Source organism: Streptomyces sp. NPDC127098 (assembly GCF_042722465.1).
GTDB classification, from domain to species: domain Bacteria; phylum Actinomycetota; class Actinomycetes; order Streptomycetales; family Streptomycetaceae; genus Streptomyces; species Streptomyces millisiae.
Window position 1 is genome coordinate 1 of sequence record NZ_JBHXFJ010000003.1, and the last position, 54,552, is coordinate 54,552.

The 54,552-nt window shown below is 70.6% G+C and carries 57 protein-coding genes and 6 pseudogenes (1 of these 63 only partly in view); 30 read left to right on the forward strand and 33 right to left on the reverse strand.

The features are described from left to right. Positions 1-304 precede the first annotated feature (304 nt). A pseudogene (locus tag ACFWI8_RS02775) lies at positions 305-967 on the reverse strand (sensor histidine kinase); the annotation flags it as partial. A 627-nt stretch (positions 968-1,594) separates the two neighbouring features. Beyond that, positions 1,595-1,735: pseudogene (locus tag ACFWI8_RS02780) on the reverse strand (helix-turn-helix domain-containing protein); the annotation flags it as partial. A gap of 202 nt (positions 1,736-1,937) precedes the next feature. Between ACFWI8_RS02780 and ACFWI8_RS02785 the strand changes: the two are divergent. Then, positions 1,938-2,072 (forward strand): hypothetical protein, encoded by a 135-nt coding sequence (locus tag ACFWI8_RS02785; protein ID WP_387084805.1) that lies wholly within the window; start codon positions 1,938-1,940, stop codon positions 2,070-2,072. A 658-nt stretch (positions 2,073-2,730) separates the two neighbouring features. On the opposite strand, the gene ACFWI8_RS02790 is transcribed toward ACFWI8_RS02785, so the two are convergent. The 8 genes and pseudogenes from ACFWI8_RS02790 to lxmK all read right to left on the reverse strand — a co-directional run bounded on the left by ACFWI8_RS02790 (position 2,731) and on the right by lxmK (position 9,658). After that, positions 2,731-3,564, reverse strand: a complete 834-nt coding sequence (locus tag ACFWI8_RS02790; RefSeq protein WP_387084807.1) for a S1 RNA-binding domain-containing protein — start codon at positions 3,562-3,564, stop codon at positions 2,731-2,733. Between the two features lie 51 nt (positions 3,565-3,615). Further along, positions 3,616-4,736, reverse strand: a pseudogene (locus ACFWI8_RS02795) (IS630 family transposase). 257 nt (positions 4,737-4,993) lie between these two features. Further along, positions 4,994-5,149, reverse strand: coding sequence for an LxmA leader domain family RiPP (locus ACFWI8_RS02800; RefSeq protein ID WP_387084809.1), 156 nt, complete (start codon positions 5,147-5,149; stop codon positions 4,994-4,996). Positions 5,150-5,200: 51 nt separating this feature from the next. After that, entirely contained in the window at positions 5,201-5,941 is a 741-nt protein-coding gene (locus ACFWI8_RS02805; protein WP_387084811.1) for a class I SAM-dependent methyltransferase, read from the reverse strand. A gap of 9 nt (positions 5,942-5,950) precedes the next feature. Continuing rightward, positions 5,951-6,913 carry a hypothetical protein gene (locus ACFWI8_RS02810; protein ID WP_387084813.1) on the reverse strand — a complete coding sequence of 321 codons (963 nt, stop codon included), beginning with the start codon at positions 6,911-6,913 and terminating at the stop codon, positions 5,951-5,953. After that, complete coding sequence (locus ACFWI8_RS02815) at positions 6,913-7,551, reverse strand: flavoprotein (RefSeq protein WP_387084815.1); 639 nt, start codon at positions 7,549-7,551, stop codon at positions 6,913-6,915. Before ACFWI8_RS02815 ends, ACFWI8_RS02810 begins: the two co-directional genes overlap by 1 nt. After that, positions 7,551-8,537, reverse strand: a complete 987-nt coding sequence (locus tag ACFWI8_RS02820; protein WP_387084817.1) for a T3SS effector HopA1 family protein — start codon at positions 8,535-8,537, stop codon at positions 7,551-7,553. Before ACFWI8_RS02820 ends, ACFWI8_RS02815 begins: the two co-directional genes overlap by 1 nt. Beyond that, a complete protein-coding gene (gene lxmK / locus ACFWI8_RS02825) occupies positions 8,534-9,658 on the reverse strand; it encodes a class V lanthionine synthetase subunit LxmK (RefSeq protein WP_387084818.1) in 1,125 nt (374 codons plus the stop codon). The genes ACFWI8_RS02820 and lxmK overlap by 4 nt, the downstream gene beginning before the upstream one ends. A 220-nt stretch (positions 9,659-9,878) precedes the next feature. Here lxmK and ACFWI8_RS02830 point away from each other — a divergent pair, with 220 nt between their 5' ends. Then, on the forward strand, positions 9,879-10,625 hold the full coding sequence (locus tag ACFWI8_RS02830) for a BTAD domain-containing putative transcriptional regulator (RefSeq protein ID WP_387084820.1): 747 nt from the start codon (positions 9,879-9,881) through the stop codon (positions 10,623-10,625). Between the two features lie 61 nt (positions 10,626-10,686). Here ACFWI8_RS02830 and ACFWI8_RS02835 read toward each other — a convergent pair whose 3' ends face one another. The 6 genes from ACFWI8_RS02835 to ACFWI8_RS02860 form a co-directional block, all read right to left on the reverse strand. Continuing rightward, the gene (locus tag ACFWI8_RS02835) at positions 10,687-11,511 is read right to left on the reverse strand and encodes an SDR family NAD(P)-dependent oxidoreductase (RefSeq protein ID WP_387084822.1); all 825 of its coding nucleotides are present in this window, start codon (positions 11,509-11,511) and stop codon (positions 10,687-10,689) included. Beyond that, a complete protein-coding gene (locus ACFWI8_RS02840; RefSeq protein ID WP_387084824.1) occupies positions 11,508-12,908 on the reverse strand; it encodes a M16 family metallopeptidase in 1,401 nt (466 codons plus the stop codon). Before ACFWI8_RS02840 ends, ACFWI8_RS02835 begins: the two co-directional genes overlap by 4 nt. Continuing rightward, entirely contained in the window at positions 12,905-14,203 is a 1,299-nt protein-coding gene (locus ACFWI8_RS02845; RefSeq protein WP_387084826.1) for a M16 family metallopeptidase, read from the reverse strand. Before ACFWI8_RS02845 ends, ACFWI8_RS02840 begins: the two co-directional genes overlap by 4 nt. A 150-nt stretch (positions 14,204-14,353) precedes the next feature. After that, the gene (locus ACFWI8_RS02850) at positions 14,354-14,497 is read right to left on the reverse strand and encodes an LxmA leader domain family RiPP (protein WP_387084828.1); all 144 of its coding nucleotides are present in this window, start codon (positions 14,495-14,497) and stop codon (positions 14,354-14,356) included. A 207-nt stretch (positions 14,498-14,704) separates the two neighbouring features. After that, positions 14,705-15,697, reverse strand: coding sequence for an LLM class flavin-dependent oxidoreductase (locus tag ACFWI8_RS02855; protein ID WP_387084830.1), 993 nt, complete (start codon positions 15,695-15,697; stop codon positions 14,705-14,707). After that, positions 15,697-16,053: a nuclear transport factor 2 family protein gene (locus tag ACFWI8_RS02860; protein WP_387084832.1), complete on the reverse strand. Its 357-nt coding sequence runs from the start codon at positions 16,051-16,053 to the stop codon at positions 15,697-15,699. Before ACFWI8_RS02860 ends, ACFWI8_RS02855 begins: the two co-directional genes overlap by 1 nt. A 344-nt stretch (positions 16,054-16,397) precedes the next feature. Between ACFWI8_RS02860 and ACFWI8_RS02865 the strand changes: the two genes are divergently transcribed. From ACFWI8_RS02865 to ACFWI8_RS02890, 6 genes are all read left to right on the forward strand, one after another. Beyond that, a complete protein-coding gene (locus ACFWI8_RS02865; RefSeq protein ID WP_387084834.1) occupies positions 16,398-17,078 on the forward strand; it encodes a DNA-binding response regulator in 681 nt (226 codons plus the stop codon). Between the two features lie 413 nt (positions 17,079-17,491). After that, a complete protein-coding gene (locus ACFWI8_RS02870) occupies positions 17,492-17,947 on the forward strand; it encodes a hypothetical protein (RefSeq protein WP_387084836.1) in 456 nt (151 codons plus the stop codon). 726 nt (positions 17,948-18,673) lie between these two features. Continuing rightward, on the forward strand, positions 18,674-19,612 hold the full coding sequence (locus ACFWI8_RS02875; RefSeq protein ID WP_387084838.1) for an ATP-binding cassette domain-containing protein: 939 nt from the start codon (positions 18,674-18,676) through the stop codon (positions 19,610-19,612). Further along, positions 19,609-20,451 carry an ABC transporter permease gene (locus ACFWI8_RS02880; RefSeq protein WP_387084839.1) on the forward strand — a complete coding sequence of 281 codons (843 nt, stop codon included), beginning with the start codon at positions 19,609-19,611 and terminating at the stop codon, positions 20,449-20,451. The genes ACFWI8_RS02875 and ACFWI8_RS02880 overlap by 4 nt, the downstream gene beginning before the upstream one ends. 20 nt (positions 20,452-20,471) lie before the next feature. After that, a complete protein-coding gene (locus ACFWI8_RS02885) occupies positions 20,472-21,758 on the forward strand; it encodes a sensor histidine kinase (protein ID WP_387084841.1) in 1,287 nt (428 codons plus the stop codon). Further along, on the forward strand, positions 21,755-22,423 hold the full coding sequence (locus ACFWI8_RS02890) for a response regulator (RefSeq protein WP_387084843.1): 669 nt from the start codon (positions 21,755-21,757) through the stop codon (positions 22,421-22,423). The genes ACFWI8_RS02885 and ACFWI8_RS02890 overlap by 4 nt, the downstream gene beginning before the upstream one ends. Positions 22,424-22,496: 73 nt before the next feature. Here the strand turns inward: ACFWI8_RS02890 and ACFWI8_RS02895 are convergent. Together ACFWI8_RS02895 and ACFWI8_RS02900 are read right to left on the reverse strand one after the other, a co-directional pair. Beyond that, a pseudogene (locus ACFWI8_RS02895) lies at positions 22,497-22,661 on the reverse strand (site-specific integrase); the annotation flags it as partial. A gap of 17 nt (positions 22,662-22,678) precedes the next feature. Further along, entirely contained in the window at positions 22,679-23,074 is a 396-nt protein-coding gene (locus ACFWI8_RS02900) for a regulator component (RefSeq protein ID WP_387084845.1), read from the reverse strand. Between the two features lie 695 nt (positions 23,075-23,769). On the opposite strand from ACFWI8_RS02900, the gene ACFWI8_RS02905 reads away from it, so the two are divergent. From ACFWI8_RS02905 to ACFWI8_RS02930, 6 genes are all read left to right on the forward strand, one after another. After that, entirely contained in the window at positions 23,770-23,892 is a 123-nt protein-coding gene (locus ACFWI8_RS02905; RefSeq protein WP_387084847.1) for a lasso RiPP family leader peptide-containing protein, read from the forward strand. Between the two features lie 163 nt (positions 23,893-24,055). Further along, the gene (locus ACFWI8_RS02910; protein WP_387084849.1) at positions 24,056-25,888 is read left to right on the forward strand and encodes an asparagine synthase-related protein; all 1,833 of its coding nucleotides are present in this window, start codon (positions 24,056-24,058) and stop codon (positions 25,886-25,888) included. Between the two features lie 9 nt (positions 25,889-25,897). Beyond that, positions 25,898-26,155: a lasso peptide biosynthesis PqqD family chaperone gene (locus ACFWI8_RS02915; RefSeq protein WP_387084851.1), complete on the forward strand. Its 258-nt coding sequence runs from the start codon at positions 25,898-25,900 to the stop codon at positions 26,153-26,155. Beyond that, positions 26,152-26,574, forward strand: a complete 423-nt coding sequence (locus tag ACFWI8_RS02920; RefSeq protein WP_387084853.1) for a lasso peptide biosynthesis B2 protein — start codon at positions 26,152-26,154, stop codon at positions 26,572-26,574. Before ACFWI8_RS02915 ends, ACFWI8_RS02920 begins: the two co-directional genes overlap by 4 nt. Beyond that, on the forward strand, positions 26,571-27,509 hold the full coding sequence (locus ACFWI8_RS02925) for an ATP-binding cassette domain-containing protein (protein ID WP_387084855.1): 939 nt from the start codon (positions 26,571-26,573) through the stop codon (positions 27,507-27,509). The genes ACFWI8_RS02920 and ACFWI8_RS02925 overlap by 4 nt, the downstream gene beginning before the upstream one ends. Positions 27,510-27,538: 29 nt before the next feature. Continuing rightward, entirely contained in the window at positions 27,539-28,393 is an 855-nt protein-coding gene (locus ACFWI8_RS02930; RefSeq protein WP_387084857.1) for an ABC transporter permease, read from the forward strand. A 17-nt stretch (positions 28,394-28,410) separates the two neighbouring features. Here the strand turns inward: ACFWI8_RS02930 and ACFWI8_RS02935 are convergent, their stop codons facing one another. The 4 genes from ACFWI8_RS02935 to ACFWI8_RS02950 form a co-directional block, all read right to left on the reverse strand. Beyond that, complete coding sequence (locus ACFWI8_RS02935) at positions 28,411-29,088, reverse strand: response regulator (protein WP_387084859.1); 678 nt, start codon at positions 29,086-29,088, stop codon at positions 28,411-28,413. Further along, positions 29,031-30,185: a hypothetical protein gene (locus tag ACFWI8_RS02940; protein ID WP_387084861.1), complete on the reverse strand. Its 1,155-nt coding sequence runs from the start codon at positions 30,183-30,185 to the stop codon at positions 29,031-29,033. Before ACFWI8_RS02940 ends, ACFWI8_RS02935 begins: the two co-directional genes overlap by 58 nt. Further along, positions 30,182-31,438 (reverse strand): sensor histidine kinase, encoded by a 1,257-nt coding sequence (locus ACFWI8_RS02945; protein ID WP_387084863.1) that lies wholly within the window; start codon positions 31,436-31,438, stop codon positions 30,182-30,184. Before ACFWI8_RS02945 ends, ACFWI8_RS02940 begins: the two co-directional genes overlap by 4 nt. A gap of 243 nt (positions 31,439-31,681) precedes the next feature. Beyond that, complete coding sequence (locus ACFWI8_RS02950) at positions 31,682-32,113, reverse strand: Lrp/AsnC family transcriptional regulator (RefSeq protein ID WP_387084865.1); 432 nt, start codon at positions 32,111-32,113, stop codon at positions 31,682-31,684. A 125-nt stretch (positions 32,114-32,238) separates the two neighbouring features. Between ACFWI8_RS02950 and ACFWI8_RS02955 the strand changes: the two genes are divergently transcribed. Continuing rightward, complete coding sequence (locus ACFWI8_RS02955; RefSeq protein WP_387084867.1) at positions 32,239-33,153, forward strand: DMT family transporter; 915 nt, start codon at positions 32,239-32,241, stop codon at positions 33,151-33,153. Beyond that, on the forward strand, positions 33,150-34,148 hold the full coding sequence (locus ACFWI8_RS02960) for an aldo/keto reductase (protein ID WP_387084869.1): 999 nt from the start codon (positions 33,150-33,152) through the stop codon (positions 34,146-34,148). The genes ACFWI8_RS02955 and ACFWI8_RS02960 overlap by 4 nt, the downstream gene beginning before the upstream one ends. Positions 34,149-34,191: 43 nt before the next feature. Here the strand turns inward: ACFWI8_RS02960 and ACFWI8_RS02965 are convergent, their stop codons facing one another. Beyond that, entirely contained in the window at positions 34,192-35,655 is a 1,464-nt protein-coding gene (locus ACFWI8_RS02965; RefSeq protein ID WP_387084871.1) for an alpha/beta hydrolase family protein, read from the reverse strand. 285 nt (positions 35,656-35,940) lie between these two features. Here ACFWI8_RS02965 and ACFWI8_RS02970 point away from each other — a divergent pair, with 285 nt between their 5' ends. The 4 genes and pseudogenes from ACFWI8_RS02970 (at position 35,941) to ACFWI8_RS02985 (ending at position 37,256) form a co-directional block, all read left to right on the forward strand. After that, a complete protein-coding gene (locus ACFWI8_RS02970; protein ID WP_387084873.1) occupies positions 35,941-36,207 on the forward strand; it encodes a hypothetical protein in 267 nt (88 codons plus the stop codon). A 114-nt stretch (positions 36,208-36,321) separates the two neighbouring features. Continuing rightward, positions 36,322-36,546: pseudogene (locus ACFWI8_RS02975) on the forward strand (glutaminase); the annotation flags it as partial. Between the two features lie 126 nt (positions 36,547-36,672). Further along, a complete protein-coding gene (locus ACFWI8_RS02980) occupies positions 36,673-36,981 on the forward strand; it encodes a GNAT family N-acetyltransferase (protein ID WP_387084874.1) in 309 nt (102 codons plus the stop codon). 32 nt (positions 36,982-37,013) lie between these two features. Beyond that, complete coding sequence (locus ACFWI8_RS02985) at positions 37,014-37,256, forward strand: (4Fe-4S)-binding protein (protein ID WP_387084876.1); 243 nt, start codon at positions 37,014-37,016, stop codon at positions 37,254-37,256. Between the two features lie 152 nt (positions 37,257-37,408). On the opposite strand, the gene ACFWI8_RS02990 is transcribed toward ACFWI8_RS02985, so the two are convergent. Then, positions 37,409-38,161 (reverse strand): SDR family NAD(P)-dependent oxidoreductase, encoded by a 753-nt coding sequence (locus ACFWI8_RS02990; protein WP_387084878.1) that lies wholly within the window; start codon positions 38,159-38,161, stop codon positions 37,409-37,411. Positions 38,162-38,312: 151 nt separating this feature from the next. Between ACFWI8_RS02990 and ACFWI8_RS02995 the strand changes: the two genes are divergently transcribed. Further along, positions 38,313-39,314 carry an AraC family transcriptional regulator gene (locus ACFWI8_RS02995; protein WP_387084880.1) on the forward strand — a complete coding sequence of 334 codons (1,002 nt, stop codon included), beginning with the start codon at positions 38,313-38,315 and terminating at the stop codon, positions 39,312-39,314. 659 nt (positions 39,315-39,973) lie between these two features. Beyond that, the gene (locus tag ACFWI8_RS03000; protein ID WP_387084882.1) at positions 39,974-40,441 is read left to right on the forward strand and encodes a MarR family winged helix-turn-helix transcriptional regulator; all 468 of its coding nucleotides are present in this window, start codon (positions 39,974-39,976) and stop codon (positions 40,439-40,441) included. A 115-nt stretch (positions 40,442-40,556) separates the two neighbouring features. Here ACFWI8_RS03000 and ACFWI8_RS03005 read toward each other — a convergent pair whose 3' ends face one another. The 5 genes and pseudogenes from ACFWI8_RS03005 to ACFWI8_RS03025 all read right to left on the reverse strand — a co-directional run bounded on the left by ACFWI8_RS03005 (position 40,557) and on the right by ACFWI8_RS03025 (position 43,779). Beyond that, complete coding sequence (locus ACFWI8_RS03005) at positions 40,557-41,399, reverse strand: alpha/beta fold hydrolase (protein ID WP_387084884.1); 843 nt, start codon at positions 41,397-41,399, stop codon at positions 40,557-40,559. Positions 41,400-41,491: 92 nt separating this feature from the next. Further along, entirely contained in the window at positions 41,492-41,887 is a 396-nt protein-coding gene (locus ACFWI8_RS03010; protein ID WP_387084886.1) for a nuclear transport factor 2 family protein, read from the reverse strand. After that, a complete protein-coding gene (locus tag ACFWI8_RS03015) occupies positions 41,884-42,318 on the reverse strand; it encodes a hypothetical protein (protein WP_387085314.1) in 435 nt (144 codons plus the stop codon). Before ACFWI8_RS03015 ends, ACFWI8_RS03010 begins: the two co-directional genes overlap by 4 nt. Then, positions 42,316-43,033, reverse strand: a pseudogene (locus tag ACFWI8_RS03020) (ABC transporter substrate-binding protein); the annotation flags it as partial. The pseudogene ACFWI8_RS03020 and the gene ACFWI8_RS03015, both read right to left, overlap by 3 nt. A gap of 98 nt (positions 43,034-43,131) precedes the next feature. Continuing rightward, complete coding sequence (locus ACFWI8_RS03025; RefSeq protein WP_387084888.1) at positions 43,132-43,779, reverse strand: hydrolase; 648 nt, start codon at positions 43,777-43,779, stop codon at positions 43,132-43,134. A 703-nt stretch (positions 43,780-44,482) separates the two neighbouring features. Here ACFWI8_RS03025 and ACFWI8_RS03030 point away from each other — a divergent pair. Further along, positions 44,483-44,674, forward strand: a complete 192-nt coding sequence (locus ACFWI8_RS03030) for a hypothetical protein (RefSeq protein ID WP_387084890.1) — start codon at positions 44,483-44,485, stop codon at positions 44,672-44,674. On the opposite strand, the gene ACFWI8_RS03035 is transcribed toward ACFWI8_RS03030, so the two are convergent. Next, on the reverse strand, positions 44,629-45,642 hold the full coding sequence (locus ACFWI8_RS03035) for a helix-turn-helix domain-containing protein (RefSeq protein ID WP_387084892.1): 1,014 nt from the start codon (positions 45,640-45,642) through the stop codon (positions 44,629-44,631). The genes ACFWI8_RS03030 and ACFWI8_RS03035 overlap by 46 nt on opposite strands. A 135-nt stretch (positions 45,643-45,777) precedes the next feature. On the opposite strand from ACFWI8_RS03035, the gene ACFWI8_RS03040 reads away from it, so the two are divergent. From ACFWI8_RS03040 to ACFWI8_RS03065, 6 genes are all read left to right on the forward strand, one after another. Then, positions 45,778-46,173, forward strand: coding sequence for an MmcQ/YjbR family DNA-binding protein (locus tag ACFWI8_RS03040; RefSeq protein ID WP_387084894.1), 396 nt, complete (start codon positions 45,778-45,780; stop codon positions 46,171-46,173). After that, complete coding sequence (locus tag ACFWI8_RS03045) at positions 46,170-46,538, forward strand: MmcQ/YjbR family DNA-binding protein (RefSeq protein WP_387084896.1); 369 nt, start codon at positions 46,170-46,172, stop codon at positions 46,536-46,538. Before ACFWI8_RS03040 ends, ACFWI8_RS03045 begins: the two co-directional genes overlap by 4 nt. Positions 46,539-46,636: 98 nt before the next feature. Next, positions 46,637-47,950 (forward strand): replication-associated recombination protein A, encoded by a 1,314-nt coding sequence (locus ACFWI8_RS03050; RefSeq protein ID WP_387084898.1) that lies wholly within the window; start codon positions 46,637-46,639, stop codon positions 47,948-47,950. A 479-nt stretch (positions 47,951-48,429) separates the two neighbouring features. Next, a complete protein-coding gene (locus tag ACFWI8_RS03055; RefSeq protein ID WP_387084900.1) occupies positions 48,430-49,134 on the forward strand; it encodes a hypothetical protein in 705 nt (234 codons plus the stop codon). A 194-nt stretch (positions 49,135-49,328) separates the two neighbouring features. Then, entirely contained in the window at positions 49,329-49,715 is a 387-nt protein-coding gene (locus tag ACFWI8_RS03060; protein WP_387084902.1) for a HAMP domain-containing protein, read from the forward strand. Next, entirely contained in the window at positions 49,712-50,224 is a 513-nt protein-coding gene (locus tag ACFWI8_RS03065) for a sensor histidine kinase (RefSeq protein ID WP_387084904.1), read from the forward strand. Before ACFWI8_RS03060 ends, ACFWI8_RS03065 begins: the two co-directional genes overlap by 4 nt. Positions 50,225-50,343: 119 nt before the next feature. On the opposite strand, the gene ACFWI8_RS03070 is transcribed toward ACFWI8_RS03065, so the two are convergent. Then, the gene (locus ACFWI8_RS03070; protein WP_387084906.1) at positions 50,344-51,006 is read right to left on the reverse strand and encodes a lytic polysaccharide monooxygenase; all 663 of its coding nucleotides are present in this window, start codon (positions 51,004-51,006) and stop codon (positions 50,344-50,346) included. A 264-nt stretch (positions 51,007-51,270) separates the two neighbouring features. Further along, a complete protein-coding gene (locus ACFWI8_RS03075; RefSeq protein ID WP_387084908.1) occupies positions 51,271-52,248 on the reverse strand; it encodes a glycoside hydrolase family 6 protein in 978 nt (325 codons plus the stop codon). A gap of 320 nt (positions 52,249-52,568) precedes the next feature. On the opposite strand from ACFWI8_RS03075, the gene ACFWI8_RS03080 reads away from it, so the two are divergent. After that, positions 52,569-53,579, forward strand: coding sequence for a LacI family DNA-binding transcriptional regulator (locus tag ACFWI8_RS03080; RefSeq protein WP_387084910.1), 1,011 nt, complete (start codon positions 52,569-52,571; stop codon positions 53,577-53,579). A 75-nt stretch (positions 53,580-53,654) separates the two neighbouring features. On the opposite strand, the gene ACFWI8_RS03085 is transcribed toward ACFWI8_RS03080, so the two are convergent. Further along, positions 53,655-54,552: the end of a right-handed parallel beta-helix repeat-containing protein gene (locus tag ACFWI8_RS03085; protein ID WP_387084912.1), read on the reverse strand. It continues 1,136 nt past the right edge of the window; only the last 898 of its 2,034 coding nucleotides appear in the window; the start codon falls outside the window, past its right edge; the stop codon is at positions 53,655-53,657.

Consider the following 54,552-nt stretch of genomic DNA (forward strand, 5'->3'; position numbering starts at 1 on the left):
CCTGAGAACACCGTTGCCACAAGGGAGTTCACATCTCGCACATGACGTCAACGACACCAACCACCCACCGTCACCACCGACTACGGAACAGAGCCACTCGTTTGACAGACCCTCCGCTCGAGCCGGCCACCACATGCCCGGCACCGCTGGACGGCGGAGCGGGCTCTGTTTCTGGCCATGCTTCACCGTATGCCGGTAACGGATGAGGTGGGAGGTATCGGTCGCGTATTTGTCGAAGCGACGGACGGCCCGTGGAACGCCTCAGCGTGTTCGGCTGACTCAGTCAGATGGGCCTCGTGCGGGCTCGCGGGGATTGGGGGCGTTCTGGAATGACGTCGGTGGGCAACATGACGACGGCGGTAGTGCCGCCGGTGTCGGAGGGCCGCAGCTGGATTCGGATGCCGTGCCGCAGTCCGAGGCGGCCGACCACAACCAGGCCCATCCGGCGGGAGGCCTCGTTGTCGAAGGTGGGCGGGTTGGCCAGCCGGTCGTTGATCTCGGCCAGGTTCGCGGGCGTCAGGCCGATGCCGGTGTCGTGGATCTGCACCAACACCCGGCCGTCGGGCAGCGCGTGTCCTGTGACCTTGACCTTGGTCTGCGGCGAGGAGAACGAGGTGGCGTTCTCCAGCAGCTCGACGAGCAGGTGGACAAGGTCGTTGGAGACGCGGCCGGCGACGTGGGCCGTGGGGACAGCGATGAGGTCGATGCGCTCGTACTGCTCCACCTCAGAGGCCGCGGAGCGCAGCACGTCGACCAGCGGCACGGGGTGGGTCCACCGGCGGCCCGGCTCCTCGCCGGCGAGGACCAGCAGGTTCTCACCGTTACGGCGCATGCGGGTGGCCAGGTGGTCGAGCTTGAACAGCGAGGACAGCTGGTCCGGGTCGGCCTCGCGCGACTCGAGTTCCGAGATCAGCGACAGCTGACGCTGGATCAGGTCCTGGGTGCGCCGTGAGAGGTGAACGAACATGGTCCGAAGTGCCTCACGCTGGTCGGACTCCTCCGGCAGGGGCTCGGGCTGATGGATCACCGTCGGAGGCTGATCGCCACGCCGGCGGAGCCACCCTCGAAGTCGACCCAGCCGGGGAGCCTCTTCCGATTCCGCAGCGTCCCAACGCCGCTGGAGTTCATCCTCCAAGGCTTCTTCGGCCTTCCGAAGAGCGATCTCGGCCTGGAGGCGAGTGTGCTCGACGGCTCGGTACGTCTCAAGTGCCTCGGCGAGTTCCGCCTTGTGGTAGGCCACGAGCTCACTCAGCCTGTCCCGCTCCTGTAGGGCCAGCTCCAGCCCTTCCTGCGCTTCGGCCGCCGTCGCTTCGGATCGGTCCACGCGTGCCTCGAGCTGTCGCAGGCTGAGTTCCACGCGCTCTCGTTGGTCCCGCTCGGCCTGCAACTGCCTCCGGAGCTCCCACGCTGTGGCCTCCGCCGACTCGGCGCGCTCCTCCGCCTCGCGTAGCCCGTCACGGAGGACGTACACCTCATGTCTGGCTGGTTCATGAGTGGCACAGGCGGCGTAGTAGAGCTCACGCACCGAGTGCTCGACCTCCGGCTGCAGTGGTGCGCCGGCCTTGTGCTCGACCGCCGCGTAGAGACGTTGGAGGAACTCGACCTCGGGCAGCCGTTTGCCGTTGATGTACCGGGACAGGGTCGTCGCATCGACTCCCAGAGCGGTTTCCATCTGGCCGAGGGTCATGTTCAGGCTGGTGTGGAACTCGCGCAGCCTCGTCACCCACGCTCGCATCTCCGGTGACAGCTGAGGACTGAGCGGCGTGAGTGGCCGCCCCCGCCGTCGTTCATGCACCACCGGCAACAACTCCCCGCCCCTAGTGGTCGCTTGGAGAAATCTTGCCTCATCGCGGCAACAACCTTGTTTCCCCTGGCGCAGGAATGTGACGCCAGTGACCGTTGACACACAAGATCCAGCGCACAACGGAGATGAACCGGTGGAACACCTCGTGAACCTCGTCGACCTCGGATCGGCGTTTCTGCACCTCGGCGCGGCAGCTCTCACCGCGGGCGCCGCGTGGGGCGCACTGCGCAGCCGCCGAGCCAAGAGGGGAGAGGCCGACGACAGCTGATGCAGCGCCACGGAGCGTGAGCGCGCGGCGTCGGAGACCCCGGGAAGCTTGCAGCCACGGCCCGATGCCGAAGAGCAGTAGTGCCGAGCCGACCAGCATCATCGCGCCGGTCGGCTCGGCCTGACACGGCGAACCAACCGAAAGTTAGTTGCTGAGGCGAGTATGGGGAGAGGCAGTGGCGCCTGCGGCGCGGTGAGCGGGCCCCGGAACGGGCAAGTCGGAAATCGTCCCCCCAGGTGTTCCCCAGCAGTGCTGTGGCGACCGTTCGGGGCGGGAAAGGCGCAGGTCAGAGGAGGTTCGCCGGGGTGAGGCTGGGCCCACTGTAAATCTGTCGGCTCAGCCTACCCAGGTTCGAACCCTGGCGCCGCCACAGCGCAGAGGCAGCCCTCTGACCAGCGAAAACGCCGGGTCAGGGGGCTGTTTTACTGCCCCGGATCACTGCTCTCGAACGAGAATCGAAACGCGGCTTATGGTCCGCTCTGTCTCTGCCCTTTCCCGCCCCTAGTCAGATTCTGTCCCCAGGTGTCCCCCAGGGGGACGGCCTTCTGGCTAGTGCCGTGACCGCATAGGTCCACCGGGTTGGGGGCGAGGCCTCGCCTTCACCAAACAGGCTGAGGGGCTGGAGCACTCGTGCAGGGGCGGCAGCGACACGCAGGTGTCACCGGAGGTCGGGTGAGACCTCACGTCGGGAGAGTGCCAGCCTGCGTCGTTGTCGGTCGATTTCTGTGACGACGATCGTGACCTCGTCGCCGACCTGAAGGACGTCCTCCGAAGTCTCCACAGGCACCCGGGTGAGCTCTCGTAGGTGGATCAGTCCCTCAATGCCGTCGGCGACCTGAACGAAGACGCCGAACGGGACCACCTTGGTGACCTGTCCGTGCAGCGTCTGGCCCACCGCGGTCCCTTCGACGAACGCCGCGAAGGGGTCGGGCTGCATCGCTTTCAAGGACAGCCTTGCCTCTCCGTTCCAGTCGTCGAACTGGAGGAACTCACATGAGAGGTGCTGTCCGACCCGAACGACGTCCGAAACTGCGTCGATGTGGCGCCACGACAGTTCGGGGATCGTGATGAACCCGACGCCAGGGAAGACCGGGTGGTCAGGGCCGTCGTCCAGCGACACGAACACGCCAAACCGCTCGATCGCCGCAACTGTGCCGGAAAGGATCTCTCCGCGGTGACGTGTTTTCAGGAACGCCCAAAGTTCCGGATTCTCGGTGGCGGTCATCGCCAGCCGGACCCGGCCCTCGTCCAGGTCAACGGCCATCACCTCAGCGGTGATCCGCTGGCCGACCTCCACGGCCGCAGCCATATTCCAGCGCCAGGAGACGTCCGCCGGCCAGACGGTGCCCAGCGGGCGCGCGGAGAATCCGTCCAGGGTCACCGTCACCCCGTGAGACCGCGTGATCTCTGCGACCGTCCCGCTGCAGAGGTCGCCGACGTGGATCCCTGCCAAGAACTCCCGGGAAGTCTGATCGTCCGGCGCTGCCCCCATGCCGTCCAGCCTCTCATGGGGAGCCGTGCGCCGGGCCCGGAGGTGGCGTGGTCAGGCTGCCGTTTTGAGGGGACGTCCGCCCCAGCGGATGCCTTTCTCGCTGCGGATGCGGGCGCGTTCCTTTCGTTCGGCGGTCAGGACGTCGCGGTGGCGGGCGTTGGCGTTGCTCCAGCGCAGGTAGGTGTGCAGGGCCCGGGTCTGGACCGTGTGGTTGGGGTGGTTGGAGTTGGCGATGGTGAACTGCCTCAGCGGCCCGAAGTGGGCTTCGATCGGGTTGGCCCAGGAGGCGTAGGTCGGGGTGAAGCACAGGTCGACCTTGTGTTTCTTCGCCCAGCGCCGGAGGTCGGCGCCCTTGTGGGCGGACAGGTTGTCCAGGATGACGTAGATCGGTGCGCCATCGGGCCGGGCTGCGCGGATCGACTTCAGCGCGGCCAGGGTGTTCACCGCTCCCTTCTTGCGGCGGTTCACGCCCCACAACGTGTCGTCGCCGACCGAGTAGCAGCCGTGGAAGTACCGGACTCCGTGGGTGCGCTGGTAGGTGGCCGGCAACCGGTCGGGACGTCGCTGTTCGGCCCAGCCCGAGCCCGCGGTGGGCCGTATGCCGAGCGGGCCGAACTCGTCGAATGCGAAGACCCGGTCCGGGAAGCAGTCCAGGACCTGCTCGATGCGGTCGAGTGTGGCGTCACGCTCGGGATCTTGAGACTCCTTCCACGTCTTGGTGCGCTGGAAGGTGACACCCCGGCGGGCGAGCAGACCACGTAACGCCTCGCGGCCGATGCGGATGATCCGGCCGTGAGTTTTCCGCAGGTGGACGACGAGTTGCGCAGTGACCAGCGAGTGAAGGGCTGGCCCAGCTTGGTGGGGCGGGTGGTGGCCGTCTGTATGACGAAGTCCTCGTCGTCAGGCTTGAGCAGGCGGGGACGGCCTCCCGCCCACCGAGGGTCCAGGCAGGCCAGGCCGAGCTCATTGAACCGGTGGATGACATCACGGACGGTGTCCTCATCGGCCTGGACCAGTTGAGCGATCACCGGCACCCTGTTCCCGCCGGCCGAGGCCAGCAGCATCATCGCCCGCCGGTATCGCACCGTGCTGGTGCTGCCCCGGCGCACGATCTGCTGCAGCTTCCGCCCCTCCTGGTCGGTCAGTCTGCGCACACGGACAGGCTCAGCCACCACGCCTCCAGCGGTCGGATCGGACGTCACCGCACAGCCAACCGCCACGACGCCCAACCCGGCGAACCTGTGCGGTCACAGCACTAGAGCCATTTGGTGATGACGGCTGTCTGTTCCGAGTCGAAGCGGCACTCGTAGGGGCTTCGCGCCCACTTGATGCCTTGCCTTAGACGGTTCGCAACGACTCGATGAGCCCTGCGACCTGCTCATCGGCGGGCCGCCGCCCCGGCCGGTGGTGACGGGGCGGCGGTGACGGATCAGCAGCCGTTAAGCAGGGTGAGCACGGACGACGTGCACGTGCCCGTGAGGCTGATCGTCGGGGTGTAGGCCGGGGCCTCGTCCACGGTGGCGGTGAGCTCCACCGCCGAGGTGTAGGCGACGTACCCGGACATGAGATCTGCCATCTTCTCCATGTGTTTTCCTCTCCGGTGTGGGAGTACGGCTGCCTGTTCCCGGCAGCCGAGCTACTGGGGCCGCGCGACGTAGACGGAGACGTGGCCAGGGCTGGACGAGTTGTAGGGGGCCCCGGTCCAGCTTCCCAACCTGTCGGCCAGGCGTAGTCCGGCGAGTTCTGCCAGCACGTCGATCTCCAGGGGGAAGGCGTAGCGCAGCACGTGGCGGCGGGTCTGTGGCGGGCCGCCGTCCAGGATGGTGTGGACGCCGACCATGACCTGCTGGGCGCGGTCGATGACGAGGGTGTCCAGCATGATCGACGTGTCGCTGAGGTGGCGGACGGACACCTCGGGCCGGGACATGGCGTGGTAGGGCGCGGGGTCGAACGCCTGGATGACGAGTTTCCCGCCGGGGGCGAGTTGCTCCGCGGCACGGCGCAGGCAGGACACCTGCTGCTCCTTTGTCACAGCGGCGAAGAAGGTGTTCATCAGGAGCGTCACCACGTCGAACCGCTCGCCGGTGCCGGTCTCGGTGAAGTCGCCGAGGTGGCTGGTGACCCGTCGGTGAGGGTCGAGGTCGCGTAGCCGGGCGAGCATGGCCTCGGAGTCGTCGATGCCGTGGACGCGGTAGCCGCGTTCGGCCAGCGGCAGCGCGATCCGCCCGTTGCCCACGCCGAGTTCCAGCAGCGAGCCCCCCGCAGGCAGGAGTCGGGTGAGGTAGGCGACCGCTTGGTCGGTGTCGGCCTGAATCGGGTACATCTGGTCGTACACGCTGGCCAGCTTTTCGTCGTAGTGCGCGTGTGCCGGTGCCATCGGATCTCCTCACGGCGGTGGGGCGGGTAGGGCGGGCGTGCCGTCGGCGTCGATGAGCCCGGCGATGACGTCGAGGTAGTCGGGGAACTCCGCTGTCCACCCCGCGTAGGCGGCGTAGTCGTGGGCGTGGGTGAGGATCCGGAGCGTGGCGACCCGGCCCAGCGGCTCGGGTCCGAGGCGGTTGTCGCCGTAGCCGCGCAACAGGTGGCGGGCGCCCTCCTCGCACGCGGCGGCGGCCCGGTGCGAGCCGGTCCTGGCCAGGGGGAGGAGTCGAAGTTCGGCCAGTTCCCCCAGCAGCCAGCCGACGTCGTACTCGGGCGAGCCGCTGGCCAGTTCCTCGCCGATGAGCAGCGCCCCGGGCCTGCCTTCGGCACCGGCCACCAGGGAGCCGGTGGTGGCGCCGACCAAGAGGACCGCATCCGGTGCGGGGACATCGAGGTCCCGGCACCAGTCCTGGGCTCGGCCAAGCCGCTGTCGCCCCAGCCGGTCGATGGTCGCGGCGTGCAGTCGGGGGGCGGCGCCCGGGCCCTGTCCCGTGCGCAGCCAGGAGGCGAGTCGCGCCGCGCCGCACGGCGGGCGGGCGGGCAGGGCGGGCGGGAGGTCTTCGTGCAGTCGACGCAGCAGGGCCCCGGCGCCTGCGAGTACTTGCCAGAGGCGCGGCCACCGGTCCTCGGCGGGCGGGGCGAACAGCCCGGCCGCATCGAAGAGTTCGGCGGCGAGGGCGCGGTCCCTCGGGGCGCGGTAGTCGCGGCGGTCACCCGCCGGGCGGCCGAGCACCGGCCGCACCGGCATGGCCGGAAGGTCGTTCAGTGCGGTGGGCAGGGCCGGCGGGAGGGGCGTGAATGGCGTGGGGCGCAGTGGTCCTGGCCAGCGGGACCACCGGTACCAGCCGTTCGCCTCGCGCTCGATCCTGGTGAGCAGGAAGCCGGTTCCCATCCGGGTGGCGCCCCGGCCGTCGTCGTCTTCCTTCATCAGACGCTCCCCACCCGCAGCTTCTCCAGGGTCGCCATCAGGTCAGTCAGCGGAGCGGCGACCGAGGCGTCGAGCCGGCCGGTGGTTGAGCTCAGCCCGGGCGTGGGCGGCACCACCGCGATGTTGGGCCGCTCGGCCAACGCCGCCAGGTGCCCGTGGTAGGCCGGTGACGTGAGCCCGCCCGGTGGGAGGGATGGTGCCAACGCCACGGGGACGGTGGCGCACTGGAGGGCGAGCAGCACAGGAGTGTCGGCCAGGCCCTGGGCCAGCCGGGCCAGGAAGTGCATGCTGGCGGGGTGGACGGCGACGGCCTGGGCCCACTCGGTGAACTCGACGTGCGGGGCGCGGGTCACCTGGCCCTCGGGCCACACGTCGCGCAGGACCTCCCGGCCGGCGGCGGGGGCCAGGGCCCCCGGAGTGACGAACCGCTCAGCGCTGCGGGTGAGGACCACCCGCACGTCGAGGGCTGGGTAGTTCATCCGCAGCCAGTTGAGCCAGAAGGGGGTGTGGGCGACGCTCAGGGCGCCGGTGCCGACGTACAGCAACCGGCTGACGCCGCAGGGCGGTGGGCGGAGTGCCGCCACGGGTGGCTGGTCGCCGGGCGGGGCGGCGTGGGGTCCCGGGTCGGTGCCACGCATCAGGCCGTGCCCAGTTCCGGGATGTCGGGTGAGCCGATGTTGCGGGCGGGCCGTGCGGCGTCGACGCCGGCGTCGGTGAGGGCCTGGACGACGGCGCGCTCCCGGCTGAGCTCACCCCAGACCCCGGAGGTCCGCGCGGCCCTCGCCCCCGCGACGAGTCCCTCCGCCAGTGCCGTGGAGCGGTGTTCGCCGAAGCTCATGCCCGCCCGGCCGGGCCGCTGGTCATCCGGCTCCCAGGCGATGGCCACGCCGGGTGCCACCTGGTGGCTGAAGGGTGAGGTGTCGGTGCCGACGCCGGGCACGCCTGCGACGGCCGTCGCCACCGTCGGCACCGCGTCCCAGGACTCCGGCGGCAGGTAGACCACCAGGGCGTCGCGGCGGGGGAAGAGGTCGGGCGCCGAGCTGACCTTGGCGCGGTAGATGGCGTGGGCGTTCTCCAGTGCGGTGACCACCGCGCCCCAGACAGCCGGGGCGGCGTGGACCCGCTGGATGTTGACGTACACCCGCAACACCGGGCCGGCGACGCGCTGGCCGCGGGATCCGTCGGCGAGGAGGAAGCCGGGTGAGAGGCGGGGGCGGACGGACGGCAGGCGGGCCGTCACCAGCCCCCCGGCGGCGGGGTTCTGGGGGGCGAGGTGCTCCCGGGGGACGGCCACATTGACCCCGTCGAGGCGCAGCACCAGCGGATCGGAGTCCGGGGTGGCGGGCGGCTGGGCGAGCACCGTGGTGGTCAGGTGTGGGGTGGCGGCGACCAGCAGCTGCTCGGTCGGCAGGTCGCGCGGGGTTCTGGGTGCCGGGCCAGGGTACTGGGGACGCGCGCTGTGCACGTGCTCGTAGAGCAGCCTGGCCAGCGCGGTGGCCAGCTGGCCGGGGTCGGCCACCTCGACCGAGTGCCCCGCGACGGCGGCGCCGAGTCCGTCGTCCGCGATCTCGACCTGGTCGAGCAGCGGGGCCAGCCGGGGGGCGAGGGGAACGGCGACGGTCATGCTGCCTCCAGCGACTCGACCGGGCCGAGGCCCAGGGTCTCGGCGTAGGTCTCGGGACTGAGCAGGACGTTGCGTCCGATGCCCATGGTGGCGCGGGAGATGGCTGAGAGACGGGCGCTCTGCCCGGCCGTCGCCAAGGCGCGGTCGATGAGGTGCCAGCCGGCCACGGCGGCTGCCCGGGTGGTGAACTCCGGGTCGGTGTCAGGGCAGGCCGATCGGTAGCCGGCGAGGAAGGCCCGCACTCTGGGCCGGAGCCGGTTGAGCCGGCGTACGCCGCGCGCCACGATCTCCTCGTGGCTGGGCGCGCCGAAGCGGTCGTCGGCCTCGCGGTGCGCCTCGCGCCGGGTCAGCCAGGCGATGGCCTGGTGCAACCACTCCCCGGCGAAGCTCCCGACGTCCCGCGCAGGGTCCGCCAGGCGGAACTCCTCCCCGTCGGTGAGGAACAGACCGTCCCCGGTGTCGAGGAACTGGTCGAGTCGCAGGTCGCAGTGGGTCGGGCGAAGCGGCGCCGCTCGCTCGCGGTCCCGCAGCCCGGAGAGGGCTTCGGTCAGCTGCGGGTCCTGGTGGACGATGCGCCAGAGGTGGAGTTCAGCGCCAGTCAGGGAGACGAACAGGTCGAGCGGCAGGGCGGTGTTCAGCTCGGGGCTGGGGAACCGAAGCCGGGAACGGTCGAGTTCGGGGACCACGCCCTCGGTGGGGGACGAGTGCAGCAGCCCGACCAAGCGCCCGGCGCGGTGGGCGAGCGTGTCGCCGAAGACGTCGTCGGCGGCCAGTTCGGCGCCGGAACTCGCGCCATCCAACAGCGCGAAAACCTCGAGGCCTGTCGCCTCGTCGGCTCCGAGCAGCCGCGGGGCGCGCAGCTCGTGGGTACCGACACGTTCGACCAGGGCGTGGAAGGAGCGTGAGCGCCTCATGCGGGCCGCGACGTCGGCCGGTTCGCCGACCAGTCGCTTGACGAAGATCGCGAAGCCGGCCGAAGTGGTGCCGACCCAGTTGTCGTTGCGCCCTGGATGGGCGGACGTACCGTGGTCGGCCAGCCTTCCGAGGTCCAGCCGGCCCAGGAACTCGTTGAGTTGGGGAACCTGGTCGACCGGTAGTGGCGCGACTTTCTTCCTCTCCATTCTGGTTCACCTCCTCGTGTGTTGGTCGGACGGCGGAATATTCTGCCGTTTCAGAATCCTGGCCGAACTGTCGGCGGTTCGGCACCTACCAAAGGTGGTAGTCGGCCCCGCTGTTCGAAGGGGTCGACTCCCGCCGGACGGAGGGGTGTTCGGAGACATTCCGCCGGGTTACCGTGCCAAGGTTCCGAGGGTGCGCAGTGCGAACCGGGGGTGCTGAGTCATGCTGGAAATCCGCCTGCTGGGACCGGTGGAAGTCCGCCTGGACGGGAATCTCGTGAATATCGGCCATGCTAAACAGCGCCATGTTCTGGCGGCCCTTCTAATGGACGCCAACAATCCGGTGCCGTCCAGTCAACTGATCAGCCGGGTATGGGGCGAGAACCCACCGCGGCGTGCCGACAAGACGCTCTACAGCTACCTGTCCCGGCTGCGCACAACGTTGCCTGCCGGGCATCTCGGTGTGGTACGCCGCGATGGTGGGCACGTCGCTGAGGTGGATGCCGCCGCGATCGACGTCCACCGGTTCCGCGAACTCGTCACCCGTGCGCACGTCGGGGGCAGGGAGGACCCCGCGCAGCTGTTGTCGGAGGCGTTGCGCCTGTGGCGCGGGGAGGCCTTCGCGGAGCCCGACACACCATGGTTCGGCCGGTTGAGGGAACTCGTCACGATCGAGCGGCAGTCCGCCGAGATGGGCCTCAACGAGGTCCTGTTGCGGCAGGGGCGCGAGGCGGAGCTGCTGCCGCGGCTCGTGACGCAGGACTCGTCCCGGCCGTTCGACGAACGTTTGGGCGCTCAACTCATGCTCGCGCTTTACCGGTTAGGCCGGACCAAAGAGGCGCTCGAGCACTACCAGAACCTCAGCCGGCGCCTCGGTGACGAGCTGGGGCTCACGCCCGGTGCGACGCTGCGGCGCCTGCACCAGGAGATCCTCATGGGCGGTCCGGTGGCGGACTCACTCGCCTGCTGACCCCGGGTGGCCCGCCCACCTCGCCGACCCCGCCGGGCGGTGGGGTCGGCGGGGGCGCGGCTCATACCGGCTGGCCCGCCAGGATCCGCTCCGTGGCCTCCCGGAGGAGGCGGCGCTTCTCGGGGTCCCGGACGTCGGCGTGTGGCTCAGCCCGGTTCGGTCCGTGGTGGTAGGCACCGCTGCCGGTCTCCGCCACGGGGTCGCAGACCAACCGGAGGACCGCCTCGGTGCCCTGCTCGATGGTGGACATGGGCCGCAGGCCCGTCTCCCGCACCATCGGCGTCGGCATGAGGTCGGCGGGGTGGAGGCAGTTGACGGTGATCCCGTCGCTCGCCAGTTCCTCGGCGAGGTCGACGCTGAAGGAGGCCAGGGCCAGTTTGGCTCGGCCGTACGCGAGCCAGCCGTCGTAGCCGCCGGCCATCATCAGGTCGTCGAGGTCAAGATCGGCCTGCGCCGCGGAGCCCACGTTCACCACCCGGGCCGCGGCGGACCGGCGGAGGGCGGGCAGCAGCTGGCGGGTCAGTGCATAGGGCGCCAGGTAGTTCACGGCGAACCGCAGCTCGTGTCCGTCCCGGTTGAGCTGGCGGGTGGCTCCCGGACTGCCCGGTCCGACGCCCGCGTTGTTGACCAGGACGTCGAGCCGGGGCCAGTCGGCGACGAGGCGCCGGCCGAGGTCCCGGACCTCGTCGAGGGCGGCGAGATCCGCAACATAGGGGTACGCCGTCGCGCCCCGCTCCCCCAGGTCCTGGCAGAGGGCGTGCAGCCGGTCAGGGTCACGGCCGTGCAGCAGCAGCGTCGCGCCCCGCGCGGCCAGCCTCGCGGCGATGTCGCTGCCCAGTCCGCTGGTGGCGCCGGTGATCAGTACGGTGCGCTGGTCGATGGTCATGCGGGTTCTCCTTGATGGTGTCGGATGTCGGGTGTCGCGCTCGGCACCGGGGTCGGCGGGTGGCCCGGTGCCTGGCCGACCGAGCGTTCGGCGGGGGCGGCCGTGACCTCGTCGAGCCGTTCGTACCGCCGGACCCGCAGGCCCTCGATCTCCCCGAGCGGCCCGGCCAACGCGTCGGCGTCGCCCACGACGACGGTGTCGAGCGCGTCCAGGGACAGGTACGTCCTGACCGCCCTGAGGCTCTCCGCGCGGCCGACCGCCGCCAGGCGCTCCGGATAGGAGCTGGTCCACCGAGGACCGACGCCCTCGGCGATCAGGTTGGCCAGGAACGTCGCGTGGGCGGAAGGGGAGACTCGGGAGAGCGCGAGGCGGCCCGCGAGGAGCCGTTTCGCCGAGTCGGACTCGTCGCGGTCGAGTGGTGACTCGGCCAGGGCGGCGAGCTCCCTGCGGGTCTCGCGCAGCGCCGCCGCCACGTGTCGCTCGCCGACGGCGAGCCGCACCATGACAGTCGGTGTGTCGACCAGTGGTTCCACAGCGGAACCCGCCAGGTAGGCGTAACCCTTGGCCTCCCTGACGTTCCGGCTCAGCCGCGAGGCGACGCCCCCGCCGAACACGGCGTTGGCGATGTCGAACGCCGGCCGCAGTTCGTGGGCCCTGGGCGGGGCCTGGCCGGTCATCAGCAGTTCGGCCTGGGCAGACCGCGGTCGGTGTAGGAGCGCCAGCTCATGAGCGGCCGGCGGGAGCAGGGGAACGAGGGCGTTCGGCTCGCCCGCCCCCCGCCACTCCGCGCACGCCTCCTCGACCAGCGCGGCGGCCTCCGCCAGCCCGACGTCCCCGACGAGGACCAGAGTCGCGCCGCGCGGCACGATCCGGGACCGGTGCAAAGCCCTGACCGCCGCCGGCTCGACGGCCGCCAGCGCTTCCGGCGTGGGGATGTCGCAGGGCGTCGCGCCCGCAGCGTGGCGCCGACGCAGCGCGGTGGCCAACGCCATCCAGCGGGCGTCGCCGCGCCCGATGCCCACCTGGGCCGCGAGCCGTCGGCGAGCCTGGCCGAGCCAGGCGTCGGGGTAGCGGGGCTCCGCCAGACAGGCCGCGAGACCGCGGAGCACCGGCCGGAGCGATGCGGTGGGGGCGTAGCCGAACACGCCGAGCCGGTCCATGTCCCGGCCGCAGTCCAACTCGGCCACCCGCCACGCGGTGGAACGCGTCTCGGGTGCCGCGTCGGTGGGCCGCAGCAGGACGTCGCCCAACACCTGGGCGGTGGCCGCGTGCGCCTCGCCGGCGCCCGCGAAGGGGATGCTCAGGCGGATTTCCACCAGGGGCACGGTTCGGTCGGGGACCACCAGCAGGCGCAGCCCGTTGGGCAGGTCGGTGTCGAGAAGAGGGTGATCGTTCATGGCGTCGGCGCGGTCCTTGTCGCTGGCTGGCCTGCGGCCAGCGGGGCGGGGGCGGGGGTCAGCCGCAGCACGGCCCGGGTGCTGGTGAGGAGTTGCCTGGCCACGCGGGCGACGGCGTCGGCGGGCACCGCCTCGACCCGCTCGGGCAGTTCGTCCACGAGGGCAGCCCGGCCGTGGAGGAGCTGACAGGTGCCCAGGGCCCTGGTGTGGGCCAGCAGGTCGGCGGTGCGCCGGCCGGTCCTGGCAGCGAGTCGGCGCCTCGCCAGCGGTGCGAGGTCGCGAGCGGTGTGCGGCTCGCCCAACCGGGCCAGCTCCCGGTCCACCTCTGTGAGGACGGCGTCCGGGTCGGCGTCCCGGTGGTAGGTGACGACCATGGCGAGGGTGTCGGGGGCGCGGGCGTCGAGTGGGCCGAACAGACCGCAGCCTCCGGAGAGTCCGACGGCCAGGTTCCGGTCTCGGACAAGTCGGGTGTACAGGGGCGACGCGGTGCCCCCGGCGAGCGTCTCCCACAGCACCATGTGGGCGAGGTAGTCGTCCGGTTTGGTGACCGCGTCCGGCAGCTGGTAGCCGAGGGCCAGTGCGGGCATCGGCGCGTGCCGGTCCTCCCGGTCGGCGTCGACCGTGTACCGCGGCGGCGGCTCGCGCAGGGCTGGGAGCTGGGGTTTGGGCCGTCGGGGTAGGCCACCGAAGCAGTCGTCGACGAGGGCGAGGGTTCGGTCGACGTCGAAGTCCCCGCCGACCGTGAGCACGGCGTTGGACGGCACGTAGTAGGTGCGGTAGAACGCGTCGGCCTCCTCGACCGTCGCGGCCTCCAGGTCCTCGAAGTCCCCGTAGCCGTTGTGCGCGTTGGGGTACGTGCGGTACAGCAGGGCCGGCAGCGGGATCCAGGGAAATCCGCCGTACGCCCGGTTGAGGATGTTGAGGCGGATCTCCTCCTGCACGACGGTCCGCTGGTTGTCGAGGTTCTCCTCGGAGATCAACAGCGCGGCCATCCGGTCGGCCTCCATCGCGAGGACGCGCGCCAGCCCCTCCCGCGGCAGCACCTGGTAGTAGTCCGTGTAGTCCTGGTGGGTCGACCCGTTGACGACGCCGCCGAGGCCCTGCACGTAGCGCCAGTGGTGCAGCTTGGGGTGCCGTGCGCTGCCCTGGAACATGAGGTGCTCGAAGAGATGGGCGAATCCACCGCGCCCCTCGGGTTCCGAGCGGAATCCGACGTCGTAGTGGACGCTGACGGCCACGGCCGGCGCGGCCGTCCGTGGGGCGAGAAGCACGGTGAGGCCGTTGTCGAGAGTCATTCGGTGTATCGCGTTCATCGATCGCTTCCCACGGGTGCGCCATCCGATGTGAGCCAAGTGGTACGGGGGCGCGGCGAGAGGCCGCGCCCCCGTCCTCGGCGCCGGAGCCGACAGCCCCGGCGCCTCAGCGTGATAGCCGCCGACGCGCGGTCAGCAGCCGATCTGGAAGGTGAGGATCGCGGTGCCGACGGTGAGCGCGATCGTCGCCGGCGCCTCCTCGGCCTCGACGCTGGCGGCCAGCTCCCCCGCGTCGGTGTAGCTCGTGTAGCCCTCGAAGAGCGAATCGGTGTTCATGATTCTTCCTTTCGTTTCCTGACGGTTGGTGGCGCATTTTCGGAACGCCCCCCAATCACTTTTATAGCCATCACTTCGCCGACCCGCAAGCCCTTTTGGGAGATATTGAAAAAGGCCGGAACGAAGGAATTGATGGCACGCCAAAGCGGCCGAGTGTATTTCACTCGGCGCGCATTTGGGCGCCAATTCAATTCCGTCGGAGAGGGGTCAGAGGGCAGCGTCCTCCAGTTCGGTGACCACCTCGTCCACATCGGCCAGCCCCGACTTCACGCCTTCCCGCATCAGAACTCCCGCGGGAGAGAGCACGACCTCGTCCACGCCCGAGCGCAGATATTCGGCGACGCGTGACGCGACGTCCTGAGCGGTACCGAAGACGAAGACGCCGGAGTCCACAAGGGCGGCCGCTCCGGTTGCCGGATCCGACGGATCGGCCTCGACGCCGGCACCGCGCAGCATGGTCGTGTAGTGCGGGAGACTCAGATGCCCCCGGTTGGCCGTCAGCACCAGCTCGCGTGGGTCGCGGCCCGGGCGCTCTACGGCGAAGTGCACGATCGAGACGACCCGGGGGGCGGCGCGTCGCCGGCTGTTCGCCCCCTCCCGCATCGCGGGTGCCAGGACGTCCTGGATGTGCGGAAGCGGCGTGAGCCAGGTGATGGCAACATCGGCCGTCTCCCCGGCCACCCGTGCCATGCCGGGGCGCAGCACGCCGGCTCCAACCTCGATTCCGGGGTGCCCTGAGGGCATTGGCGGAAGCATGCCCTCCACGTGGTGGTACCTCCCGGTTTCTCTGACCAGTTCACCGTTCACCAGCGCGCGGACCATCGACACGTACTCGCGGGTCGCCGTGAGCGGACTTTCGTACCGGGAGCCGCGCAGCAGGGCGACCATGTCCGCGCTGCCGTAGCCGAAGCCGACGACCACCCGCTGCCCGCTGAGCAACGCCAACGATCGGGCTTCCATCGCCGCCTCGAGCGGATGCCGTAGCGGCATCACCGACACCGCAGTGCCCACGGGGACGCGGAGCCCCCGACCGGCGAGGTACGCGAACAGGTGGTGGGTGTCGTAGGACAGGCTCTGCCCCATCCAGAGCCGGGCCAGCCCTCGGTCGCGCACCAGCTCCGCGAAGTTGACGACGGGCTGGGGCCGCAGCGGCATGACGGGGAAGAACAGCGAGATCCGGGCGGACGTCGACGTCGCCATCACTCCGTCACCCGCTGGCCGAAGAACTGCACCTGGTCGATCAGCCCGTCCCGCACCCGGTAGAGCGCGAGGACGGACATCGTCGGTCCGCCGGCGGCGCCCTCGATCAGCTCGTGGTCGGCGATCCACTCGGCCTGCCGGATCCGCAGCACGACGTCCGCCCGCACCGGGGCCACGGAGAACTGCCGCGCGTAGATCTCCCGTAGCGCCTCCTTCCCCGACGCGGCCACCACTCCGTCGATCCGCAGCTCCACGGATTCCGCGTAGCATTCCATGAACTCGTCAAGCGCCTGCCGGTTGAAGGCCGCCAGCTGGCTTTCCACGACCCGCTCCACCACGGGGGCGTCGTCACCCACCACAACCACTCCTCACGACTCGTCCCGAGATCCGGCCAGTCCAGGGGACCAGCGCACGAGCCACGCCCGGCCGGTCGTCGGCCGGAGGAAGGCTCTGCGGTGAGCCTGGCGGACCGGCGTTGGACCAACATTGGGGAAACCTTGGGCCCGGTCATTCGCGAGCCCCCCGTGGCGGGAACTGCTGTCCGGGACAGCGGTGGGCTGTCCCGGACAGCTGCCGGACGTTGCGTTCGGCCGGAACGGAGATGCATCCTCGACATCGGCCGGGCGGCGATCAACGGGGAGTCGCGTCCACCGCCACGTTGGGGGATCCTCGTCGGGGACTTTCTTGGGGGGGCTGACCGATGGTCCGAACATTGATCGCCAGTGACGAACAGCTCATCAGAGTGGGTGTCCAGCAGACGCTCGTCGGCGTCGCCGGATTCGCCGCTCCGTTGGTCTGCACCCGTGCGCAGGCCGTCGGCATAGCGCGCCTTCACATCCCGCGCGTGGTACTGATCTCCTGTCCTGAGGTGTCCGACCCGGTGCTGCGCCAGTTATCCGAGCTGATCGCGCTTCCCTCGGGTCCCCGGACGCTCCTGCTGGTCGGAGCCTGGAACTCGGCATCCGATGTGGCGGCCCTCAGGGCGGGGGCCGCCGGGGTGCTGCACAGCACGGTGGCGCCGGGGAACCTGATCGACGCGGTACGGCTGCTTGCCAACGGGGACAGCGTGCTGGCCGGCGACCTCTACCGGAGCGTCATCGGCGTCCTGCCGCTCGGGCACGCCAACGAGCGCGCGGAAGCCGCAGCCTTCTCGCTCACCGAGCGCGAGCGCCAGGTGCTCCACCTGCTTGCCAAAGGGCTTTCCAACAGCCAGATCGGCAGGGCGCTCGTGATCAGCCCGGCCACGGTCAAGGACTATCTGAGCTCCATCTACGACAAGCTCGGCACCCGAAACCGGGTCCTGGCCGCCATCATCGGGCACCGCTGCTACGCCGACGACGGGAACGGCGGTCTGGTGGGCAGTCTCGGGCGGAGGACCTGAGTCAGCCCGCGGTCGACCTCATCTCGAACTCGCGCTGCAGCTGGCGGACATTCGGCCCGACCACACGCTGATGACCGAGCAGGAGATTCGCGCCGCAGAGCCCAATCTTGTGGCAGGCCCCACGCCGGGTTGACGACCGATCTCAACAGCCGTGGCCAGCATGCCCAACCTGTCGAAATCCGTCGAATTCGCCCAGCTCGCCGACGCTGACGAAGTGGTACTCGGCGTCGACACGCACAAGGCGTCCACGTCACCGCCGTCGTCACCGCCCTCGGCGTCCTGTTCGCCACCGAATCGTTCGTTGCCCGCCGCACGCCTCTTGGTAGTGCCGCGTGACCGGTCCAACGTGGGGCTTACCCAGGTACGCCGAACGACCACCAGTAGTAGATCTTGATTTGCGGCGATGGCTGCCTATGACCCGTTGGGCGGCGTTGTTCCAGATGATCGGGGTCCGGCCGGTCCTTCCCCTCGGACCGCACGCCGAAGACGTTCTTCGTGCCCGGGACGACCTGGAGGACGCGCTCCAACAGGTCAGGGTGAAGTTGCTGGCCGCCGGTGCCGATCCGGCCCGGGCGAGGATCCGTAACCCGGCCGCCTGGCTGTCGGTCGTCGCCTCGCGGGTGGCGGCCGACTGGCGTGCTGACCAGCGCGTGTGGGGTACGTGTCGACAGAAACGGAGGGCTGATCGCCCGCTCTCAGGCTGCGAGTCGGGCGGCGATCTTGGCGTTCTCGGCGTCGTCGGTGTCCTTGACGAACCTCCTGCAGACGCGGAGCAGCACGGTGACGCTGTGGCCGGCGCCTTGGCTGCGGTCTGTGGGGCCACGCCAGCGCTGAGCCAGGTCGAGACGCAGGCGTGGCGGAGGTCGTAGGGGCGCTTGGCGAGCGCCGAGTCCAGCTCGGCTGGGCTCAGGACGGCTTCCCGGGCGGGGCCCGGATCCGGCCGTAGCCGCTCTCGTGGAGCAGTCCGTCGCGCAGGGTGCGGAAGAGGCGGCCGTCAGGCGCGGTGCCGTACGCCTTGATGTGTTAGCGCGGTATGGCCACGAGCACGGGCGGGACGGGCACGATGCGTGCGACCTTTGCGGGTCCGTCCAACCTCGTCCGGACCGTGGTCGGTCTTCTGGAGCCGCGGGTAGCCGAATCCGCGGCGTGGGAGGTAACACTGATTCGGCCGCAGTTCGAGCAGTTCGGCTGGGCGAGTCGCTGCGCAGTACATGCAGCCGGAGAACGCCACCAGACTGCGGCCGTGCTTGCCCTGATCACCGAGAACCTGATCCCGAGCAGGTGGCCCAAGGCCGCGCCTCTCGTCGTCGCGGTCGAGGGCGCCGTCGCCATGTGCCGTAGCAAGCGCGACCCCCGGGCCGTTGACCACACGGCCGAGCAGTCGCGGGCGCTGATCCGCGGTGTCGCTCCGCACCGTCGGCCGCGGAACGGCGGGCGGGCCGGCGGAGCCGGTGGCGGCATGCCCCGGCGTCGTACCCCGGTACGACGTCCACCCCGCGGTTCAGCCCCCGGTACGACCGGATCGGGCCCGTTCGGTCCCTAGCGTTGCCGGTGAGGCGCCCGTCGGGCGCTCGAGGCAGCGGAAGGGGACGCGAATGATCGAGGCACGGCAACTGACCAAGAGGTACGGGGAGAAGACCGCGGTCGACCGGCTTGGCTTCACCGTGAGGCCGGGCACCGTGACCGGTTTCCTGGGGCCCAACGGCGCGGGGAAGTCCACCACGATGCGCATGATCGTCGGTCTTGACGCCCCCACGAGCGGCTCCGTGACGGTGAACGGCCGGCCCTACGCCGGGCACCGGGCGCCGCTCCAGGAGGTCGGCGCGCTCCTGGAGGCGAAATCGATCCACCCGGGCCGCTCGGCGTACAACCACCTCTGGGCGCTCGCGCTGACGCACGGGATCCCCCGCGGCCGCGTCGACGAGGTCATCGACCTCGCGGGTCTCGGCAGTGTGGCGAGGAAGCGGGCCGGGGCCTTCTCGCTCGGCATGGGGCAGCGGCTCGGCATCGCGGCGGCACTGCTCGGCGATCCGCAGACGGTGATGTTGGACGAGCCGGTCAACGGCCTCGATCCGGAGGGCGTGCTGTGGATCCGCAACCTGCTGACGGGGCTCGCGGCTGAGGGGCGGACGGTGTTCGTCTCCTCGCATCTGATGAGTGAGATGGCGCTGGTGGCCGACCACCTGATCATTGTGGGACGCGGCCGGCTGCTGGCCGACACGACCGTGCGGGACCTGGTCCGCGAGGCGGGCGGCGGCACGGTGAAGGTGGCGACGCCGGACCCGGCGCGGTTGCGGGACGTTCTGGCGGTGCCGGGTGTCGACATCACAGGACAGGTCGGCTCCGAGGAACTGCACGTCACCGGGCTCACCACCCGCGAGATCGGTCTGACGGCGGCGGAGCACGGAATCCCGCTGTTCGAGCTGAGCGCGCGGACGGCGTCGTTGGAGGAGGCGTTCATGAACCTGACCAGGGACGCGGTGGAGTACCACGGAACCACGACCCGCGACGACGCCCCCGGGAGGGTGGCATGAGCACTCTCACCGCGACCGTCGAGCCCCGGCCGGAGCCGTCCGCTCCGTCTGGCCCCCGCTACCGGGTGACCGGGCGGCGCGTGCTGCGCTCGGAATGGGCCAAGCTGTGGTCCCTGCGCTCGACGTGGATCACGCTGACCCTCGGCCTGTCGTTCCTGCTGGCCTTCGGGCTGATCGCCGCCTGGCAGTTCGAGTCCGGCGGCCTGAATGATCTGGATGACGACTTCGAGGGTGCCACGGCCGTGGACCTGGCCCTGTTCGGGGTGCCCTTCGCGCAGCTGGCCCTCGGTGTCCTCGGCGTGCTGGTGACGGCGGGCGAGTACTCGACCGGCATGATCCGCTCGACACTCGTGGCGGTGCCGCGCAGGCTGCCGGTGCTGTGGTCCAAGGCGGCGCTGTACGGTCTGGTGGGCCTCCTGGTCGGCACGGTCGGCGCGTTCGTGGCCTTCCTGGTCGGCGGCGGGATCCTTTCGGGCACTTCGGTGGCCCAGAGCCTGTCGGACGCGGGTGTCGCGCGGAGCCTGCTGGGGGCCGGGCTCTACCTCGGCCTGATCGGGGTGATCAGCACGGGTCTTGGCGCGCTGCTGCGGTCAGTGGCGGGCGGCATATCGGTGCTGGTCGGCGTCTTGATCCTGGCTCCCGGGCTGGTCCAGCTCCTGCCCGGCTCCTGGCGGGACAACATCAGCCCCTACCTGCCGAGCACCGCGGGGGAGTCCATGTTCGCCCTGACACACGACGCCTCTACCCTGTCCCCCGGGGCCGGCCTGGCGGTGTTCCTCGCCTGGACGGTCCTCGTGCTGGCGGGCGCGGCGTACCGGCTCGTGCGCAGCGACGCCTGACCCGCCCGGGCCACAGACAGGTGACATCCGTGAGCATCGACGACGCCGGCGGCATGGGCCCGTTGGTCGCCCGGCTGAACCGCGTCGGACAACGGTTGCGGCGGGCGGACCGGGCCCGCCCGTGGGTGCTGGACACCACGCTGGTCGTGCTGACCGTCGTGCTGTTCTGCCTGCCGGACCTGGCGCCCGAGGGCTCGGGGGACGACGGCCCGGACGAGCTGCGGCTCACACTCATCGAGCCGCCGCTGGCGGCGACGCTGGCGCTACAGGCAGGTCTCGTGCTGCCTCTCCTGTGGCGGCGGCGGAAACCGCTGGTCGCCTTCGGCGTCATCACGGCCGTGTTCCTGCTCCAGTGGTCACTCGACGTCGTACTGTACGCGGACGTCGCCCTCTTCGTCGCCCTGTACAGCGTGGCCCTGCACGGACGGCTGCCGCAGCTGCCCTGGGCCTGCGCCGTCATGGCGGGCGCGATAGTGCTGGTGGCGCTCCGGGTGTCCCCGTCCGTGTCCGTCTGGGGGGCGCTGTTCTTCCTGTTGTCCACGGCGACCGCGGCCTTCGCGCTCGGCCTGGTGATCAGGATTCGCCGGGCCCAGCTCGCCGGGCTCCGGGAGCGGGCGGCCCAGCTGGAGATCGAGCGCGACCAGCGCAGCAGGCTGGCGACCGCGACCGAACGAGCCCGGGTCGCCCGCGAGATGCACGACATCGTCGGGCACAACCTGGCCGTCATCGTCTCCCTCGCCGACGCGGGGGCGTACGCCACCGGCGCGACCCCGGAACGCGGCAAGGAGGCGCTGAACCTGATCGGAGACACCGGCCGGCAGGCCCTCGGCGAACTGCGCAGGGTGCTCGGCGTGCTGCGCGAGGCGGCGGACACCCCGACGTCCGGGGCCATGCTCAGTCCACAGCCCGGGATCGCGGACATCGACCTGTTGTGTGCCGGTGTGCGGGCCGCCGGTCCTGAGGTCGTCTACCGTACCGTCGGCGACATGGACACCCTGGACAGAGGGGTGCAGTTGACGGCCTACCGCATCGTCCAGGAGGCCCTCACCAACACGCTCAAGCACGCTGGTGCCGACACCCGGGTGAGCCTGTCGATCGCCGTGGAGGACACCCGGCTGGAGATCCGGGTGCGGGACACCGGCTCGCCGGGCCCGACCACACCGCCTGACGAGGAAGGACACGGCCTGGTGGGCATGCGGGAACGAGCGGCACTCTACGGCGGGATCGTCCACGCGGGACCCGCGACCGCCGGCGGCTGGAACGTGGAGGTCATCCTCGACCTCACCCCTCAGGGTGGTGTCCAGTGACCACCGTGCTCATCGTGGACGACCACCAGCTCCAGCGCTACGCGTTCCGCATGCTGTTGGAGTCCGTCCCCGAGATCGCCGTGCTCGGGGAGGCCGCGCACGGCGCCGAGGCCGTCCGCCTGGCAGCGGAACTACGTCCCGACGTCGTGCTCATGGACGTCCGCATGCCCGGCATGGACGGCATCGAGGCCACCCGCCGCATCGTCGACGCCGGCGACCGCTCCCGTGTTCTCGTGCTGACCACCTTCGACCTCGACGAATACGTGCATGCCGCCCTCCGGGCGGGCGCCAGCGGCTTCCTCCTGAAGGACGCGCGTCCCGAGGAACTCCTCGCCGGCATCCGGGCCGTCGCCGCGGGCGACGCCGTGATCGCCCCCGCACTCACCCGCCGCCTCCTGGACGAGTACGCGCAGCACGTTCCGCGGCCCGTCGAGGCCGCGGTTCAGGAAGCGAGACTGAAGGCCCTCACCGACCGGGAGCGCGAGATCCTCGTGGCCGTCGGGAAGGGCTGGACCAACACCGAGATCGCCGCCCACTTCGTCCTGGCCGAGTCCACCGTCAAGAGCCACGTCCGGAGAATCCTGGCCAAGATCGGCGCCCGCGACCGCATCCAGGCCGTGATCTTCGCCTACGACCTCGGGCTTGCCCGCCCCAGGACCGGTTGACCGGCGAGGGCCGGGGGTGGCCGCCAGGAGCCCGACGCCCGGTCTCGGAGTCCAGGCGTCGTAGGCCGCGGCACTATGGTGTACCCAAGTCGTCGTTGTCGTCGATGAACTTCCCGTACGCCCGGAAGAGCACAGCCACGCTGTGGCCGGCGCGCTTCGCGACCGTCTGCGGGTCCACGCCGGAACTGAGCCACCGGGACACGGCCGCATGGCGGAGGTCGTAGGGGCGCTTGGCCAGTGCTCTGACCGGGAAGGTCATCGACCCTCATCCCGACTCCGCTTGATCAGACGGGGCTCGAGACCGGTCAGAAGGTTCTCCACCCCACTGCCGACGCCGTCCTCGTCGTCGCGCGGAGCGTGATGCTCGGCCGGCATGTGGCCGAGTTCGTGCCGGATGATGTGCTCACGGTGCGACGGAGCGGTCCGCGCCTCGTAGAAGACGAAGTCCGCGGTATCGGTGCCCAGCCACAGACCGCACGCCCCGGCACTGGCGGCCTGCTGCGGCAGTTCCTTGAGGATCAACGGCCGGCCCCGCAGAGCCTCTATCCACTTCACGAGGGCTTCCAGGGAGCTGGATCGCGGGACGTTCAGGTCGTCGAGGATCTTCCGGCAGCGTGCCCCCAAGCGGACGTGTTCCCCGGTGGTCGTCATCCGCTGCTCCGCTTCTCCTTCTCGAAGAGAGCATCGACGGAAGACGTAACCACTCACGTCAGCCTTTCCCTGCTTCGCTTGGTGCCAGGTGGACCGCGAAGAAGTCATGCCGAAGTCGAGTCCAGCCCCAATGAGTTGGCGGCGCGCCCTGGACGGCTTCGGTTGGCCGGTCGTCACCAATCGGCTTGTCGGAGAGGGCGTCCATCACCGCGAGGACGGCCTCAAGGTGTGCGTCGGGTCGGCCGTGATGTTCTGCTTGCGGCCGGTCGCCAACTCCCTCAGGTATGTGTTGGAGAAGGAACTACCGGTTACCTGTTCGATCTCTTTCGCGATCTCCTTGTAGCTGGGGCGCTTCGTGTTCCGGTAGTGCGCAGAAATGATCGTCTCCAGGTGCTGGGCCAGCGGCGGAAACGATGTCGCCTCCGCTCTGACTCTGCGAGAGCCGCTGTTCCGTGGACTGGGAAGTCGATCGCGTTCCGATCCACGGCGTCCTCGCGGACGGCCGCCCCCCGGCTGGGCGGGCAACCACCCCCTCCCCAGGGCGTGTTCCCCGAACAGGGGTCGTGCGCGGGGACGGCCCCGTCCATAGCGTTGTCCCTGGCGGACGGCCCGGGTGAACGAACCGGGGCCATCCCGCCTGACCGTCATCCAGCGCCCGGGATGCCCGGGCGCACTCACCCAAGGAGGTGGCTTTCGTGGCCAACGAAAGCGCGTACGAGGTTCCCGCCCTGATCGAGGTCGGCGACTTCGCCGAACTCACCCAGCTCACGTCGCGGGGCTACTGGCTCGACAGCCCGTGGGGCGCCTGGTGGTTCTGAGCCACCCGTAGGCCCGCGGGGCTGAGCGAAACGGGTGGTACCGCCGGGGTGGCAGTCCGACGCCCCCGCCGTACCGCGCCCTTCGCTCCAGCATGAGAGTGGCCCGACCGACGCCACATGCCGGTCGGGCCACTCCACTCTGGCACTTCGGTGGAGGATACGCATGGAGTTCGTGGTACTGCCCGACCATCCGGCCGGCGCTGAGGCTCTCGCGCTGGCCCCGACCCCCGGGTTGCCGCGCCCCAGGGTGATCGAGCACCATTCCGGTCGGCCCTGGCTCGTGGGCGACTGGCGGGACGACGAGATCGTGTCCGTCTCCGCCGGCCCGCGGCGCGTTGTCCTGCTCGGCTGCGCATCCGTGCGACCGGACGCCCTGGCCGCCCGGTTGGGCCGGGTCCGCACCCTGGCGGACCTGGACGACCTCGCCCGCCTGGCTGCCGGCAGCTTCCACCTCGTCGCGTCGCTCGACGGCGACGTCCGCGTCCAGGGCACGCTGTCCACCGCGTGCCAGGTCTTCCACACCACGGTCGCCGGCGTGACGATGGCGGCCGACCGCCCGGAGACGCTGGCCGACCGCGTCGGCGCGGGCGTCGACGAGGAGCGGGTCGCGCTCGAACTCCTGTCTCCGTTCGGGCCTCCCTGGCCGCTCAGCGAGCGTTCGGTGTGGCGCGGGGTGCGCAGCCCCCGCATCGGACACTGCCTGGAGATCGATCGGAACGGCGTCGGGCGCACCCGGCGTTGGTGGACGCCGCCCGCGCCCGAACGCCCGTTGGGCGACGGCGCCTTCGTCCGCGAGGCGCTGTTCGACGCCGTGGCGGCGCGCTCCGCGGGCCAACCCGTGGTGAGCGCCGACCTGTCCGGCGGTCTCGACTCGACGAGTCTCTGCTTCGTCGCCGACGCGTCCGGCGGCGCGCCCCTGGTGACGCTGCACTACGAGGCGCACGGCGGACGCGGTGAGGATCTGGCCTGGGCGCGCCGGGCGGCGGCCGAACTGCCGCGGGCCGACCACGTGGTGGTGCCGCCGGCGGAGACACCGGACTGGTACGCGCCGTTCGCTCACACCCCGCACGACCGGGAGGGCCCGCTGATGTTCGTCCGGGCCCGGGCCACCGTCGAGCACCAGGCCGCCCTCGTCTCCTCCTGGGGCGCGCGCCGTCATCTCCAGGGCGTCGGAGGCGACGAGTTGTTCCTCCCGGGTGTGATGTGCCTGCACGGGCTGATCCGGCGCGCGCCGTCGGCGGCGTTGCCGCATGTGCGCGCGCTGCGCTCCAGGCGCCGCTGGTCCCTGGCCACGACGATGCGCACGCTGGCGTCCGCGCCGTCCTATCCGCGTTGGCTGTCCACCCAGGTGGACGGGCTCGCCGCGGAACGGGCCTGGGGCTCGGGCGCGTACTGGGAGATCTCGCCGAAGCTCCCGCCCTGGATCACCCCGGACGCCGCGGCGACCGTCCGTCGTCTGCTGCGCGAGGCCGTCGCCGCCGGCCCCGAACCGCTGGCCGCGCTCCCGGTCCAACACGAGATGATCTGGATCAATCGGGTCAACGGCTCGGCCATGCGCCGCAACTCACGCATCGGCGCGCACGCGGGCGTCACCTTCCACGCTCCGTACACCGACGACCGGGTGCTGGAGGCCGTGCTCTCCGTGCGCCTGGCCGATCGCGTGGCCCCGGAGCGGCTCAAGCCCGTGCTCGCGCGGGCGCTCGACGGTGTGGTGCCGGCCGGGATCCTGCACCGGACCGGCAAGGACGACGCCAGTCCCACCCTGTACGCCGGACTGCGCCGGCGCCGCGGCGAACTGCTCGACTTCGCCGGGGACACGCTCCTGGCCCGGATGGGCCTGATCGACGCGGCGGCGCTGCGCCGCGTGCTCATCGGCACCCATGCCGACACCCGGCCACTGATGCCCTTCGATCCCACCCTCGCCTGCGAGTTGTGGCTGCGGGCGGTGTCCCCCGCGGGCACGACCGCCGCGACCCCCACGTCCCGAACCACGTAAGGAGGCACGATGACCTTCGCCCTGGCGCCCGGGGTGTCCGTCGCCGACACCGAGAACGGCACGGTGTTGCTCGACGAACGCAACGGCCGTTACTGGATGCTGAATCGCACCGGATCCGTGGTGCTGCGCTGCCTGCTGGACGGTGAGTCGCCTGAGGAGGCCGCCCGGACGCTGCTGCGGCGCTTCCCCGACGCCCCCCACCAGGCCACCGACCACGTGGACGGCCTGCTCGAGGCCCTGCGCATGGCCAAGGTGATCCACCCGTGAGCGGCGCGACCCTGCGCCTCGAGTCGGCCAGCGCACCGCCGTGGCGCCTACGCCCGCCGGCCCGGCTCGCCGCGGGCATGGCGCGCCTGCTGACTCTGCTGCCGCCGGCCAGGCTGCGCCGGGTACTGGCGTTCGCGAGCCGGGGCGCGCGCCCCGCGAGCGCGCCACAGGCGCTGCGGGCGCGCAACGCGGTGGTGTACGTGAGCCTGGCCTGCGCGGGCCCGCGCTGCCTGCAACGGTCCATCGCCACCGCGCTGTTGTGCCGGCTGGGCGGCACCTGGCCCCAGTGGTGCACCGGTGTGGTCACCGAGCCCTTCGCGGCACATGCCTGGGTGGCCGTGGACGGCGAGCCCGTCGGCGAGGACGCCGGCCACGTTCGTGCCTTCCACGTCATCATGTCCGTGCCGCCCCGCCGATGAACGTCGACCGGCCCGACGCGGCGATCCACACGCGCGGCCTGCGGCGCGTCTACGGCGACGCCGTGGCGGTGCACGGCCTGGACCTGACGGTCGCCGAGGGGGAGAACTTCGGCTTCCTCGGCCCCAACGGCGCCGGCAAGTCCTCCACCATCGGCATGCTGTCCACCCTGCTGCGCCCGAGCGCGGGACAGGCGGCCGTGGCCGGGATCGATGTCGCGCGCCGGCCGGACGAGGTCAGGCGCAGGATCGGCGTCGTCTTCCAGGATCCGACCGCCGACCAGCAGCTGACGGGGTGGCAGAACCTCAGTTTCCACGCCCGCCTGTACGGGATGCCCCGGCGCGACGTGCACGCTCAGGCGCGGGTTCTGCTGGAGATGGTGGGGCTGACCGACCGGCGCGACGCGCCGGTGGGCACCTACTCCGGCGGCATGCGGCGCCGGCTGGAGGTGGCCCGGGCCCTGATGCACCGGCCGCGGGTGCTGTTCCTCGACGAGCCGACGACCGGACTCGACCCGCAGAGCCGGGCCCAGGTCTGGCAGAAGCTGCACGAGCTCGGTCGGCAGGACGGGGTCACCGTCTTCCTGACCACTCACTACCTGGAGGAGGCCGAACACTGCGACCGGATCGCCGTGATGGACCACGGCCGCCTCGTCGCGCAGGGGACGCCGCACGAGCTCAAGTCGGCGATCGGCGCCGACGTCGTGCGCCTGCGGACGGGCGACGACCGGGAAGCGGCCCGGTCCATCCGCGAGCTGTTCGGTCTGGACGCCGAGGTCGGTCCGGACGGCGTGCGGGTCAGGACGGCGGACGGGGCGCGTTGGGTACCGCGGCTGTGTGCCCAACTCACCTCGGGCATCACATCGGTGACGGTCACGAGGCCGAGCCTGGACGACGTCTTCCTGCACCACACCGGCCGTTCCATGCGGAATCCGTAAGAGGAAGAGGAAGAGGAAAGGGAGCCGACGTGCTGGAGTCCACCGCGGAGCGCCCCGGCCGGCTCACGACGCGGCCGACCGGCCGGCGCGCCGCCGAGCTGGCGGCGCTGCTGGCGCTGTGCCGACGGGAGATGACCCGGCTGGTCGCGAGTCCCGTCCAGACGGGACTGACGCTGCTGAATCCCCTGCTCTACTTCGTGGTGCTCGGGACCGGGTTGAGCGGCATGGTCGGGTCAGCGTCCGGTACCGGGGACTATCTGACGTACGTCTACCCCGGGATCCTGTTGATGGCCGTGCAGATGCCCGCGCTGAACGCCGGGATGTCCATCGTCCGCGACCGCGAGACGGGGCTGCTGCGCGCCGTGCTGGTCGCGCCGGTTCGGCGGGGCACCATTCTGGTCGGCAAGTGCCTGGGCAGCGCGGCGACGGCGACCGCGCAGGGCGGACTGCTACTCGCCTTCGCCGGCTTCGCCGGCCTGCCCTACGACCCACTACTACTGCTCGCGTTGCTGGGGGAGCTGGCGCTGGTGGCGTTCACCCTGACCGCGTTCGTGACCCTGGCGGCCGTCTGCATCACCCGGATCGAGACGTTCCAGTCCGCGCTCGGCGTGGCCATGCTGCCGCTGTTCTTCCTGTCGGGCGCGCTGTTCTCGGTGGCCGGACTGCCGTGGTGGCTCGCCGCGCTGACACACGTCAACCCGCTGACCTACGCGGTGGACGCGCTGCGGCAGACCGTGGCCTGGGGCGCGCCGAGCGGCGCGCTCCCGCCCGGGCCCGACTGGGGCGGCTGGGCACCACCGCTCGTGGTCGAGCTGATGGTGATGTGCGCCCTCGGCCTCGCCGCCCTGGCGCTCGCGGCGCGCCACTTCTCCCGCGCCGAGTAGCCGGCGGCGGGCGGTGATCACGTCGACGGCGGCGTCCGCCGGACGGAGTTCGCGACCTCGCCGGGGGTGACCAGGCCGTCCTCGATCGCGCGGGCCAGCATGTCCGCCTTCGTCGGTGCGGCCCGGCCGACCTGGGCGTACTTGACCCGGGCCCGTTTGATGTACATGTCCACGGTGTGCACGGACACGCCCATGCGGCGGGCCACCGACGCCTTGGACATGGATTGGAACCACCACAGAAGCGACGTCCGTTCCTGGGGGGACAGCTGGGGACGCACTGGGCTGCGGTCGCACACCAGGACACCGGCCGTCGTAGGGGGCACATAGGGTCGGTCGGCAGCGGCGGCGCGCACCGCGTGGAGCAGGTGCGCCTGTCCCTCGCTCTTGGCGACGAATCCGCTGGCACCCATGTCCAGCACGTCCATCACCAGCGATTCGTCGGTGAACTGCGAGAAGGCGACGACCCGTTGACCGGCCGCGGCGAGCGCGCCGATGTCCGGGAGCACGAGTCGCCCGTTGAGGTTGAGGTCCACGATCAGGACGTCCGCCACGCCGGAGCGCAGGTCCGCCATGGTCTCGCCGGTGTGTCTGACGCGCACCCTCGGCTCCTCGGCAAGCCAGGCTCGGACGCCGTCGATCACCACCGGGTGATCGTCGATGATGCAGACGTCGAACGCGGTCTGGGGACGCGCCATCGAGTCTCCAGCCACAGCAGGTTCTCCTTCTCGTCGAATATCACCGATGTGTCGGTCGAACCGGACGTGCGTAGCGTGCCGGGGGCCGCGGCGTCGGCCACCACGCTCACCGTGACCTCGCCGGCCGCCGCGACGACGGTCACCCGGGCGCTGACCTCCGCTGACGCCAGCGCCAGGAGCGGCCCCTCGGTGAGCCACCGGCGAACCGCCACGGGCACGTCGGGCAGTTCCCCGTAGCAGACGAACGTGACGTCCACGTCCCGGCGCTCGGCGATGTCGGCGCAGGCCCGGAGTTCGTGCAGCAGGGTATGGGCCGCGGCCTCTGTCTCGGCGAACAGGCGGCGCAGCCGCGCCGCCTCGATCGCGCTCGACCGCCGCACCGCGTCGTGCCCCGGGTGCGCCCGCCCGTCGGCCAGGTCACGGAGCAGCGGTGCGATCCGGTCGCGCATGTAGCGGTAACGCCGCCGTCGCTCGGCGTGCCTGGTCTCCTCGGCCACCTGGCGGGCCATGCGGTCCGCCTGTGCCCGTGCCGCGCGGGTCGCGAGTTCGGCGGCGTGGTGTAACTGCCGGGTGAGCAGGGCGAAGGTGAGTTGGATGCCGGCGGTGGTGAAGGAGGTGGTGATCAGCCGGGCCCAGGACACCGGGGTGTCCAACTCGCCGCTCACTCCGAGCGCGATCACCGTCATCGCGACGGTGCAGCTCAACAGGGCGACCAGCTCGTGGATCGGGCGCTGTAACAGCAGCAGCACGCCGAACCAGCCCACCGTGTTGGCGGCCCAGCTGAGGTCGCTGATCGCCTGGCCCTTGGGATACGTCGCGACGGCGACGGCCCCGGCCAGCAGGGCGACGAACGTCAGCGCTTGGGCCGCGCGGCCACGCAGCGCGGACCGCAGCAGCAGCGTGGATCCGATCAACTGGACGACGGAGAGCACCAGCCAGGCCGCGAGGGCCGCCCACGCCGGCTCGTACCGCGACCAGCCGCGGACCAGGACCATGGAGTCGTAGCCGAAGTGCCAGATGGCGACGATGACCACCACCACGACGCTGATCACGTGGGTGTAGCGGACCGCGATCAACTCCCCCGGCGGCGCGCTCACGGCGCTCCTGACGCGGGCCACCGCAGCATGACGCGGACCCCGTCGCCCGGCCGTGCCTCGATCCACGCGCCGCCGCCCACCGCCGCCATCCGGCCCACGATCGACTCGCGCAGCCCTCTGCGGTGCGCGGGCACAGCCGCGAGATCGAAGCCGCGTCCTCGGTCGAGCACGAGGACGACGACGCCGGCGCCGACCGCCTCCGCGCGCACCTGGACCGCCGAGGTGCCGGCGTGCCGGGCGACGTTCGTCAGGGCCTCCGCGACGGCCTCGGCGAGGGCGGTCACGACCGGGTGGGGCAGCCGCACCGGCGCGAGCCCGAACTCCACGGTCAGCGTGGGAAGTCCAGGCCGTGGCGCTGAGGCCGCGGCGCGCAGGGCCTCGTCCAACGGGACCAGGGGCGCGGGAGCGGCCGACGCGCCGTCGGCTTCGTCCGCCCCGTCGGCTCCGTCTGCTTCGTCCGCTTCGTCCGCCAGGCCTTGGATCACGCGGAGGTCGGCCAGCGCACGGCGACGCAGGGTGTCGGAACGGTCGGCGATGGCGCCGGTGCTCACCATGGTGAGCGTGGCGAGCACGGTGTCGTGCAGTCGCCGCTGGTGGTCGCGTTCGTCCGTGCGGGCCGCCGCCCTGGCCATCTCATTCGCCTGCGCCACGGCCTCGGCCGCCAGCACGGAGTCCGCCGAGCCGGCGGCGCGGCGCAGCAGGACGAACATCCCGGCGCTCAGGATGCCTTGGAGCGCGAGCACGAGGGGTGCCTCCCGCAGGCCCGGGGCACCGATCGTGTAGGTCGCGGTGATCACGGCGGTCGCCAGGAGCCCGTGGGGTTGGCGCAGGAAGTACTGCGCGTTGAGCACGGTGGCGCTGGCCACGAGGTCGACCCACCCGCTGCCGGCGCTCGCCGTCAGCACGGACCCGGGCACCAGGCGGCCGTGGAGCAGGCAGAGCGCGGCGCAGATCGCGACATCCATCACGCCGAGCCGGAAGTTCGGGCCCTCGCGAAGTGAGTGGACGCCGAACGAGCCCGCCCAGACCAGCACTCCGGTGACGGAGAGCAGCACCCACGTGGGGTTCGCGGCCGACGCCAGCCCGAGCAGTGCGACCACCGCGGCCACCGCCGCGCTGGACAGCCGTAGGGCCACGGTGACGAGCAGGGCCCGGCGCTCCAGACTGAGCGTGGCCGGACCGGCGGCGGGAATCGCACCGCGCCCCCACGTCGACGCCGACGCGCGCGTCACGCGCTCGCGTTGCTCGGACATCAGCCCACTACCCCCGTAGCGGGGAGTTGGTCACCCCCGGCACGACGATACGGGGCCGGGTGCGCCAGGGGAAGGCATTGTGAAGGTTCGGAGGGGGGCGGACGGCTACCCGGGTACCGGTGGCGGCCGCCCCCCAGGGGGGTGGTCCCTGCGTGAACTCGCCAGTGGCGGTCAGCCCGTCATCAGCCCGATCCACGCGGCCCTTGAGGGGCGTTGGCCCTCTTCAGGACCACGGCCCTGGTGTCAGAGCCCTGGCGTACGCGGTGGTACGGGGGTGGACTGGATGATCGAGGTGGTGGTCTGCCCATGGAGGAGGAAGCGGTCGAGTACCTCCTCGAAGGTGTTGAGGTCGGTGGCATGGACCTTGATCAGGAAGCAGTCTTCGCCGGTGATGCGGTGGCACTCACTGACCTGAGGCAGGCTCCGTGCCAGCTCGGCGATCTTCGGCAGCTGTCCCGGGCCGGGGCGGACCCGGACGAAGGCGGCCACGGGGTAGCCCAGCGCTGCCGGATTCACGTCGAGGCGGTAGCCGCGGATCACGTTGTCCTCCCGCAGGCGCCGTACCCGGTCCCGTGCGGTGGGTACCGAGACCTCGACACGGCGGGCCAGCTCAGCCGTGGACAGCCGGGGGTCCGCGTCGAGCTCGATCAGTATGGCCCGATCCAGGGCGTCCACTTCGTCACCTGCTTCGTCATCGCGATGTCAACTGTGGTTCTTCAGCATCAACCGTAAAGCAAGTGACCGATCAGCTTTCGGCTTCGGCATGGTCGTGGGCGTTGCTTGCTTGCGAACCTTTAGCCGTGGTCAAGACGCTCGCACGCTTCCGCCCTGGTCCCGGTGGATCGCCGGCACGCTTCACCGCTGCTGCCGATCGTGTCCCGCCGCCGGCGTTCCTCGTCACGAGCGCCGTCTTCCACTACCTCGGACCCGCCTCGGCGGTCCTGCTCTTCGCGCACCTCGACGTCCTGGGCGTGGCCTGGCTGCGGATCGCCTCGGCTGCCGTGGTCTTCGCCGTCTGGCGACGCCCGTGGCACGTGTGGGGCGCCGCCACCTGGCGCCAGCGTCGGCTGCTGCTGGCACTTGGCACCGTGCTCGGCCTGATGAACAGCGTGTTCTACCTCGCCCTGGACCGGCTGCCTCTCGGCACTGTCGGAGCCATCGAGTTCCTCGGCCCCGTTCTCCTCGCGGCCATCGGCGCCCGCACCGGCCGCACCGTGCTCGCGCTCGTGCTGGCGGTCACCGGGGTCTGTCTGCTCACCGACGTGCATCTCGTCGACGAACCGCTCGGCCTCGTCCTCGCCTTCGGCAACTGCGTGCTGTTCACGCTCTACGTGATCCTCGGCCACCGCCTCGCCCAGGACGGCGGCACCTCGGGCATCGATCGCCTCGGCGTCTCGATGCTCATCGCGATGATCGTGGTCGCACCCGTCGGAATCGCCGACGCCGCCGTCACCTTCATCACCCCGACTCTCCTGGCGGCCGCCTTCGGCGTCGGGATCTGCTCGTCGGTCATCCCCTACGTCTGCGATCAGCTGGCCATGGCGCGCGTCTCCCGGGCGACCTTCGCTCTGATGTTGTCCCTGCTCCCCGCCACCGCGGCGATCACCGGCATCGTCGTCCTCGCCCAGATCCCCTCCTGGCTCGAGGCCGTCGGCATCGCCCTGGTCGTCGTCGCGGTCGCGGTCCACCAGGAACGGAATGAGGAAACCACGTGAAATACGTCAGGTTGGGCGCTACGGGACTGAAGGTGTCCCGGATCTGCCTGGGCATGATGAGCTACGGCAATCCTCCGGATCCGGGCCACCCCTACTGGGAGGCCTGGCACCTCGATCAGGACGCGGCCGAGCCGGTCGTGCGCCGAGCCGTGGAAGCGGGGGTGACGTTCTTCGACACCGCCGACATGTACGCCCAGGGCGCCAGCGAGCGGACCACGGGAGCCCTGCTGGCCAAGCTCTTCCCGCGCCGCGAGGACTACGTGCTGTCCACGAAGGTGTACTACCCCATGGGCCCCGGGCCCAACGACCGGGGTCTGTCGCGCCGTCACATCCTGGACAGCGTCGACGCCTCGCTCGAACGGCTGGGCACGGACTACGTCGACCTGTACCAGATCCACAGGTGGGACGACGAGACCCCGATCGAGGAGACCATGGAGGCGCTGCACGACGTGGTCCGAGCGGGTAAGGCCCGCTACATCGGCGCGTCGAGCATGTACGCCTGGCAGTTCGCCAAGGCCCAGCACACGGCGCGGTCGGCCGGCTGGACCAGATTCGTGTCGATGCAGAACCACTACAACCTGCTCTACCGGGAAGAGGAGCGGGAGATGATCCCGCTCTGCCTGGACCAGGGCGTGGGCGTCCTGCCGTACAGCCCGCTGGCACGCGGACTGCTCACCGGCAGCCGCGAGCGCGGCGGCCATGGGAGCACAGTCCGTTCCGGCAACGACCCGCTCGCCGACACGAGGTACACCGACGCCGACTTCGACATCGTGGACGTCCTGCGCACGCTCGCCGCGGGACACGGCCGCCCCGCGGCGCAGCTCGCGTTGGCCTGGCTCCTGTCGAAACCCGCCGTGAGCGCGCCCGTCCTCGGTGCGACCAAGCCGCACCACGTCGACGACGCGATCGCCGCGCTCGACATCACCCTCGACGGGGAACAGCTGACCTCGCTCGAGACGCCGTACCGCCCGCACCCGGTCATCGGACACGGATGAGTCCCCACGTCGGTCCCCGGCGACTCGCCGGCGGTGTGCGCTGTCAGGGAGCGATGCCCACGCCGTTGATCCGGCTCCACGCTCGCTCCTGCGCGGCGGTCATGGTGGGCCAGCCGAGTCCGCCTGGCCGGGGCAGGACCCGGGAGGCGTACGGCGCGGGGCGGAAGGCCGGGTCGTGGAAGCATCCGCCGCCGTAGCTTCGGTCGAAGGTTGCGCAGGAAGCGGCGACCGATCGCGGAGTCGGCTTGCGTCCGTCGCGTACCCAGGCGTCCAGGGCCGCGATGGAGTTGGCGTACTCGGAGTCGCTCAGCGCGCTGTGTTCGGTCTCTGTGGTGAATGTCTGGACGAGGTTGTCGTCCCCGCCGGCGCCCTGGAGGGTGGCGCGGTAGGCCGCCTCGTGCTCGACGAAGGCCGTCGGGTCGTCGATCGCGTGGAGGGTGAGGACCGGGATGGACACCCTGCCCGTGAGGTCGCTGTCGTAGGAGAGGTCGCGGCGTGCGGCGGGGTTCGCCGAGAACCGCTCGACACCCGCGTTGAGGGCCTCGTCGTCGTGTGAACCGGAGTACCGGACGCCCCGGTTGCTGAAGGGGTTACGGCCGCCGAGTCGGTTGGACACGATGTCCCGGAAGGTGAAGGTCGCGAACCGCAGATGCGCTTCGAGCGAGCGCTCCGGGATGCGGGTGACGGCGAGGATGTCGTCGAGGTTGCGCTGCTGTGGCGCGGTCCGGTCCGCGGGGTCGGAGGCGTACCCGGTGCACTCCTGAAGGCGGGCGCGGAGCCCGTTGCTCGTCATGGTGGAGTCCGCGCGCAACCCCTGCCACAGCGGGTACTGCGGCTCTGTCGGGCGGGGGTGGTTGCGGCAGTAGTACTGGTAGACCACACGTAGGTCGACCCGGTAGTCGTAGCCGCGCGAGCCGCCGCCGAGGACGCCGTTGGTCAGCAGCGCGCCGTCGTAGGCGCCGGACGGCGTGCCGTAGGTCTCCGCGACCCTGGCGGCGACGTTGCCGCCCCAGGACTGGCCGTGCACATAGGTCCGCTGCGGCTCGCCGAACGCGGAGACGAACAGGCGGCGCACGTTCTCGGTATCGGCTGCGGCCATCCGGGTCCCGTAGCCACCGCGGCGGTAGGAGGAGGCAGCCCAGGCGTATCCCTGGTCGACCATCACCGCCCAGCGCTCCAGGTCGTCGATGCCGCGTGACGGGTCCGAGGAGTCGCCCAGATCGGGTCCGCCATGGGCGTGCACCACGAGGGACCCGTTCCAGTCGGTGGGGACGGCCATGGTGTAGTACGCCCCGTTGGTGTCCTGACCGGTGTAACACCTCGCCTTCCCGATCAGGTTGGACGGGCAGGTCGCTTCCGCGGGGCGCGTCGTCTGTGCCTGGGACGCGGGGGCGTTGCCGAGCGTACCGAGGAGCGTCGCGGCGAGCCCGACGGCCAGAACCGCCGGACGGAAGCGGCGGGTCGAAGGGCGTCGGCGAACCGGTACGGGCGTGGCGAGTGTGTTCAAGGGAGCGGCTCCTGTGGATGCGCTGCGCGAGGCCGCGCTGCGATCCGGGATGTTAGGAAGCGCCGCGTGGCGGGACTACCCGTCGGTCATTGCGTTCATAGTGTTCGCGTGCCCCGTCCGGGCCGCCCCCGACGCGCCTGACCCGGGGGACACCGGCCACCCGTCGTGGTCGGCACTGCCGTCTCCGACGCGCGGCGGGCGGTCGAAGCCGAGGCTCGTCCAGCAGGCGGCCTTGGACGCAGGGCGATCGCGATCGCCGGTGACTCGCCCGAGGATCTCGCCGTCGTGTCCGCGCTGATCGACTCGCTCGGATTCGACCCACTCACCATCGGCGACCTCGCAGCGGGCGTCCTGCTCGAGCCTGGAACCCCCGCGTTCGGAGCCAACGTCGACGCCGACCAGCTTCGCGCGCTCACCGGCACCCATGCTCCGGCCGGACTTCTCGAGAGGCCGCCGCGAACCGACGATCAGCGTCTCGGCCGGACCGGGGAGGTCTCGGCTCGTCATGATGTCCTCTCAGGAAACCTGCTGCTGCGACGGAGGCAACGCTGATTCACGACGCGTAGCCTGTGCATGTGTTGGAGGCGGACGAATGCGGTCAGTCATTCCCGACTATCTGGCCGAGGTGCTCGAAGGCGTGGAGTCGGACACGTCCGGAGAGTGGGACACGCGCACCGCAACCTCGCCATCGCACACCTGCTCCGCAGTCACAACGTCCTCACCGAGGACCCGAGGGCCGTCGTCGACGGCTACACCCGCCAGTGTTCCGTGCTCGTCAGCACGCGAGATCTGGCCGTCATGGCCGCTACCTTGGCCAACCGTGGGATGAACCCTCTCTCGGCTGAGCAGGTGGTGCCGGAACGAGTGGTGCGTCAGGTACTGAGCGTCATGTTCAGCCATGACCCAGTGGTCGAACCCAGGAGTCAAGTTGATGCGTCAACCTCACGGGGTTAGGGTGGTGTCCTGGCTGACGGGATTCTGTCGAGCCGGATGAGATCAGGCTCGTGAGGAGGACGCATGGCGGTCGAGGTGAGGGACGTACCCGAGGCGAAGCGCTACGAGGCCCGCGTCGACGGAGAGTCCACGGTGGCGGGCGTCGCGCAGTACATCCGTACGGCGGAACTCGTCGCGTTCGTGCACACCGAGGTCGGGGCGGAGTACGAGGGCAGGGGAGTCGGTTCCGCGCTGGTCCGCACCGCCCTTGACGAGGCGCGCGCCGCGAACCTACGGGTGCTGGCCACCTGCCCCTTCTTCGCGGGCTGGATCAGCCGGCACCCCGACTACCAGGACCTGCTGTACCAGTCCCGCAGCAACGTCAGTGACTGAGGAAACGGAGTGCGGCGGTGACGGAGGCGGGTATGAGTGGTGGGCCCGAGCGGAAGGCGTATCAGGCGCGGTCGATCACGGTGACCTTCGAGGCCGGGCGCTGTCGGCACGCCGCCGAGTGCGTGAAGGGCCTGCCCGAGGTGTTCGACCCGGCGAAGCGCCCGTGGATCCAGCCGGACAACGCCACGGCCGAGCGCGTGGCTGAAGTGGTGCGGCGCTGTCCCTCGGGTGCGCTGCGGTACGAACTCGTGGACGGCGAGCAGGAGACCCCCTGAGGGGGCACGGCGATCACCGTGGTTCCACCGGGCGGGGCCCGCGCGGCGCGGGCCTCGGTGATCGGCACGTCCGGCCCCGGCAGGACCGCGCGGAGACGCTGCTCGTCCTGCCGGCCCGGTTTTGCTGTTCATCACACGCTTGTGGTGCCCGCTCAGATCTGGTTCGCGCCACCGTCGACGTAGAGGTTCGCGCCGACGACGTAGCTGCTCTGTTCCGAGGCCAGGAAGGCCACGACCGCGGCGGCCTCCTCGGGTTGACCCATGCGGCCCTTGGGCACGGTCGCGGCGACGTTCTCCTTGACGGCCCGGGCGGTCTCCTCGTCGCCGAAGGCGGCGGTGCCCCCGGGGGTCTCGATCCACGCCGGCGAGACCACGTTGACCCGGATGCCACGGCTCTTGAGCTCTACGGACCACGTCCGTGCGAAGGACCGGACGGCCGCCTTCGACGCCGCGTAGGCGCCGAACGCCTCCATGCCGCGGTCGGCGGCCGTCGAACCGACGAGGATGATCGAGGCCCCGTCGTTGAGCAGCGGCAACGCCTTCCGCACGGTGAACAGCGTGCCTCGGACGTTGACCGCGAAGGTCTGGTCGAAGTGCTCCTCGGTGGTCTGTTCCAGCGTCACGAACGAACCGATCGCCGCGTTCGCCACGAGCACGTCCAAGCCCTGGCCTCGTGCCTGGACCGCCTCGTAGAGCCGGTCCAGGTCCGCCGGCTTCGCGATGTCGCCGACGACCCCGGTGGCCCGGTCTGCTCCGACGGTCTTGACGGCCGCCGCCAGTTCGGCCTCGCGTCGGCCGGTGACGAACACGTACGCGCCCTCGTCCGCCAGTCGTACGGCGGTGGCCAGACCGATACCGGTGCTGCCCCCGGTGACCACCGCCGTCTTGCCGTCCAGCTGTCCCATGTGGGTGTCTCCATCGCTCTCTCGACGCCGATCCGTTCGGCCGTCCGACATCGATACTGCGGGAGGTCGGGGATACTATCTATGATGTAGAGTCCCGCATTCTTTACGTATCGTCCAGGAGGTGTCGTCGGTGCTCGGATTTCGGGATCCCGTGGCTGACGCGATCGGCCTGCTCCGGCCCCGCACGGTGATCGGGCCCAGCCTCCGGGCCGCGGGAGAGTGGGCGCTGCGCTTCGACCCGTTCCCGCACGTGCGGATCGGGGGCCTCGTGCGCGGCACCTGCTGGTTGATCCTCGAAGGGCACGAGCCGGTGCTCCTGCGGGCGGGCGACACCTTCATGCTGGGCAACCCGCCGCCCTACGTGCTGGCCGGCACGCTCGACGCGAACCCGCGCCCCGCGGAGCCGGTGTGGGCGGGCGCTGAAGACGCGCTGGTGCGGATCGGCCCGGAGTCCGAGGAGGACCTCTACCTCTGCGTCGGGCACATCGCGTTCGACGACCGGAACGCGGCCCTCCTGACCGATCTCCTGCCGCCGCTCGTGATCGTCCGCGCGGGCGATCCACAGGGCGGGCGGCTCGGGCAGCTGATCGATCTCCTGGCCACCGAGGTCGGGGTCACCGCCGCCGGGGGCCCGCTGGTGCAGAACCACCTCGCACAGATCCTGCTCGTGCACATGCTCCGCGCTCACGCCGGTCAGACGGACCGGCCCACCGGCTGGCTGGGCGCCCTGAACGAGGACGGCATCGGGGCCGCCCTGCGGGCCGTGCACGCGGACGTGGCCCACTCCTGGAGCCTCAAGGAGCTCGCCGAGATCAGCCACATGTCGCGCTCCGCGTTCGCCCAGGCCTTCAAGAGCCATGTCGGGGTCCCGCCGTTGGAGTACCTGATCCAATGGCGCATGAGCCTGGCGCGCGACGCCCTCGCCCGCGACACCCTGTCGATCTCCGAGCTCGCGCGGGCCACCGGCTACCTGTCCGAGAGCGCGTTCAGCACCGCGTTCCGCCGCGTGGTCGGCTCATCGCCCGCACAGTTCCGGCACCGGGCGCGGCAGCCACCGCGCCCGGTCGCCGACACCACTACCGGCGACGCGGACACGCGTCGTGAACGCGACCGCAGTACCCGCGGAACCGCGGTGGGTGTCGACGAGGCGTAACCGGTGGTCCTCCGGCGGCAGTTGCGTCTCGTTCAGCGGAGAGCGACGCCCGTACCCGTGGAACGGAGCGCTTCCGCAAGGAGGCCCGCGCCAGGGCCGGCCAGCCAGCGGTCGAAGGACAGAGGAAGGGGAACTCCGCGCGCGACGCGTCGAGGTCGGCGTGTCCCACCAGCCTCCCGTTGTCGACGAGTGCCGCTGTCCTGCCGAGGAGCTCGTCCCGCTCCAGCAGCGTCGTGGGCAGGCGGCGGCAAGTGATCGGCCGTCCACTGGCCTGGGTCAGATGCTCGGCCGAAGCCTCACCGGTGAGGGCGTCACCGGCGATCTCCATGGTGCGATCGGCGTGTCGACCGGGCCCGCGCCAGGCGGTCCTCGGTGGCCTTGCGTCGCCAGACGATGGCGCCGATGCCGATGCCGAGCACGCGGGTCAGGTGCGTGAACGGTCACCGGAGTCCGTCCGCTGGGGCGCCCGCGCTGCTCGGGCCGTGGGCGGAGGGGTGCGACGTGGCCGTGTCCGCGTCGATCCGCGGCAGTGAGCTTGTCAACATTCCCCTGGTCCGCTTCTCTGGAGCTGCGCGTTCACGGGCCTCAGGCGGTATCGATCGGAATCGGTCACGTCGACGGGATAGATGAGCTGTCAACGGTTTCGTTACACTCCGTCCATGAACGCGACGCCTCGCTGGCTGAGCTCGGAGCAGAAGGCCGCCTGGGACAGTTTCATCCGCATGCAGGAGACGCTCATCGGGCGACTCTCCCGCCTGCTCCAGGCCGACTCCGGGATGTCCGCCTCCGACTTCATCGTGTTGGTCAGTCTCACCGAACGCGGCGGCGGGCGGATGCGCTTCCTGGAGCTGGCCAAGTCGGTGGAGTGGGAGAAGAGCCGCATGTCGCACCAGGTCGCGCGGATGAGGAAGCGCGGCCTGGTGGCCAGGGAGGAGTGTCCCGACGACGGGCGCGGAGCGTTCATCGTCGCCACCCCGGCCGGCTACAAGGCGATCGAAGAGGCCGCGCCCCAGCACGTCGACCAGGTCCGTCGGCTGTTCATCGACGCCCTCACCCAGGAGGAACTCGACACGCTCGCCCGGATCTCGAACCGCGTCCTCGCGCATATGGAGAAGCAGCCCGACTGACCGATGGGGGCGAGTGCCTGGCCGGGTGGCGTCTTCCGGGGCCGGGTACCGGAGCCAGTCGACCAGCCACTCCCGGCGCTCCCCTCCGTGACCGCCGGGAGTGAGTCAGGGTCGCTCAGGCCTGGACGAAGCTCAGGAGCGCCTCGTTGACCTCATCGGCGTGGGTCCACAGCAGGCCGTGCGGGGCGCCTTCGATCTCGACGTACTCCGCCTCGGGGAACATCGTGTGGAACGGGCGGCCGGTGGCGTCGATGGGGAGGATGTTGTCCTTGGTCCCGTGCAGGATCAGGGCGGGCTTGCCGGAGGCACGGACGGCCGCGACGTCGTCGCGGAAGTCCTCGATCCAGCTGGGCACCACCGCGTAGGCGGCCACCGGCGCGCTGCGGGTGGCGGTGTTCCAGCTGGCGGTGACCGCCTCCTGGCTGATCCGTGAGCCGAGGGTCTCGGCGAGGTTGTAGAAGTCGTTGAAGAACTGCGTGAACCAGGCGTACCTGTCGGTGCGGGCCGCCTTGGCGATGTCGTCGAAGACGGACTGCGGCACCCCGGTCGGATTGCCGTCGGCCGCCACGAGGAACGGCTCGAGCGAGGCCAGGAACGCCAGCCTCGCGACGCGCTCGTGGCCGTGGTTCCTCACGTAGCGCGCCAGCTCGCCGGTGCCCATGGAGAAGCCGACCAGGATGACGTCGCGCAGGTCGAGGGAGTCCAGCAGGGCGTTCAGGTCGGCCGCGAAGGTGTCGTAGTCGTAGCCGGTGCCGACCTTGCTCGACTGCCCGAAGCCGCGGCGGTCGTAGGTGATGACGCGGTAGCCGGCGGCGATCAGCTCGCGCGACTGGAGTTCCCAGCTGTTGCCGTCCAGCGGGTAGCCGTGGATGAGGACGACCGGCTGCCCCGTCCCGTGGTCCTCGTAGTAGATCTCGGTGGTGGTGCTGTTCTCGTTGCCCACCGCTATGTATCCCATGATTCCGCATTCCCTCTGTGTGGTGGTGGCCCGGCTCGGGGCGCGTTCGGACGCCGCTGACGCCCGACGCCGTTCCGGCTGCCTGCTGGGTGTCAGACCATCGGGTTGCCGCTGACGGTCGCTTCGGGGGAGGTGAGGTCCTGGATGACGTCCCAGTGCTCGACGATGCGGCCGTTGTCCAGCCGGAAGATGTCGACGATGACGACGGGGTCCGGGGCCCAGCCGTGCACGATGCTGTGGGTGAACACGAGGTCCCCCTGCGCCGCGATCCGCTGCGGCTCCCACGAGAACCCCTCCAGGCCGGGCACCGCGGCGCGGAGCGTGTCCAGACCGTTGGGCATCCGGGGGCTGTGCTGCACGTAGGGCTCGGCCCAGTACCGGTCGAGCGCGGTGAGGTCCTTCTCGACGAAGAGCTCCCGCATGGCGGTGAGCACGATGTCGGTGTTGCGCCGAGCCGGGTCGGCCGGGGTACTGCTGGTCGTGGTCATGCTTCCTCGATGGTTCCGACGAAGGTGTGGAGGGTGCCGTCGACGGTCACGTGGGAGTACGGCGTCGCGTTGGCGAAGTCCTCGACGTGGGTGACGGTGGCGCCGCTGGCCTCGGTCCACGAGTCGAAGGTGAACCGCACCTTGAGCGCGCCCAGGTTGAACGTGTAGCTCCTGCCGACCAGTCGCTCGGTCATCGGGCTCCTTTCCCCTTGGTGCGGGAACCTACGGCCACCGGGGGCGGGTTGCCGGAATATCCGGTAACCCGCCCCCGAGCGGCCGCCGTCGGCCTTCCTCACTCGTCGGTGAGAGCTTCCGCGTAAGGGAAGGCGAGTTCCCCGGAAGACGATCCGGCGGTGACACGACGACCTGCCGCCCGTCGCCTCGACGGCCTGGGCGACCACCTGCGTCTGGGCGTAGGCGAGTGGCGCCATGTAGTGCCCCAGGAGGTCGACACCGGCTTCGCCGGCCCGTTCCTGGTAGGTGTTCAGCAGTTCCTGAACGCCCGGGAACATCATCCTGGGCACCGGCGCCCAGTACTCGTAGTTCACGAAACCGTTGAGCAGCGGGCCGAGCGTCGTCCGCACCGCCGTGTTCTGCGGGCCGATCATGGCGCCGCCGACCATCTTCGGCCGGAAGCGATGGGAACGGACGGTTCGTACCTGGCCGATGGAGTCGGCCAGGTACGAACACAGGAACAACAGATCGCCGCCGCTTTCGGCGACCGCGTCGATGACGGGCGTGAAATCCTCGGTCGACAGCGGATACGTGGTCTCGTGGACCACCGTGAGGCCGTACTTCTCCGTGTTCGCCCTGGCACCGAGAATCGGGTTGCGCGCGAACCCGGCGTCGGCGGACACCAGCGCCACGGTTTCCGGCCGAGGCGAAGTAGTTCGGACAGCGGAGCGCGTTGTTGATGCCGAGGCCCATGAGCCCGACGAAGAAGCGCTCCCGCTCCGCTGTCAACGGCACGGCCGGCGGCAGGGCGTTGGTGCCGTATCCGCCGATGACGAGATCCACCCGGTGCTCGTCGATCAGCCGCTGGTAGATCCCGGGAACCAGGTCGGCGTTCCCCTGGTCGTCGTAGCGGACGAACTCGACGGGACGGCCGAGCGGCCCGCCTCGGCTGTTGACGTCCTCGCGCCAGATCTCGTGGGCGAGCCGGGCCGACCGGCCGTCGTCCGCGAGCGGGACCGGTCAGCGTCAGGCGGTACCCGGTACGGACGGGGGCCGGCCGGGCGGTCATGTCAGGCGCGGTCGGTGGCGAGGAGCTGCGTCTCCCAGGCGTAGGCCACGCCGGTGGCGCCGCCGTGCTGGAGCATGAGCTCGGTGGTGCCAGCGATGGTCTTCTCACGAGCCCAGTCGCGCTGCCACTCGCTGGCCACGGCCAGCCAGGTGATCGGGGTGACGCCGGCCTGGACCATGCGCCGCACGGCCATGTCGTGGCCCTCCTTCGAGCCGCTGCCCGAGGCGTCGGTCACGGCGAAGACCTCGAAGCCCTCGCCCGCCGCCTGGATGGCCGGCATCGCCAGGCAGACCTCGGTCCACAGGCCGGCCAGGATCAGCTTCCTGCGCCCGGTCGCCTTGACGGCGTCCACGACGCGCTCGTCCTGCCAGGTGTTGATGAGGGTCCTGTTGATCGGCTTCTGCTCGGGGAACACATCCTGCAGGCCCTGGAGGATGAGGCCGCCGCGCTCCTCCAACACGGTCGTCAGGATGGTCGGGACGTCGAACACCTTGGCGGCCTTGGCGAGCCCGACGACGTTGTTGACGATCATCGTCGGTTCGTGGCTGTTCAGGTTGGCGAACTGGAACGGCTGGTGGTCGATCAGCACGAGGACGCTCTCCTCGGGCGTCAGCAGCGCGTCGAGTCCGGCCTTCTTCTCGGTGCTCATGGGATTCCCCTTCTGGAGCTTCGCGTCCACGGGCCTCAGGCGACGCACCGAGATCTCGATGCCCGCAGTGAGCCGATACGGCTGACTGGCTGGCGACCCCACCATTTGGTTGACGCATCACATACGCTAGGCGGCAGGTACTTGAGATGTCAACTAGTGCCCCGGGGTTGCCGGTTCGCAGGCGCGAACCGGGGCGGGTGGCTCGTCTGGGCCGCGTCGCGTGGCTCGCCAGTTGACGGTGCGTCGCCGGTGAGGACCGCTGACGCGTCGTACGGCGGCGGCCCGGTCGGTGTGCTCTCCGATCGCGTGGAGGTGCGTCGAGGAGCGGTTTCGAGAGGGGCATGCGTGGCCGTTCGGAACCGAGGGCGGCCCCACGGTAGGGGCATCGAGATCGCGTCCTCGTCGTGTCTCCTGGTGACCGCGAGCTGTCCGCCCTCAACGAGCCGACATGCCGGAACCGAGCTCATGATGGATGAGTGCCGCGGATCTCACCGTCCGTGACGGCGACGCGGCAGCCCCGACACAGCCACCGCGCACTACCAGGCGGCCCTCGACCTGTTCGAGGGCGTCGACCGCCCCTGACAGCCAGCGGACAACGGTCACGACCGACGTGATCAGCCGGGTGCCCGCACCAGGCGCCTCATCCGGTTCCACCACCACACCCGGGGGGCGAACGCACACGACGTCCGACTCTCCCTCACGGGTGGTGACCTCGGACTCGTTGACGCCGAACGCCTTCACCCTGATCCGCACCCAGCCGGGCCTGCGTGCGGGCACCGAGCACGACCTCGACGTGATCGCCGACGCCGACCACGTCATCGACCTCGGCCCCGGCAGCGTCACCGGCCGCTACCTGCGCGAGGCGCTCGCACCTGCTGCTCGGTCGGCCAGGTGAGGACCTGGACGGCCACGACTCCGCGGAGCGTTCGCGGCCTCGCCGGCCGCGAACGCGGCCGGCGTCAGACCGGTGTGTCCTCGGAAGAAGCGGCCGAAGTTGGCGGGATCGGTGAAGCCGAGATGGGCGGCCACGGCCCGGGCGTCCCAGCCGGCAACTCCCAGTAGGCGCCGGGCTTCGAGCAGCCGCCGCTCGTCGATCAGCTCACGCGCCCCCTTGCCGGTGGCGGCCCGGGCGGCGCGGCTGAGGGTGCGGACCGAACAGCCCAGCAGCTCGGCGTAGTCCGCGGCCTGGTGCAGCTCGCGGAAGCGCAGCTCCAGGGCGTCCACGAAACGCCCGTAGGTGTCACCGCGGCCCGCACCGGGTGATGTCTCCGTCGCGGTGATGTCCGGGGAGTTGGCCAGGCGCAGCAACAGCGATTCCAGCAGGCTGCGCCGTAGCGCGTGGTGGGCCTCGAGCCGACGGCGCCCCAAGGCGCGGTGTTCGTCCAGGAGTTGGAGCGCCGTCTGCCGCAGCCAGTCCGCGTCGTCAGGGTGCGGGTTCAGCACGGCGGGGGCCTCGTGCGCGGTGAGCGGGGCCAGCAGGCGGGCGATGTCAGGAGTCAGCACGTCCGGCTCGAAGAGGACGAACGGGCCGCGGGCGGCGCCCGGCGGATGCCAGCACTGTGTGTGCCCGGGCCGCACCCACAGCCACTGGCCGGGCGAGACGGTCCGGGTGACGTGGTCGACGTCGTGGAGGAGCTCACCCTCGGTGACCGCGATGAGGTAGTGAAAGGTGGCACGACCGGGACGGGGCGGGTTCCACGGCCAGTCGTCGTGCTGGGCGAAGAAGTCCTCGACGGTGGTCACCTCAAGCCCGAACGGAGTACCGACCGGGGGCTGGAAGCTGTACAGCGGAACCGCGGCGGCGGCAGGTCCTGCCGGTCCGGACCGCCCGCCCTGCTCGGAGTGTCGCTTGTCGACCATCACGTGTCCGCAGCCTACCGCCCGTTTTGCCGGTTTCCGGGACAGGATGGGACGTGCCAGCACGGCCGCGCGGCACGTTTGTCGATGTCACAGCCTTCGATGCCGCGGACCGTCGTCACCCGAGGAGGCCCGCCGCCCATGAACGGATCGACCCTGCACAGGACCGCGACCGCCTGCGCGGAGGAACTTCCCGGGGCCCGGCTGGAGCATCCCTTCGGCCCCGGCTGGGAGGTCTTCAAGGTGCGCGGCAAGGTGTTCCTGCTGATGACCGAGGTTCCGGGGCAGCCCGTCGTGATCCTCAAGGCGGACCCCGGCGAGGCGCGCGCCCTGCGGCAGGAGAACAGCTACATCACCCCCGGCTACCACATGAACAAGAAGCACTGGATCACGCTGGAGGGCGGGGAAGGCGTCGACTCCAGGCTCGTGAGGGAGCTCGTCACCGAGTCCTACCGGCTCGTCGTCGCCGGCCTGCCCAGGGCCGAGCAACCCGTCGACCCGCACACCTTCGGCCTCGGCACGGGAGCGGCCCGGTGAGCGCGGCCGGCGACCGGCTCCAGGACACCGCCCGCCAGGCGGCCCTCGCCCTCCCCGGTGTCAGCCACGGCCGTCCCTTCACCCCCGCACTCGACGTGTACAAGGTCGCGGGCAAGGTGTTCCTGATCGTCACCGACGACCCGGACGAACAGATCATCACGGTCAAGTGCGAACCCGAACACGCCCGCGCGCAAGAGCGCGGCCACCCCACCATCACACCGGGCCGCTACCTCGACAAACGGCACTGGATCTCACTCGGGCCGGGCCCCGGCATCACCAAGCGGCTGATCACCAACGCCGTCGAGCACTCCTACGACCTGGTCACCGAGGGGCTGCCGCGCCGCGACCACCCCGGCGCTCGCTGAGCGCGGCGAGCTTCCCCGCGAGCGACTGAGCCCGATTGTCAGTGCCCCGTGCGAGGCTCGCCCCGCACCGGCACGTCCGCCTCCGACCCGAGAGACCGATGGAACCGACCGAACCGCCCCTGCCGCTCTTCGACGAGGAGCCCGCCCGGCCCCTCGCCGACCGCCTGCGCCCCACGCGGCTGGAGGACGTCGTCGGACAGGACCACCTCCTGGCCCCGGACGCCCCGCTGGGCCGCATGGTCGCCCAGCAGCGCCTCGGCTCCGCCATCCTGTGGGGCCCGCCCGGAGTCGGGAAGACCACCATCGCGCGCCTCCTCGCGGGCGCCGGCAACCTGGCCTTCGAACCGGTGTCGGCCACCTTCTCCGGCGTGGCCGAACTGCGCAAGGTCTTCGCCACCGCCCGCAGCCGACGCGGCATCGGCCAGGGCACCCTGCTGTTCGTCGACGAGATCCACCGCTTCCACCGCGCCCAGCAGGACAGCTTCCTCCCCTACGTCGAGGACGGCACCATCACCCTGATCGGCGCCACCACGGAGAACCCGAGCTTCGAACTCAACGGCGCCCTCCTCTCCCGCACCCAGGTCCTCGTCCTCAAACGCCTCGACGAAACCGCCCTGTCCACGCTGCTCCACCGTGCGGAGAACCTCACCGGCCACCGCCTGCCCCTCGACGGCGACGCCCGCGGCTCCCTGATCGCCATGGCTGACGGTGACGGCCGCTACCTGCTCAACATGGCCGAGCAGCTCCTCGCCCTCCCGGAGACCGGGACTCCCCTGGACACCGCCGGGCTCGCCCACCACGTCCAGCGGCGCGCCCCGCTGTACGACAAGGCGCAGGAGGGGCACTACAACCTGATCTCCGCGCTCCACAAGTCGATGCGCGGCTCCGACCCGGACGCTGCCCTGTACTGGCTCGCCCGCATGCTCGACGGCGGCGAGGATCCGCTGTTCGTGGCCCGCCGCCTGGTCCGCTTCGCAAGCGAGGACATCGGCATCGCCGACCCGCACGCCGTCCAGCAGGCCCTCGCCGCCTGGGACGTCTACGAGCGACTCGGCTCTCCCGAGGGCGAGCTGGCGATCGCCCAGGCCGTCGTCTACCTCGCCACCGCCCCCAAGTCCATCGCCGTCTACCGCGGCTTCGACGCGGCACAACGATCCGCCCGCCGCACCGGCTCCCTCATGCCGCCCGCCCACATCCTCAACGCCCCGACCCGGCTGATGAAGAACCTCGGCTACGGCAAGGACTACCAGTACGACCCGGACACCGCCGACGGGTTCTCCGGCGCCGACTACTTCCCCGACGGCATGGACCGCGAGACGTACTACCAGCCCACCCACAACGGCTACGAAGCCCAGATCACCGAGCGCCTGCGCCAGTGGGCCACGCTGCGCGCTCGCGGACAACGCGGCTGACACAGGGACCCCGCATTCGCCCCGTCGTTGTCGAAGCGCTTCGCCTCTACCGACAACAGCTGTCGAATCGCTCATCGAACTCTGCAGCAGGGGTTGTGTGACCCGCGCATGGATCCTAGTCTCAGCTTCATCGAAGCGCTTCGATCATTCGTCTGACGTATGACCCTGGCGCGACGATGAGCCGCTTCCCCCACACCCACCCCACACCATCGCCCGTTCCCGTGTGCTCACCCAGCGATCACCGCACCAGCCCTCGATCGCTCATGCTCGTGCCCACGTCACCTCCGCCGACAGGGCACGAGCCGCTTCACCTCTGAGGAACCTCGTGCAAGAGGAGTGACTCGTGAAGCCTCGTCAGCACAGATTCCTGATCGCCTCAGCGGCGATCCTTCCGGAGCGGCGAAACCCTCACCCACACCCCTGACCGGAACCGGACGGTCAGAGACGAAGTCGAGTTTCTCGAGAAAGGTGTGTCCTTCATGCGACGCAGATCGCTCCTCACCGCCGCACTGACCGTACCGCTGGCCACCGCGGGCGCCGTCGGCGTCCTCCAGACCCCCGCACACGCCGCCACCTGGTCCTCTTCCGAGAAGTACGGGGAGTGGAGGGACGGGGCGTACACGGTGCACAACCACGTCTGGGGCAGCGGCACCGGCCCCCAGACCATCTGGGCGAACTCCCACTCGAACTGGGGCGTCTGGGCCGATCACCCGAACACAGGTGGCGTCAAGTCCTACCCACATGCCCGCTACATGCTGGGGCGCGACGTCTGGGGCATGGGGAACGTCTCCAGCAACCACAACGTCACCGTGCCATCGGGCTCGGGCCTCGCCTACGCCACCACCTACGACGTGTGGGGCAACGGCCACGACTACGAGATCATGATCTGGACGCAGTGGCAGGGCCAGGTCGGCCCGATCGGCTCGTACGTCACCGACGTCAACCTCGGCGGCCGCGCCTGGGCTTACTACCAGGGCAGCAACGGGTACAACGCTGTTCACAGCTTCCTGGCGCGCAACCAGACCACCGACTCGTGGGTGGACATCACCGCGCACTGCCAGTGGCTGGTGGGCCAGGGCCGAATGCCGCGGGTCAGCATCGACGAGATCGCGTTCGGCTTTGAGATCACCTCGTCGGCCGGAGGCCACAACTTCAACTGCAACAGCTACGACGTATGGACGTAGCGGGCGATCCGACCGCCGGGCCCGAGTGCGGGCCCGGCGGTCCGCCGTCTCAGCGTTGAAGGCGGAACCGCTCCGTCAACGAGCGGGGCCAGGGGCTGTCAGGGAGCGGCCAGCGCCTCGGTCGGGGAGAGGCGGGAGGCCCGGATGGCCGGGACGCGATCATCCTGCTGGCCACTCAGGGGACGATCGCTCTGGTGCTGGTCGCCGGAGCGGCCGCGGGATGCGGCTGGGTGCTCGCCGGACGCGTCCTGGCCCCGCTGCGGCGGGTCACCGAAACGGCCCGCCGGATCGCCAGCGCCCCCGTCGCCGATCAGAGCCTGCACGAGCGGATCGCGCTGAGCGGACGGAGCGACGAGGTGAAGGAGCTGGCCGACACCTTCGACACCATGGTCGAACGGCTGGACCGCTCCTTCGACGGACAGCGTCGTTTCGTCGCCAACGCCTCCCACGAGCTGCGCACCCCGATCACGCTCACCTGCGCCCTGGTCGAGATGGCCATGCACCGCAGGACGGCCTCGGCCGATGTTCAGCGGCTCGGCGGGAATCTGCTGGAGATCAACGCCCGCCATGAGTGCGGTTGATCTCAGGGTTGCTGCTGCTGGCCCGTGCCGAGCATGAGATCTCCGACCGGTCGCCGGTGGATCTCGCTGATGTGGTGTCCCATGTGGTCGCCCAGACGGCCGCCGAGGCAAGCGCCGCGGGCGTCACCGTACGGGAGACCCCGGACCCGGCCGCCACCAGCGGCGATGTGGCCCTGCTCGAAGGGCTGGTCCAGAACCTCGTGCAGAACGGCATCCGCCACAACACGGGCGATGGCGCCGGCCGGGTCACCGTCGCCAGCCGTACCACGCCCGAGGGCCAGGCCGAAGTGGAAGTCGTCAACTCGGGACCCACCGTCCCCCCTTATGGCATACCCAAGCTCTTCGAGCCGTTCCGCCGACTGTCCGCCGACCGGGTCAGCGTGACGAAGAGCTCGGGCCTCGGCCTGTCGATCGCCCGCTCGGTCGTGCACGCTCACACCGGCACCCTCACCGCCACCCCACGGCGCGGCGGCGGCCTGGTCATGAACGTCACCCTCCCCGGGGCGTGAACCACCCTCCCTGTACCGGCAGTTGATCGCGACGGACCGGACCGTCGGCCTGGCCGGTGGGGCCGGGCCGACGGTTCTTCCCTGATCGCACCGAGACCGGTCAGCGAACCCGCGCACTGTCAGCCGGTGAAGTTGACGTCGCTGCAGAAGTAGTAGGACTGGTCGAGGTGGCTGGCCTGCCAGATGGTGTAGACGATGTGGTGACCGGTGCGTCCGGGCGCGTTGACCTGGACGGTCGTGGAGGAGCCGGTGGGCATGGGGCCCGTCTCGGTGACCAGTTCCAGGTCACTCCAGCCCAGGCGATCGGTGGTGGGGTCGAAGCCCTGCTCGGTGACGTACACGCGGATGTAGTCGGCGCCGTGGGAGGACGTGTCGTTCAGGTTCAGTGTGAAGTTGTTGGGACGGTCGACGGCGTGCCACGGGCCCGGCTCGTCGAAGGCGGCGAATCGCCCGTTGTGGGTCAGGCCGGCGCTACAGAGCTGCCCGTCGGGGATGGCGCCCTGGTGGTCGCCGCCGACGCCGTCGCGGAGCAGGCCGTTCCAGCCCCACATGGCATCCGCGTTGGCGCGCCATGCCTGGTAACACATGGGGTCCTCGTCGGCCCAGGTGTCCTGCCAGAAGACGGGCGCCCACCGCTCGTAGCAACTGAAGTGGCGGGCGGGCGGGTCGTTGACCGCGCCGTGGGCGGAGGCGCTTCCGGTCCCCATGGTGGCCAGAAGGGCCAGGGAGGCCGCCGACGCGCTCAGGGCCCGGCGGAGGCCGGGGGGTGTCAGGGAGGGCATCCTCATCTCCTGTTCGTGGACGGAGGACAGCGTGGATGACAGCGATGGTCCGGCCGGTCGTGGGTGCGGTTGTGCCGGGGGTGGTGGCGCGGCGGTGAACGCCACCGGAGCGTGGAGCGGGGAGCGCGGGATGACCACCGAAGAGGCGGACCCACTGACGGGCCCCGGCCATGTCGACTGGTTCGACCAGGAATCAGACGGCTGAGGGCCGCCGACCTCGGCGTCGGCCGGATGCGCCGGCGCCGAGGCGGGTGTCGTGAGGGGTCAGTAGCCGTAGATCATCCGGTAGGCGACTTCCGGCAGGAACTGCCCGGCGGTGGAGCCGGAGCCGACGCCGCAGTTGCCGTCGGACTCACCCGGGGTCTTGAGCCACAGGAGCATCTCGGCGCCGTTGCCCCCCTGTTGGGTGGGCGTGCCGATCCTGCGACCGGCCGGGTTGCACCACTCGCCGTTGGAGCCGTTGCCGTTGCGGCTGGTGTCCACGACGAACGGCCTGGTGTAGCCATGACGCTGGCGCAGTGCCTGGTTGACGCTGTTGGCGTAGGACGCGTTCTCGTCGGTGCGGAAGTAGTTCGAGACGTTGAGGGAGAAGCCCCTGGCCAGGCTGAGGCCGGACGCGTTGAGGCGATCGGCCATGGTCGAGGCGTCGATCCAGCCGGGGTTGCCCCCGTCGAGGTAGACCCAGGCGTTCGGCGCGCTCGACCGGAGTTGCGAGAGGGCGTTGATGAGCATGTTCTGCCGCTCGACGATCTGTGCCTGGGACATGCAGCTGTAGTCGCCGAGGGCATCGGGTTCCAGCACGACGACGGCCGGGCGGCCACCGATGCCGCTGGCGAAGGCGGTGATCCAGCTCGCGTACGCGGACGGGGACGCGGCTCCGCCCCCCGAGTGCCCGCCGCAGGCGTCGCGGCCGTACATGTTGTAGGCGACGAGGAGCGGCAGCTTGTCGGCGGACTGGGCCGCGCCGACATAGGAGTTGACGGCGGAGCGGATGTCGCCGCTCCAGGAGCCGAACCAGCGGGCCATGGGGGTGTTGGCGATGGAGTTGCGGATCGCGGAGGCCCGGCCGTCACCGGGGTTGGCGGCCGCCCAGACGGCGGGGCTGGAGTTGGGGTCGACGTAGAAGCCGCTGGTCATGGCGAGCGGGCTGGGCGCCGGTGCCGCCTGCGCGGAAGGCGACGACGTCAGCAGGAGCGGCAGGGCGAGGAGGGCTGCCACCGCCCCGCTTAAGAGCTTGCGCACGGATGTACCTCACTTCGTGGAGGGCTGGAAGCGCCACGGGGCTCTCGTCCTGAGCCTGTGACGGCGCCGGGCTGCGGCAGCCGGGCCGGAGTGGCGCGTCGGGACGTGCCGTTGGTTTTGGGAGCGCTCCCAGTCGCAGAGTGCCCCGAGGTGGCTCCATCGGTATGGTGTGTGCGCTGTTGAACACTGTCAAGAGTTGCCGCAGGGCTACTCCTGACGGGCAGGCGGTGGGAGACTGAGGCCTCGAAACTGGAAGCGCTCCCAGGTTTCTGTCTGAGGGGAACGCCTCGGGGGCGCGGCGAGGAGAGGTCCCGCGTTCCATGACAGACGCGCCGCGCCGGAGGCCCACACTCGACGAGGTGGCGGAGCGCGCCGGCGTCTCCCGTTCGGCGGCCTCCCGGGTGCTCAACAACGCGCCGCACGTGAGGCGCGACAAGCGCGAGGCGGTCCAACGCGCCATCAGGGAACTCGACTACGTGCCGGACACGACCGCGCGGGCACTGGCGACCAGCCAGCGAGGCGTGGCCGCACTCGTGATCTCGGGGGAGTCTCCGTCGATCTTCGCCGACCCGTTCTTCGCCAGGGTGATCGTCGGCGCGTCCGCCGCCCTGGAGGACGCCGACCTGCATCTGGTGCTGTGTCTCGCGGCCACCGATCGCAGCCGTCGGCGGCTGGACGAGTTGCTCCGCGCCCGTGGCGTCGACGGCGTCATGCTGATGGCGGTCCGGGAGAACGACCCCGTGCTGGGCATCGCCGGGGAGACGGAGCTCCCCGTGGTCTTCGGCGGGCGCCCGGTGGGTTCCGAGCCGCCGTGGTACGTCGACGTCGACAACGTCGGTGGTGCGCGGCAGGCCACGGAGCACCTGATCGCCCGCGGGCGGAGGCGGGTGGTCATGATCTGCGGGCCCCTGGACACCCGGGTCAGCCGTGACCGGCATCGCGGCTACCGAGAGGCCATGATCCTCGCCGGTCTCGAGCCGCTCCCTCCCGAGTGCGGCAACTTCACCCAGCCCAGCGGCGCCCCGGCCATGGCCGAGCTGCTGAAGCGCCACCCGGACCTCGACGGGGTCTTCGCCGCGAACGACAACATGGCGGCCGACGCGCTGCGGACGCTGCGCGGCGCGGGCCGGGCGGTCCCCGGCGACGTCGCGGTCGTCGGCTTCGACGACCTGGACATCGCGGAGATCACCGAACCGTCGCTGACCACGGTCCACCAGCCCATCCAGGACCTGGGTCACGAGATGGCGCGCCTGCTCGTCCGGCTCATCGCCGGCGAGGAACCAAGTTCCCTGATCCTGCCGACCCACCTGGTCACGCGCTCCAGCACCTGATCGGCACGGGCCGCCCAGGGAGCGGCGGCCCGCGGCGATCGTCATGGAAGCGGGTGCGGTTGGTGGGAGGGGGGTTCAGGACGGGTGGCGGTGTGTCTCTCTCGGTCCCGCGTCGGCGATGATCCGGCGGGCCTCGGCGGGGATGTCGCCGGGGGTGAAGACGACGGTGCCCTCGACGGTGTTGCCGCGTTCGCCGGTGACCAGGCCGGTGATGGCCGGGTTGGTGGTGTAGTTCCCGGTCAGGGTCTGGTCGCCGGTGCGGTTGCCGTTCTGGTTGTTGGCGTGCGCCCACTGGCCCGCGGTGTTGAGGAAGACGTTGCGGGTGGCGGTGAGGTATCGGGAGCCCTCGTCGAAGTACAGGCCGAGCTGCCCGCTGTTCTCGCAGACGTTCTCCTCGATGGTGCTACGCGGCATCGCGGAGAGCGTGTAGACGCAGCCGGCGTCGAACAGTGTGTGCACGACGTCTCTGACGTGGTTGCCGGCCACCCGGACGTCGGTCAGGGTGGTGGGCGTGTCGTAGACCGGCTGGAAGTCGTAGAGCCCGCGGTTGAGGTACTCGGGGCTGCCGCCCGGGTCGTTGGCGCCCCAGCCGTATCCGATGCCGATGCCCGTGTAGGGCATGTCGGACACCTCGTTGTGCTCGATGGTCAGGCGCGTGACGTAGCTGGCGAAGATCCCGTCCTGGTCGAGGTACTCGAGCGCCGTGGAGAAGACGCGGTTGTCGCTGATCAGGATGTCGCTGTTGGTCATCCGCCCGTCGGAGGGGTGGTGGGCGTCGGGGCGCACCCCGCCGACCACGATGCCGCCGCCGGCGCTGGCCGTGAACGTGTTGCCGACGGCGGAGACGTTCCGCGCCCCCAGGCCGACGCCGGTGGCGTGCGCGTTGGCGTCGTTGCCGACGCCGAGGCCGACCGAGCCGAGGTTCACGAACGTGTTGCCCTCGAAGGCGATGCGGTCGGCCGCCGACACCTGC

Excerpts from the sequence above, each read along its gene's own strand:
- ACFWI8_RS02790 (WP_387084807.1), bottom strand. The coding sequence starts at position 3,564 with ATGGGGGCAGCGCCGGACGATCAGACTTCCCGGGAGTTCTTGGCAGGG.
- ACFWI8_RS02800 (WP_387084809.1), bottom strand. The coding sequence starts at position 5,149 with ATGGAGAAGATGGCAGATCTCATGTCCGGGTACGTCGCCTACACCTCG.
- ACFWI8_RS02805 (WP_387084811.1), bottom strand. The coding sequence starts at position 5,941 with ATGGCACCGGCACACGCGCACTACGACGAAAAGCTGGCCAGCGTGTAC.
- ACFWI8_RS02810 (WP_387084813.1), bottom strand. The coding sequence starts at position 6,913 with ATGAAGGAAGACGACGACGGCCGGGGCGCCACCCGGATGGGAACCGGC.
- ACFWI8_RS02815 (WP_387084815.1), bottom strand. The coding sequence starts at position 7,551 with ATGCGTGGCACCGACCCGGGACCCCACGCCGCCCCGCCCGGCGACCAG.
- ACFWI8_RS02820 (WP_387084817.1), bottom strand. The coding sequence starts at position 8,537 with ATGACCGTCGCCGTTCCCCTCGCCCCCCGGCTGGCCCCGCTGCTCGAC.
- lxmK (WP_387084818.1), bottom strand. The coding sequence starts at position 9,658 with ATGGAGAGGAAGAAAGTCGCGCCACTACCGGTCGACCAGGTTCCCCAA.
- ACFWI8_RS02830 (WP_387084820.1), top strand. The coding sequence starts at position 9,879 with ATGCTGGAAATCCGCCTGCTGGGACCGGTGGAAGTCCGCCTGGACGGG.
- ACFWI8_RS02835 (WP_387084822.1), bottom strand. The coding sequence starts at position 11,511 with ATGACCATCGACCAGCGCACCGTACTGATCACCGGCGCCACCAGCGGA.
- ACFWI8_RS02840 (WP_387084824.1), bottom strand. The coding sequence starts at position 12,908 with ATGAACGATCACCCTCTTCTCGACACCGACCTGCCCAACGGGCTGCGC.
- ACFWI8_RS02845 (WP_387084826.1), bottom strand. The coding sequence starts at position 14,203 with ATGACTCTCGACAACGGCCTCACCGTGCTTCTCGCCCCACGGACGGCC.
- ACFWI8_RS02850 (WP_387084828.1), bottom strand. The coding sequence starts at position 14,497 with ATGAACACCGATTCGCTCTTCGAGGGCTACACGAGCTACACCGACGCG.
- ACFWI8_RS02855 (WP_387084830.1), bottom strand. The coding sequence starts at position 15,697 with ATGGCGACGTCGACGTCCGCCCGGATCTCGCTGTTCTTCCCCGTCATG.
- ACFWI8_RS02865 (WP_387084834.1), top strand. The coding sequence starts at position 16,398 with ATGGTCCGAACATTGATCGCCAGTGACGAACAGCTCATCAGAGTGGGT.
- ACFWI8_RS02870 (WP_387084836.1), top strand. The coding sequence starts at position 17,492 with ATGACCCGTTGGGCGGCGTTGTTCCAGATGATCGGGGTCCGGCCGGTC.
- ACFWI8_RS02875 (WP_387084838.1), top strand. The coding sequence starts at position 18,674 with ATGATCGAGGCACGGCAACTGACCAAGAGGTACGGGGAGAAGACCGCG.
- ACFWI8_RS02880 (WP_387084839.1), top strand. The coding sequence starts at position 19,609 with ATGAGCACTCTCACCGCGACCGTCGAGCCCCGGCCGGAGCCGTCCGCT.
- ACFWI8_RS02900 (WP_387084845.1), bottom strand. The coding sequence starts at position 23,074 with ATGACGACCACCGGGGAACACGTCCGCTTGGGGGCACGCTGCCGGAAG.
- ACFWI8_RS02910 (WP_387084849.1), top strand. The coding sequence starts at position 24,056 with ATGGAGTTCGTGGTACTGCCCGACCATCCGGCCGGCGCTGAGGCTCTC.
- ACFWI8_RS02915 (WP_387084851.1), top strand. The coding sequence starts at position 25,898 with ATGACCTTCGCCCTGGCGCCCGGGGTGTCCGTCGCCGACACCGAGAAC.
- ACFWI8_RS02925 (WP_387084855.1), top strand. The coding sequence starts at position 26,571 with ATGAACGTCGACCGGCCCGACGCGGCGATCCACACGCGCGGCCTGCGG.
- ACFWI8_RS02935 (WP_387084859.1), bottom strand. The coding sequence starts at position 29,088 with ATGGCGCGTCCCCAGACCGCGTTCGACGTCTGCATCATCGACGATCAC.
- ACFWI8_RS02945 (WP_387084863.1), bottom strand. The coding sequence starts at position 31,438 with ATGTCCGAGCAACGCGAGCGCGTGACGCGCGCGTCGGCGTCGACGTGG.
- ACFWI8_RS02980 (WP_387084874.1), top strand. The coding sequence starts at position 36,673 with ATGGCGGTCGAGGTGAGGGACGTACCCGAGGCGAAGCGCTACGAGGCC.
- ACFWI8_RS02985 (WP_387084876.1), top strand. The coding sequence starts at position 37,014 with ATGAGTGGTGGGCCCGAGCGGAAGGCGTATCAGGCGCGGTCGATCACG.
- ACFWI8_RS02990 (WP_387084878.1), bottom strand. The coding sequence starts at position 38,161 with ATGGGACAGCTGGACGGCAAGACGGCGGTGGTCACCGGGGGCAGCACC.
- ACFWI8_RS03000 (WP_387084882.1), top strand. The coding sequence starts at position 39,974 with ATGAACGCGACGCCTCGCTGGCTGAGCTCGGAGCAGAAGGCCGCCTGG.
- ACFWI8_RS03005 (WP_387084884.1), bottom strand. The coding sequence starts at position 41,399 with ATGGGATACATAGCGGTGGGCAACGAGAACAGCACCACCACCGAGATC.
- ACFWI8_RS03010 (WP_387084886.1), bottom strand. The coding sequence starts at position 41,887 with ATGACCACGACCAGCAGTACCCCGGCCGACCCGGCTCGGCGCAACACC.
- ACFWI8_RS03015 (WP_387085314.1), bottom strand. The coding sequence starts at position 42,318 with ATGGCGCCACTCGCCTACGCCCAGACGCAGGTGGTCGCCCAGGCCGTC.
- ACFWI8_RS03025 (WP_387084888.1), bottom strand. The coding sequence starts at position 43,779 with ATGAGCACCGAGAAGAAGGCCGGACTCGACGCGCTGCTGACGCCCGAG.
- ACFWI8_RS03040 (WP_387084894.1), top strand. The coding sequence starts at position 45,778 with ATGAACGGATCGACCCTGCACAGGACCGCGACCGCCTGCGCGGAGGAA.
- ACFWI8_RS03050 (WP_387084898.1), top strand. The coding sequence starts at position 46,637 with ATGGAACCGACCGAACCGCCCCTGCCGCTCTTCGACGAGGAGCCCGCC.
- ACFWI8_RS03055 (WP_387084900.1), top strand. The coding sequence starts at position 48,430 with ATGCGACGCAGATCGCTCCTCACCGCCGCACTGACCGTACCGCTGGCC.
- ACFWI8_RS03070 (WP_387084906.1), bottom strand. The coding sequence starts at position 51,006 with ATGCCCTCCCTGACACCCCCCGGCCTCCGCCGGGCCCTGAGCGCGTCG.
- ACFWI8_RS03080 (WP_387084910.1), top strand. The coding sequence starts at position 52,569 with ATGACAGACGCGCCGCGCCGGAGGCCCACACTCGACGAGGTGGCGGAG.